The following is a 57,671-nucleotide window of genomic DNA, read 5'->3' as shown; positions in this document are numbered from 1 at the left end:
GGGCTGGTCGATGATGAGGACCGTCGCGTCGTCGGTGTCGGTGTACTGGTCGCCCTCGAAGGTGCCGGTCGCCCGCACGGTGTCGAGGACGATCCCGGGGTCCGTCGTGTTGTAGAGCGTGCCGTGGGTCGACCCCAGCACCGGGACCGTCGGGTCGGACCTCTTGACGTCTCGCACCTGGAACGTCAGGTCGAGGTGGCGACCGTCCGCGAGCGTCGAGCGCGCGACGCCGTCACCGGGCTGCGGAGCCGTCGGGTCCCCGGTCGTGGTGCGGTCGGGCGATTCCTGGTAGGTCAGGCGCACCGACGTCGCCGACGCCCGCTCGTCGGGGGTGAGCGTGTATCCCGGGAAGGACCCGACGCACGGGCACGGGTCGCTGCTCGCGGGGACCCACGCGCCGCCGACGAAGAGCTCGACCCCGGTCACCTGGTCGTAGGTGATCAGCGGGTCGGTCGCGGTGTCGATCGGCTCGACCCGCACGAGGTCGAACGCGTCGTAGAACGAGCTCGCGACGGGGGTGCTCTGCGGGTCGGCGACGTCCGAGATCACCATCGGGTCCACGCCCGAGAAGCCGTTGGTCGACCAGGTGATCTGGGCCGTGACCTGGTCGTCCGAACGCGCGAGCACGCTGGGCGGGCTGCCGCCGAGGAAGTCCTTGGCGACGAAGTCGAGCGCGCCGGGACCGTCCACGGGGAAGGGGTCGACCGAGGCGCAGCCCTGCGCAGGCGGGGTCGGGGCCACCGTGCCCGACGACGCGCTCGACGCGCCGCAGTTCTCGATCGGGGTGTCACGGTCGGCCGGGCCCGTGTACTCGGCCGTGAAGTTGGGCTGGAACTGCGTCCCGGGCGGGAAGCCGTCACCGGTCGAGTCGTAGACGAACTGGACGCCCCCGGCCCCTGGTGGGAGGTCGCAGCTCACGGTCGTCGGACCGGTGTAGGGGCCGCAGCCCGGTGCGGGCACCCAGGCGCTCCCGTCCCAGTAGTTGACCGTCAGGGTCGACCCCGCGGGCACGTCGGTCGTGCGCACCGAGGTCGCTGTGAAGTTCGACCAGAACTCGCCGGGGTTCGCGGGGTCGACCGGGTCCTGGACGACGACCTGGTCCGCGTTCGCGGTCGAGCCGTCCGGTCCGAACGGCAGGAGCTGGGTCGGGAGCTGCACGATCACGGACTGCCCGGGCACCGCGGGGATGGTCGAGGGCGACATGATCTTGTCGGTGCTGGTCGCCAACCGGTCGACCAGGGTCACGAGGTCCGCGGGGGCCGTGGCAGGGTCCGCGCTGGGCACGGTGGCCTCGATGGTGTTGGTGTGCGTGACGTCGTCGGTCGTCTGGTCGGGGTCGGTGTCCGCGGTGAACGGGACCGAGGCCGCGGCGCTGGTCGGCAGGTCTCCCGTGAAGACCACGGTGAAGCCGACCACGACGCACGTGTCCGGTGGGTTCGGGAGCGTGTTCGGGGCGGTCGCGTCGACCTCGGGGGTCGAGCCGTCGAGGCACGTGAAGGTCACGGTCGCGCCGTTCGCCCCGGAGGGCCACTGCACGCCTGTGCCGTCCCCGGTCGGCCCGAAGCCGGTGAACGTCAACGGGTCGTCCCCCTCGAACGGGTTGTCCGTCCCGGGGGCGGGCTCGGTGATCGTCAGGGAGCCGACGGCGGTCCCCGTGTTGGTGGCACCGATCGTGACGGTCGTGGGGTCGCCCGCGGCCACGGTGCTGGGCGAGAAGGTCTTGGACGCCGTCACGCTGTTGTCCGGCGGCGTGACGACGTACGTGTCCTCCGCGGTCGTCGGGGTGGACTGGCCCCCGGTGTGCGTGACGTACGACGACGCGTCGTTGGTGACGGTGGTCGCCTCGGTGAGGCCGTCGACCGCGTCGCTCTGCTGCACCTGCACGGGCACGCTCGCGGTCGCGCCCGGCTGGATGTCTCCGCTGAACGTGTAGCGCACCCCCTGCACGGTCGACGGGTCGACCGTGCCGTCGAGCGTCTCCCACGAGTCCCCGTCCCAGTACTGCGTGGTCACGGTGTCGGCGTTCGGGGGCATCGTGATCGTGCCCGTCGCCGAGTACTCCAGGTAGGTGAACGGGTTCGGGGTCGCCGTGGGGTCGACCGGGTCCTGGATCACCAGGGTGTCGACCGGGTCGTTCGAGGTGTTCGTCGCGCCGACCGTCATGGTCGCCGGCGTGCCGGGGGCCGCGAGCGCCCCCGGCGGGTCGATCGACTTCGTCGTCGTCGAGGCGAGGACGAGCGGGACCTCGGGGGTGATCGCGTCGGAGGCCTGCTGCTGGGTCGCGTTGTCGGCCACGACCGTCGCGGTGTTGGTGATCGGCACGCCGTTCGCGCTGTAGGGCAGGTCGGGGTCGACCCGTGCGGTGACGATGATCTGCGCCTGCGCCCCGTTCGACACCTCGGGGTTGGTGTACGTGACCAGCCCGGTCGCGGGGTCGGTCGTGAGGTCGCCGCCGGGAGGGCCGCTCTGGACCGACGCGGACACGAGCTCGAGGCCGTCCGGGAGCTGGTCGGTGAGCACGGCGTTGGTGCACGGGTCCGCGTTGGGGTCCGAGCAGGAGACGGTGATGATCCACTGGACGGTGTCCCCCGGGGCGTACGGGCCGGTGGAGGCCTCCTGCTTGCTGATGCCCCAGTCGGCGGCGGCCGCCGGGATCGCGGGGACGAGGGCCAGCGGCAGCGCCAGCAGGAGGGCTCCGGTGGCCGCCCAGGCCCGGCGGGCCCGCACGGACCACTGCTGCCGGGACCTACCGCTCCGGCGGTGCCTCGATCGCTCGTTCCCCATCCCTGTGCCTCCGTCCGTCCGTCAGGGCGACGGACCTCCTCGTCCGTCTCCCCCCGGGTCACCGTGCCCGGCAGGTCGCTCCGTCGCCCCGGCAGGTCGTGCTGCGGGCTCCGCGGACTCCGGTCTGCGGATCCCGTCGGGTCCGTGCCGGTCGGGGCGTCGACCGGCACGGACCCTGATCGTCAGGGGGTGACGATCGCGAAGTCCTTGTCGCCCGGGTCCAGGACAGCGGCGAGCCGGCCGAGCACGGAGGGGTCGCCGCTGAGCTCGATGCCGGCCTGGGCGAGCGTGTCCGGGGTGACGTCTCCGCTCGCCAGGACGGGTAGAGCGCGCTTGGTCCCGGTGAGCGTGACGTCGGCGGCGCCCTTCTGCGGAGCGGCGCTGTACGTGAGGACACCGTTGCGCAGCCACAGCCGGTAGTGCTCGTCGACGTCGGTCAGCACGACGTCGATCGTCGCCCTCTCGTCCCATGCGCGCGGCCCGTCGACCTGGATCGCGAGGGCGTCGAAGAGCATGGCCGGCGTGAGGTTGCCGACGATGTCGCGTGCCGCGGTGACCGTGGGCGTCCCGAAGCTGCCGTCGCGCAGCTCGGTCGCGCCCGAGAGGAAGAAGGTGCGCCACGTACCGTTCTCCGACCCGTACCCGAGCTGCTCGTAGGTGTCGGCGAGCAGGCCGCGCGCCGCGGCGTGGTCGGGCTCGGCGAAGACGACGTGGTTCAGGATCTCCGCGACCCAGCGGTAGTCCCCCTCGTCGAACGCGGCCTGCGCCTGGGCGACCACGGCGTCGGCACCACCACCGAGCGCGACGTAGCGCCTGCCCGCCTCGACCGGGGTGTGCCGCCACAGGTTCGAGGGGTTGCCGTCGAACCACCCCATGTAGCGCTGGTAGACGGCCTTGACGTTGTGGCTCACGGAGCCGTAGTACCCCCGTGCGTGCCAGGACCTCTCGAGCGCGGGCGGCAGGACGATCTGCTCGGCGATCTCGGTGCCCGTCAGCCCCTGGTTCAGCATGCGCAGCGTCTGGTCGTGCAGGTACGCGTAGAGGTCCCGCTGGAGCGAGAGGTACTCGACGATCCGTGCGTTGCCCCACGTCGGCCAGTGGTGCGACGCGAAGACGACCTCGGCCTCGCTGCCGAACAGGTCGATCACCTCGGTGAGGTAGCCCGCCCAGGCGTGCGGGTCGCGCACGACCGCGCCGCGCAGGGTCAGCAGGTTGTGCAGGGTGTGCGTCGCGTCCTCGGCCGCGCACAGCGCACGGTGGTCCGGGAACCAGACGAGCATCTCGGACGGAGCCTCGGTGTCGGGGGCCATCTGGAAGACCATCCGGACGCCGTCGACCGTCCTCTCCTCGCCCGTCGTCGTGATGTGCACGGTCGGGGGGATCAGGGTGATGGTGCCCGTCGACGTCGTCTGCCCGAGCCCGGCCCCGACCTGCCCCTGCGGGCCGCGGGCGAGGGCCGCCCCGTACATGTAGCCCGCGCGGCGCCCCATGGCGGTGCCCGCGTAGACGTTCTCGGCGACGGCGTGCTCGGTGAACCCCTCGGGAGCGAGGACCGGTACGCGACCGGCGTCGACGTCCTCCTGCGTCGTGACCCCCTTGACCCCGCCGAAGTGGTCGACGTGCGAGTGGGTGTAGATCACGCCCGTGACGGGACGGTCCCCGCGGTGCTCGCGGTACAGCGCGAGGGCCGCTGCGGCCGTCTCGGTCGAGATGAGGGGGTCCAGCACGATCACGCCCGTCTCGCCCTCGATGAAGGTGACGTTGGACAGGTCGAACCCGCGCACCTGGTAGATGCCCTGGACGACCTCGAACAGACCCTGCGTGGCGACGAGCCGGGACTGGCGCCACAGGCTCGGGTTGACCGTGTCCGGCGCCTCGCCCTGGAGGAAGTCGTACGTGTCGTTGTCCCAGACGACGCGGCCGTCCGCGGCGGTCACCGCGTTCGGTGTCCGCCGGGCGATCAGGCCACGCGCGACGTCGTCGAAGTCCTGGGTGTCATGGAAGGGCAGGCTGTCTCGCACGACCTGCTGCTGCCGGACGATGGCGGGGGAAGCTGGCTTGGCTGATGACATGCTGGCAGCATTACAGCCGCCCACGGAGTGCGCACCCGCAACGGGCGAGGCGGTCCTGGACGCTCCCGCCGGCCGGGTCGGCGCCCGTGCCGGCACCTCCCCGTCAGGGGGCGTCGACCACCCTCCGAGGCGCGCCGATCACCGCGCGCGCAGCCCCGGGACCTCGAGGCTCGCGTCGGCGTACGGTGCGAGCAGCAGCGTCACGGTCGCCCAGCCGCGCGTCAGGAGACCGGTGTCGGAGTCGGGCTCGGAGTGCCGCTCCGTCCCCGAGTACTGGAGCGTCAGGTTGCGGTCGTCGTTCTCGTGGATGCGCGCCTGGACCAGCCCGAAGCTCGCGAGCGGTGCCTGGCGCAGGCCTCGGAGGTCACCGGGGGCACGGTCGGGGACGTTGACGTTCACGACCTTGCGCCCGAGCGCGGTGCGGCCCACCCACTCCACGACGTGGTCCGTCACGAGGCGTGCGGTCTCCCAGTGGCGGGGCTCGGCGGCGTCCATCGAGACCGCGACGGACGCGATGCCGTGGGTCGTCGCGGACATTGCCGCTCCCACGGTCCCCGAGTGCAGGATCGCGTTGCCCGTGTTCGCTCCCTTGTTCACGCCCGACAGGACCAGGTCCGGCTTCGCGCCGAAGCCGCCGTACGCCGCGACAAAGGCGATGAGCGCGGGGGCCGCCCGGACGGCGAGGGACGTCACGCCGTCGGGCAGTCCGGGGGCCCTGCGCGGCTCGACCACCAGGCGCCCGTCCTCCTCGGCCCCCAGCAGGGACGCGCTCGCGCCCGAGGACTCACGCGCGGGGGCTGCGACCACGACCTCGTACCCCGCGTCGAGCGCCGCCCCGGCCAGCACGGCCAGGCCCGGGGAGTCGATCCCGTCGTCGTTGGTGATGAGGGCACGCATCATGGCCTCCTGTCGTCCGGGGTGGTCAGCGGGTCTCGCGCACGGTCACGCGGTGCGCGAAGCGTTCGATCTGGTCGCGGTGCCCCGTCCCCAGCCCGCGGCGGGTCACGTTGAGGGCTCCGGCGGCGGCGCCCAGGCGCACGGCGTCGGGCAGGTCCATGCCCCGGGCGAGCCCGACGGCGATCCCCGCCGTCATCGAGTCGCCCGCCCCGCGGTGGTCCACGGTCGTGACGGACGGGCTCTGCACGGTGTAGCTGCGCTCCCGCGTCACCAGGAGCGACGGCGCCTCGGCGCGCGAGACGATCACGGCACGCGGGCCTGCGGCGACCATCTCGTCCGCCGCCGTGCGCAGCGACCGCTCGCCGTCGTCGGGCGCGAAGCCGCCCTCGACCATCTCCTCGTGGCTGATCTTGAGGACCGCGCCCGGCTCCCGGGCGACGGCGTGGGCCTCGGCCCCCGACAGGTCCGCCACGACCTGACGCTCGGCCGCATGGAGGTCCTTGGTCAGCCGGCCGAAGAAGTCCGGCGGGACGCCCACGGGCGTGCTGGACCCGGTGAGGATCGTGACCGCGGCGTCGAGCGCCGCCACGAGCACCGTGCCGTACAGGTCGTCGACCTCGTGCCGGTTCAGGGGGAAGGGCTCCATGGCCACGACCTCGGCCCGCTCGCCGCTGCGCCGGTCGTGCACGAAGGCGCCGTTGGCGCCGGTCGAGGTCACCCGCAGGTCGAGGTTCTCGGCGCGGGCCAGGTGCGCGGCCACCGACCCGGTCTCGCCCCCGAACGGGCCGCACACGATCGCGTGCGCCCCGAGCGAGTACGCCAGCGCGCGAGCCACAACCCCTGGCCGCCGGGGTGCACGTGGATCTCGGGGGACGTCTCGTGCGGCCCGGCGGGCTCGATCTCGATCGCCAGGAGAGGCGTGAGCGCGAGCACGCACACGGTCGGTTCGCGGGGGTCGTCCGTCGTCATCGACCGAGCCTAGGTCGGGCGCTCCACGGTCACCCGGTGAGGGGCGCTGCCCACGTGTGCGGCTGGTCACACCCGACCCTGCTCAGGGCGCGGCTAGGCTCGGCGGCGTGAGCGCAGAGATCGAGGTACGCCCCGCGACGTCCGCCGACTGGTCCGGGATCTGGCGCGTGCTCGAGCCCGCCTTCCGGGCGGGCGAGACGTACACCTACCCCCGAGACATCGACGAGACGCAGGCCCGCACGGTCTGGACGGCCGCTCCGGGAGCCCGCGTGCTCGTCGCGGTGGACACGGACGGCGCGGTGGTCGGCACGGCGAAGTACCTGCCCAACCTTCCCGGTGCGGGCGCCCACGTCGCGAACGCGAGCTTCGTCGTCGGGCCGGGCCGTGGTGGGCGCGGCGTCGGGCGCACCCTCGCGGGCGCGGTGCTCGACGGCGCCCGCGCCGACGGCTACCTCGCGATGCAGTTCAACGCCGTCGTCGAGACCAACGAGCGAGCCGTGCGGCTCTGGGAGTCCTTCGGGTTCGAGATCCTGACGACCGTGCCCGAAGCCTTCGCACACCCCACGGCCGGTCTCGTCGGGCTCCACATCATGTACCGCGACCTGTAGGGCCAGGCCGTCAGGGCCGGCAAGGACGTCCGGGCGCGGAGGGCCCCCGGACGCAGCGGGCCCCCGGGCCGAGCCGTGACGGCTCGACCCGGAGGTCCTCGGGAACGCCCGGCGATGCGGTCGACGGCCGGTTCAGAGGCGACGCTCGCGGCGGAAGAGCGCGCGGGCCCACACGTAGCCCGCGACGCCGATCACGACGCACCAGGCCACGGCCTGCACGACGGTCGACCCCTCGAGCCCCGCTCCCCCGGCGAGCAGCCCGCGCACCGTGTCGATGATGGGCGTGAACGGCTGGTGCTCGGCGAACCAGCGCACGGCCGTGGGCATCGTCTCGACGGGCACGAACCCGCTGCCGAGGAACGGCAGGAGCAGCAGGATCATGGGCGTGTTGCTCGCGGTCTCGACGCTGCGGGCGTTGAGACCCATCGCGACGCACAGCCAGTTGAGGCAGATCCCGAGCAGGACGAACAGGCCCGCGAGCGCCAGCCAGTCGAGCGCGTCGGCCTCGGGGCGGTAGCCCATGGCGATCGCGGCACCCAGGACGAGCACGAGCGCGATCATGGCCTGCACGGCGAACCCGAGGACGTGCCCCGAGAGGATGGACCCCGGCGAGATCGCCATGGTCTTGAACCGGGCCATGATGCCGCTCGCGGCATCCATCGCGGCGGAGACCGCGACCGACGTCGCTCCGGCGACGACCGTGATGACCAGGAGCGTCGGCGTGATGTAGTCGAGGTAGGCCGCGCGGCCGTCGGCGCCGGGGGTGATCCCGGGGGCCACGCCCGCGCCGAAGGCTCCGCCGAAGACGTAGACGAACAGCAGGAGCATGACGAGCGGACCGGCGACGAGGAAGACCGTCAGGCCCGGGTAGCGCACGGCGCGCAGCAGGCTGCGACGCAGCATGGTCCCGACGTCGGCGACCGGTCGGGGACGGGCCGTGGTGGTGGGGGCGGTGGTGGCGATGGCAGTCATCGGACGTTCTCCTTGTCCTGTGTCGGACCGGCGGGGGTGACGGCGTCGGTGCCGGCCTCCTCCTCGGTGGGCGGCTCGGTCAGTGCGAGGAAGACCTCGTCGAGCGAGCCCGCGTCGTGCACCGACTTGAGCTCGGCCGGCGTGCCCTGGGCGACGATGCGTCCGTCGTGGAGGACCGCGACGGAGTCGGCGAGCCGGTCCGCCTCCTCGAGGTACTGCGTGGTGAGCAGGATCGTGGTGCCACCCTCGACGAGCGCGCGCACCTCGTCCCACAGGGTGCGACGGCTGCGGGGGTCGAGACCCGTCGTCGGCTCGTCGAGGAACACGACCGACGGCGCTCCGACGAGCGTCATCGCGAGGTCGAGCTTGCGCTTCATGCCGCCCGAGTAGGTGGCCACGGGCTTGCCCGCGGCCTCGGCGAGGCCGAACTGCTCGAGCAGCTCGGTCGCCCGACGGCGTCCGGCGGACTTCCCGAGGTGGTTCAGGTCGGCCATGAGCCGTAGGTTCTCCGTGCCGGTGAGCAGCTCGTCGACGGCCGTGATCTGGCCGGTCACGCCAATCGAGGCGCGGACGGCGTCCGGTTCACGGGCGATGTCGTGGCCTGCCACGCGCACCGTGCCTGCGTCGGCGGCCAGGAGGGTCGACAGGACCCCGACGGTCGTCGTCTTGCCCGAGCCGTTGGGGCCGAGCAGCGCGGTGATCGTCCCGGCCGGGACGACGAGGTCGACGCCGTCGAGCACGAGCTGGGTTCCGGACTTCGAGCGGTAGGACTTGCGCAGGCCGGCGACCTCGATCGCGGGTCCGCGGACTGTGGTGGTCATGAGCTTCTCCTTCGACGGTGGTGGACGAGCGGGTGGGACGGGACGAGCGGGTGGGACGGGGAAGAGCGGTCAGGGGTGCGGGCGGCGCACGATCACGTCGCCGTAGCCGGTGCCTGCACGGACCTCGACCGTCAGGTCGGACTCGCCGGGACCGGAGGCGTCCTGCAGGAGGTTGCGGACCTGGCCGTGCTGGGAGGTCGCGTCGAGCCAGGCGGCCGTGCCCTCGGGCACGCCGACCTCGATCGAGCCGTACGAGCTCTCGAGCTGGACACGGCCGTTGACGGCCTGCTCGACGCGGATCCCGCCGTGCGCGCACTTCACGACGGTGTCGCCGTGGGACCGGTCGATCGCGATGTCCCCGTGCGCGCCGTTGACGCGCAGGCTCCCGGTGGTCCGCCCGATCTCGGTCGTGCCGTTGGGCACCTTGACGACGGCGTCGCCGTCGAGCTCGCGGACCCGCAGGCCGCCCGCCGAGACCACGGCGTCAACGGTGCCGGAGACCCGGCCGACCGTGAGCGACCCGGCCGAGACCTTGATGTCCAGGCGGTCGACGTCGTCGAGGCGGGCGTTGCCGCCGTTGAGGTTGAGGTCGACCGACCCGAGCCTGCCCTCCGCGTAGAGGGAGCCGGCCTTGCCGCGCAGGTCCGACCCGGCGGGGAGCTCGATGGTGACCTTCGCACCACCGGAGGCGAACGGCAGGACGTACTGCTTCCACGCGTTGGGGTAGACGATCGAGATCGCGTCGCCGTCGCGCTCGACGCGGGTCTCCTCGGCGGCGCGGACCGAGCCGGACTTGCTCGGGTCGGCCGGCAGGACGGTCACGACGACGTCGTCCCGTTCGCCGGCGACGACGTACAGGTTGCCGAAGGGGACGTCGATGACGACCGGGACGGGGGTGGGGGCGGCGAAAGTGGGCATGGCGGATCCTCCAGAGGGGTGAGCGTGTCCGCCCCGGGGTGGTGGGGCGCAGGTGTGCGGTGGTGTCGGGTGGTGGGTCAGCGCACCCAGCCGGTCACGCGACCGGAGGTGCTCGTGGCCCGTGGCGCCGGGCGTGACGGGGCGGTGGGCGCGAGCGCCGCGGCGACCGCGCGCACGAGCCACGTGTTGACGGACATGCCCTCACGGGCTGCCGCCTCCTCGACCTGCGCCTTGAGCTGGTCGGGCAGGCGGAGCGTCGTGCGGGACGTGCTGACGTCGTCGGGGTCGAGGGCCGTCGGACGGGCGGGCTCGGCCGCGGGGGCGGCGTCCTCCTCGAAGGACGAGGCGGGTGCCGGGGTCACGATGAACTCGGGGTCGCGCCCCCGGAGCCGGACGTCGACCGCTCCCGGCGCGAGCTCGGCCGTGATCTCGGTGGCTGCGGTCGAGAGGGCCTCGAGGAGGACGAGCCGGACGGCGGCGTCGAGCGGGGCCGACAGGCGGCCGGCGAGCTCGCGTGCCTCGTCCCCGCCGGCGGCGGCTGCGGTGGCGAGCTGGTGCTGCAGCTCGTCGACGTATCTCGTGAGTTCCATGACGCCACTATGACACCACTCATGGTGTCACCGCAAGGGATGTGGCGTCATCAGTTTGCGAAAGTGGTGTCACCACGACGTCATCTGGGCAAAGGCGCAGGTCAGGGCAGTGAACGCCCGGTGACGACGCCAGGGACGACCACCGGCCGTCGACCCCACGACCCGGTCCGACCGCTCGGGCCCGTCAAGACCTCGTCAACACCCCTTGACACCTGTCACCACCCGCAGGGAGATGAAGGTATGAGGACAGGGACCGGCCGGACAGCGCTCGTGGTGCTCGCAGCCCTCGTAGCACCTCTCGTCGTGTGCGCCGCGCTGGCCCCCTTCCGCGCCGACGTCGCCAACACGAACGTCGCGCTCCTCCTGGTGCTGGTCGTCGTGGGCGCGGCGGCCACCGGGCGTCGGCTCGCGGGGATCGGGGCCGCGCTGTCCAGCGGGGTGTGGTTCGACTTCTTCCTCACCGAGCCGTACCAGCAGCTCACCATCACGGACCGCACGGACCTCGAGACCACGGTCCTGCTGCTGCTCGTCGGGGTCGCGGTGACCGAGATCGCCCTGTGGGGCCGCCGTGAGCAGGCGCGATCGAGCCGCCGCGTCGGCTACCTCGCCGGGATCGTCTCGTCGGCCCGCCTGGTCGCCGACGGCACCGCGTCGCCCGCGACCCTCGTCGCGCACGTGCAGCGGCAGATCGTCGACGTCCTGGACCTCGACGAGTGCCGCTTCGACACGAGCACGGGCGGCGCCCACCCGCGCCTGCACGAGGACGGCAGCGTGACCCGCGGGTCCCAGGTGCTCGACGTGGAGCGTGACGGCCTGCCCACCGACGACCGTGTCGAGCTCCTCGTCGAGCACGCGGGCGTCGTCCGTGGCAGGTTCCTCCTCGACGCGACGACCCGGGTCCGGCGCCCGGACCTCGACCAGAGAGTCATCGCCGTGACGCTCGCGCAGCAGGTCGGATCGGCGCTCGCCGCGACACGCGCCACCGATCGATAGGTCCGGCACGCCGCCTCCCGTCACCGCTCGACGTCCTCGGTCGCTGCTCGACCTCCTCGGTCACCGCTCGATGTCCTCGAGCGCCACGCACGACACGCACGGCACGGCGAGCAGGTCATGACGCCTCAGGTCGGCCGGCAGGCGGACGAGCAGGTCCAGGGCACCTGACCGGTCGGGACGCAGGTGGTACCGGCGGGTGCGTCCCGATCCAGAGCGCCCCAGCAGCCGCACCGCGGAGAGCACCGGCGAGCATCCTTCGAGCTCGGCGTCCACCCACACCTCGCGCGGGCAGTGCAGCGGCGGGACGACGGCGTCGACCCGGACCACGACGAACGTCACGGACCGCGCCGGCGCACCGGGGCCGGCACCGGTCTTGCCGGACCGGCGTGGACCGGCACCGGCCAGGCCGGTGCCGGCCCGGCCGGACATGCCCGGCCCGGACCTGCCCGGACCGTCGGCCGCAGCCCCCGAGAGGACCACCGGCGTGCCGACGGTGCGCGCGAGGTCCGTGAGCGACGTCCCCGAGACCAGGACGTCGCCCGGCACGACGAGCGTCCGGTCCGTCCACGGTGGTGTCCGCGACGCCCGCAGGGCGGCGGCCCGTGCGGAGATCATGGTGTGCAGGAGCGTCATGACGGGGTCACGTCCCCGCGCAGGACCGGCGCATCGGTCCGACCGGGTGCGCGCCGGACGTCCCGGAGAGCGACCTGCCCCCGGCACGGGACCGCGAGCAGGTCTCCGACGCGCAGGTCCAGGGGCACGGTGAGGGCGCCGGGGCCCCGACCACCCGTGACCACGGCACGCACGGGTCGGGCGCTCGACGCGCGCCCGACGAGGCGGGCCTGCGCCCAGCGCGCCGGCAGGGGGTCGATGTCGGCGTCGAGCCCCACCTCGAGGCCGGCGGCGCCGACGTCGCGCACGTCCGTCACGGCGGCGACGACGACGGTCCCCATGCGTCCGCCCGCGGACCGCGGGCCGCAGGCCTGCGCGACGTGGACGCACGGCGTGCCGCACAGCGCGGCCAGGTGCGCGAGGGACACGCCGGCGACCAGGACGTCCGTGACGGTCGCTCGGGTCGCGGCGGGCCAGGAGTCGGTCGCGAGCGGATCGGGGATGCTCGCACGGAGCGTGGGGAGGATCGTCGTCAGCGTCATGCTCCGGGTCTACGCGGCGAGCCCGCCCGTCGTCCCCCGTCTTGACGGGACCCTGACGGGAACCTCTGCGATCTTGACGGATCACGGACGGACACCGGCGCCCTCGGCGCCCTAGCGTTGCCGCATGCCTCCTCGACACAACCCGTTCGGTCAGCTCCTCGTCGCTCTCGTGACCCCGTTCACGCCCGACGGCGAGGTGGCCTGGGCGGATCTCGCCCGGCACGTCGACGCCGTGGTGGCCGGAGGGGCCGACGGCGTCGTGGTCGCGGGCACGACCGGGGAGTCCAGCACGCTCACCGACCACGAGAAGGTCCGAGTCGTCGAGGTCGCCCGGGAGGCGGTCGCGGGCCGCGCGACGGTCGTGGCCGGCGGCGGGGCCGGCGACACCGCCCACGCGATCATGCACTTCCGGGCGTGCGAGGCCGCGGGCGCCGACGGGATCATGGTCTCCGCACCCGAGTACGTCCGGCCCAGCCAGCTGGGCGTCCTCGCGCACGTGCGGGCGGTGGCCGACGCGACCGACCTTCCTGTCATGCTCTACGACGTCCCGGCGCGCACGGGTGTGGGTCTCGACCTCTCCACGCTGCTGCTGGCGTCGGCGCACCCGTCCGTCTGCGCGCTCAAGGACGCGGACGGCGACCTCGCGCGCGCGGCGCACCTGATCGAGGCGAGCGACCTGCTCTACTTCGCGGGTTCCGACGCCGCGACCCTGCCGACCCTCGCGATCGACGGTGCAGGAGTGGTGAGCGTCGCGGCCAACGTCTCCCCCGTCGGCTACCGGCAGCTGCTCGACGCCGTCGCCGCAGGCGACCTCCGCGCCGCGGCCTCGGCCCACCGGCGCCTCGAACCGCTCGCCCGCGCGCTCACCACGTACGCCCCGCCGGCCGTCGCGACCAAGCTCGTCCTGCACGCGCTGGGCCGGATCGGCAGCCCGCGCGTGCGCCTGCCCCTCGTGGGCCCCGAGCCCCTCGCGGTCGACGCGGTGCGTCGCGAGCTGGACCGCGTCCGCTCGCTCCCCGACGCCCGCACGACCGGGATCCGTCTCGACGTCGAGGCCGCGACGGGCGGTGCGCTCGCCGCACGGCACGTCGACGCCTGACCACCCGGCCCGACGGCGCCGCTCACCGCGAGGGTGAGCGGCGCCGTCGGGGTGGACGGCACGTCAGATCCCCTGCTCCTCGAGCCACGCGAGGGTCGTGTCGGCGACCTCGGCCCAGCCGTGGTCGATCGTGAGCGAGTGCCCGCGGTCGGGGAACTCGTGGAGGTCGGTCACGGCGTCGGAGTGACGCCGGTAGATCTTGGCCGAGGTCTTGGTGAGCGAGGCGGGCGCGGTGTGGTCCATGCCGCCCGCGACGAACAGCAGCGGGCCGCGGTCGGGGTTCTTCGAGTCGACCTTCGCGGCCGAGTGCGGGAACAGGTTCGCTGCGGCGTCCTCGAAGAGCGGCCGCCCCGGCGAGGGGATGGTCCAGCGCTCGTACAGCTCGGCCGCCTCCTCGTCGGACAGCTCGTTGGCGAACCCGTAGCGGAACTCCTCGGGCGTCAGCGAGACCGAGCCCTTGTAGTGCGCGGGGTTCTTGAGCGCGACGGCCGCGACCTTGAGCGAGCTGGGCGGCAGCAGGATGTTGCCGCGCATGGGTGCGGGGTCGATCGCGATCCCGGCACGCGCGTGCCCCGCGGTGAGGAGGCGCTGGATGATCAGCCCGCCGAACGAGTGCCCGACGACGACCGCCTGGGCCGGCAGCCCGTCGAGGATCTCGACGTAGTGCTCGACGACCTCGTCGATCCCGTACCCGCCGACCGCGTCGGGGTTCGCCCGGGTCTCCTCGACGGTCGCGCCGTCACCGGGCCAGCCCGGCGCGTGGGCGTCGTAGCCTGCGGCGGCGAAGCGCTCGACCCACGGGTTCCAGGAGTCGGCGTGCAGCCACAGCCCGTGGACGAACACCACGGGGGTGGGGGTGGTTCCTCCGGGGGTCCGTGCGGTTCCTTCTGCGGTCACGGTCCAGCTCCTTGCCCGACGGCGCCGCGCACCACCGAGCCTGGGCTCGCTTCGCGCACGGGTCCCGTCATGGTCGCGTCGGATGGTGATCCCAGGGTGCGCCCGGTCAGGGACACGCGCATCCCGTGTCTCGGAGGTGACGGTGCGCCGATCCTGGCGGGGTCGCGGTCAGTCCACCCGGTGGACGGCGGGCGGGGTCCACGTGCCGTCGAGGACGGGGGTCGCGGGCCAGTAGGCGCGGACGTAGAGCGAGAACGGGCCGCCCGGCGTGGGGAGCCAGTTCGCGCGGTGGACCGGGTCGGCGGGTTCGTCGGTCTGGACGTGGATCGTCAGGGAACCGTCCTGGTCGAGGTGGAGGTCCTTGTTCTTGGTGCCGACCGAGAACCGGTCGATGGGGTTGGCGACGAAGAAGTGGTGCTCGTTGTAGATCGAGAGCGACCAGAAGCCGTGCACGGGTGGCGTGCCGCCCGCCGCGAACGTCACGGTGTACCGGCGGTCGCTGCTCAGGCGCTGCCCGTCAACGTCGAGATCCTGGTAGAAGTACTTGGTCTCGGCCGGGGAGTTGACCAGGATGTTCGACTTCGAGACCGCGGTGCGCGTGTAGTAGTCGACGCCGAAGGCCGACTCGTTGGAGATCGTGGTCCAGTGGTCGGGCAGGGGCTGGCCGTAGCTGCGGAACTGGAAGAGCGGCTGGACCAGCTCCACGTCGGCCTCGTGGGCACCCGCGGTCATGGCGGCCCTGAGCTCGGGGTCCCGCGAGGCCGCGTCGAGGACCGCGAGCACCTGGGCGTAGCGGGCCTCCTCGCCGGGCAGCGGCGGGGCGTCGGCCAGGACCGCCGGGAGCTCGTCGACGAAGCGGTCGGGGAAGACCCACCGCGTCTCCTCGTCGCTCATGGGCGGGCCGGGGAGCTGCGGGATGCCGGCCCAGTCGATGTGCTTCACCACGCCGTCGTACTGGTCGAGCGGGTACATCATGACGCCCGGGAGCACCGCCTGGATCGCGGCCCGGTCCTCGGCGGTGTCGTCCTGGAAGATGCGTGGACCGACCAGCCCGGTGCTCGTCGTGGAGCGGAACACGCGGGTGATCCCGGGCGGGACGTCGCCGTCCCACGCGGGGCCCACGAGCAGGTAGAAGCCGGGCGTCGTGGCGTACATCGACCCGAGCTGGACGAAGCTGTCGGTGCGCAGGTCCACGACCTGGTAGACCCAGAACCGGTCGCCGAAGTCGGGCACCTGGAGCACGACCGGGGACACGTCGAGCCCGATCGCCCCGATCCCGTAGACGACGTCCTGGTTGGGGCAGGCCACGGCCCGCTCGCGCGGGTCGACGTAGTCGGTGAGCATCGCGAACTGGTTGAGCGGTGCCTCGATCAACGGGCCGACGTGCGCGAGGCCGGTGACCGAGGCGAAGTGCAGCCGGCGGTTGTAGACGTTGACCAGCGGCCATGCCCAGAAGTACGCGTCCCGCCCGACGTGGCGCGCGTAGGCGGGGGTGATGCGCACACGTGCGTCCGGCGCGGGCGGCATCGCGCGCCCCCATGACGGTGAGGGCGGCACCGGCACGGCGACACCCCCGGTCGCGGGGGGTGCGGTCCTCGGGGTCGTCTCGGCTGTGCTCACGATGCCTCCTGGGCTCGATGCGACTCGTCGTGCCCATGGTCGCCGCCCGGTCCGCGGACCGCACCCGCAACGGCCCGCAACGGCTCACCGAGGGGGCGGGAGCCCGCCGAGCCCCCGCCCTGACGATGCACACGAAGGTCGAGACGGACGGATGAGCGGTCCGGCGACGATCGGACGATGGGGAGCCCCCGGCCCGGGCGGGACCGTGGAGACGTCGAGAACGCCACCACCCGAGGAGCCAGACCATGAGGACCACCCGAGTCGTCACCAGCACCGTCGTCAGCGCAGCGCTCGTGCTCGGAGGTGGTGCGACCGCCTTCGCAGCCGACGACACGGCGCCGGACACGTCCGCGTCCGAGCAGACCGCACCGACACCTGCCCCCGCGGACGAGGCCCCGGCAGCGGACGCCCCCGAGGCTCCCGCCTCGGCGCCGGCAGCGGCTGCGGGCCCCGCCGCCACGGCCCCGGCGGGCCCCTCGACCGGGTCGACAGCCTCGGCCGCGACCGGTGCCCCCGCCGCGGTCGAACCTGCGCCGCCACCCGACCAGGCCCGCACCCTTGCGGCCGGGCCGGCGATCTCGCTGGGCACGCTGACCCTGACGAACCCCGCCAGGGCTGCGTCCTGGGACGCCGACGTCCAGGGCTGGGTCAGGTCGCAGGGCTACCCCACCGCGACGATCACGAGCACCTCCTTCGCCTGGGGGTACGACGGCGGATCGTTCATCGCGGTGTCGAACCTGGGCCCCACGCTGCGGTTCTCGCCCTACTTCCCCGACACCTACGTCGGCTACAAGTACATGACGGTCGTCGCCACGGCCTCGACGGGCCAGACCTACCGCTTCCAGATCGACATGATCACGTCGATGCACGACACGACGTCGGTCCAGGCGATCGGGTACGCCGACCAGCCCATGACGTGGAAGCTGTCCGACCACTACCCCGTCCCCCAGAGGCAGGACGGCTCGTCCACCCCGTCCTCGTCGTACGTCACGACCTACGCCAAGCCCCGCATCGGCACGGCGACGGTCGGGGCCGACGGCGACACCTGGACGTACGACTCGGCCGGGGTGGGCGGCGTCGAGTCGTTCGTCCTGCAGAGCGCGATCGACGGCTCGTCCTTCACGGTGCCGGTGTACCTCAGCCGACTCGGCCGCCCGGCCTTCGGGGACGACGCCGCGAGCACGGTGTCGAGCACGTCCGTCGAGATCCCGTACGCCGCGAACGACACGTCGGGCAAGGAGAACTGGAACACCTCGTTCACCTTCACCACACCGGGCCACGGTTCGGTGACCGTCGGCTACGTGGGTGGCCGCTCGGTCTTCACCTACGTCCCCGAGGACGGCTTCGCGGGCGTCGACACCTTCACGTACACGGGCGTCGACCGACTCGGGACCTCGACCACCGCGACCGTGTCGGTCACGGTCGGCGCAGCGGTCGACGACCACGCCACGACGCAGGCCTCCACCCCTGTCACGGTCGACGTGCTCGCGAACGACTCGTACGCGCCCGTCGACGGCACGATCACCACGACCGTGCCTGGTCACGGCACGGCGACGGTCGTCGACGGCAAGGTCGTCTACACCCCGGCGGACGGCTTCGTGGGCACCGACACCTTCACGTACACCATGACGGGGACCGACGGCCTGAGCACCACCGCGGTCGTGGTCGTGGACGTCACGGCGGCTCCTGCGGTCGACCCGAGGACCGGTGACGACCCCGTCGACCCCGTCACGCCGGTGGACCCGTCGACCCCCGTGCTGCCCTCGGCACCTGGGTTCCCGGCGGGCCCGACGTCAGCCCTCCCCACGGCACCCGCCGCGACCGGCGGACCGGCGGGGGCGTTCCCGGTGAGCCACGTGGTGCGCCGCGCCTCCTCCGCTGGTCGCCTTGCCCGCACGGGCGTCGACGCCGGCGCGCTCGTCGCGCTGGCCGGCCTGCTCACCGCGGCAGGAGCGGCGGCGGTCGCGCTGCGCCGGAGGTTCGCCACCGACGACGAGTGACCGCGAGCCGTCGGCGGCCCGCCCCCCCGGGGGGGGGCGCCCCCCTCTCCGGCGTGTCGTCCCTGCCTGCCGGCTCGACCGAGCCGGGCGGCCGGCGGGTCGGCCGGCCGGCGACGCCCGCGGCCCTGCCCGAGCGCTCGCGTGCCGACCCGTCAGACGTCGAGCAGGTCCGGGCTCAGGCCGGCCTCGGTGTCCGGGATGCCGAGGTCGGCCGCCCGCTTGTCGGCGGTCGACAGCAGCCTGCGGATGCGACCCGCCACGGCGTCCTTGGTCAGCGGCGGCTCGGCGAGCTGCCCCAGCTCCTCGAGCGAGGCCTGCTTGTGGGCGAGGCGCAGCTCCCCCGCCTCCCGGAGGTGGTCCGGCAGGTCCGGGCCCAGGATCTCGAACGCGCGCTCGACGCGGGCCCCGGCCGCCACCGCGGCCCGGGCCGACCGGCGCAGGTTGGCGTCGTCGAAGTTCGCGAGGCGGTTCGCCGTCCCGCGGACCTCGCGGCGCTGGCGCCGCTCCTCCCAGACGACCACGGTCTCGTGGGCCCCCAGGCGGGTCAGCATCGCGCTGATCGCCTCGCCGTCCCGGATCACGACCCGGTCGACACCACGGACCTCGCGTGCCTTCGCGGCGATCCCCAGCCGGCGGGCGGCACCGACGAGCGCGAGCGCGGCCTCGGGCCCGGGGCACGTCACCTCGAGGGCCGACGAGCGTCCGGGCTCGGTCAGCGAGCCGTGCGCGAGGAAGGCGCCGCGCCACGCCGCCTCCGCCTCCCCGACCCCGGCGGAGACGACCTGCGGGGGCAGCCCGCGCACCGGACGACCACGGTTGTCGAGCAGACCCGTCTGCCGGGCGAGCGACTCACCGTCCTTGACGACCCGCACGACGTACCGGCTGCTGCGGCGCAACCCCCCGGCCGAGACCACGATCAGCTCGCTCGTGTGGCCGTACACGTCGCTGATCGTCTGCCGGAGCCGACGTGCGGCGATCGCCGTGTCCAGCTCCGCCTCGATCACGATGCGCCCCGAGATGATGTGCAGCCCTCCCGAGAACCGCAGCGTGGCAGAGACCTCCGCCTTGCGGCAGGAGGTCTTGTCCACCTTGAGTCGCGCGAGCTCGTCCTTCACCTGTGCCGTCAACGCCATGGCGACATCCTCCCATCAACGAGCAACGATCGTGACCGCCTTCTGCCAGGAGACGCCCCTCGGCACGGCTCCGTGCCGACAGCACGGCCAATCCCTCGTCCGACCGCATAGGGCACGGGGGGCCGTGTCGCAGCCCCGGGACGAGCGGTCGTGACAGCGGCCCGCTCGCACTGGTTCGTCCTTGCTCGCGCTCCTCAGCCCGGTGCGGTCCCCACGTCCCCCAGGACCCCGTCGAAGACGTCGCGCAGCGCAGCCGCGAGCCGCAGCGCGTCGTGCCGCGGCGTGCCGTCCGAGCGGCCCACCTGACGCAGCAGCAGCCGGGCGCCCGTGCGGGCCGCCTCGTCCGCGAGCAGACCCACGTCGTCGACCGCGCTCGGGTCCGCGATCACCGCGTCGATGCGCAGGCTGGGTGCGTGCTTGTGCAGCGCCTCGAGGTGGTCGGTCGCGGTCATGCCGTAGGTCTCGCCCGAGGTGTTCGAGAGGTTGAGGACGACGCAGCGCCGGGCCGTCGTCTCGTGCAGCGCGTGCGCGAGCTCGGGGACGAGCAGGTGAGGCATGACCGAGGAGTACCAGGAGCCCGGTCCGAGGAGCACCCAGTCGGCCCCCTTGACGGCGTCCACGGCCTCGGGGCAGGCCGGCGGGTCAGGAGGTACGAGCCGCAGCTGCTCGATGCGGTCGTGCGTCACCGCGACCTGGCTCTGCCCGACGATCGTCGAGAGGCCCTCGTCCGTCCGCACGTCGACCTCGATGCCGAGGGGCACCGCGGCCATGGGCAGGACCCGCCCCCGGGCACCGAGGAGCTTGCCGACCCAGTCGAGGCCCGCGACCGGGTCGTCGAGAAGCTCCCACAGCGCGACGATCAGGAGATTGCCGACCGCGTGCTGGTCGAGGTCCCCGCTCGAGGAGAACCGGTGCTGCAGGACCGAGCTCCACGTCCGGCCCCACTCCGAGTCGTCGCACAGGGCCGCGAGCGCCATGCGCAGGTCGCCGGGCGGGAGCACACCGAGCTCGGTGCGCAGGCGCCCGGAGGACCCGCCGTCGTCGGCGACCGTCACGACGGCCGTGATGCGGTCGGACATGAGGCGCAGCGCCGAGAGCGTCGCGGACAGGCCGTGCCCGCCGCCGAGCGCGACGACTGCCGGGTTCACGAGGGTCACGACTACTCCTTGCCGAGATCGCGGGCCGTCACGGTGACGCGCTGCCCCTCGGCGCGCAGCCGCTGGGCGAGCACCTCGGAGATGGCGACCGAACGGTGCTTGCCGCCTGTGCAGCCCACGGCGATGGTCACGTACCGCTTCTCCTCGGCCAGGTAGCCGGCCAGGACGGGTTCGAGCGCGCTGACGTACCGGTCGACGAACTCGAGGGCCCCCGGGCGGGCCAGGACGTAGTCGCGCACGGGCTGGTCCCGTCCGGTGAGGTGCCTGAGCTCCGTGATCCAGTAGGGGTTCGCGAGGAACCGCATGTCGACGACGTGGTCCGCGTCGAGCGGGATCCCGTACTTGAACCCGAACGAGACCACGTTGATGCGCAGCGTGTCGGGCGTCCCCTGGGCGACGGCTGCGCGGACCTCCCGGGCGAGGTCGTGCACGTTGAGCTCCGAGGTGTCGATCACGACGTCGGCGCGCTCCTCGACGCTCGCGACCAGCCGCCTCTCCTCCGCGATCCCGTCCAGGATGCGTCCGTTGCCCTGCAGCGGGTGCGGTCGCCGGACCTGCTCGTAGCGGCGCACGAGGACCTCGTCGGACGCGTCGAGGAACAGGATCCGGTAGAAGACCCCGGCGTCCCGCAGGTGCTTGAGGACGTCGAGGAGGTCCGCGAAGAAGCCGCCCCCGCGCACGTCGACGACGGCCGCGATCCGCTGCACGCTCGAACCTGACCGGGTCATCATGTCGACGAGCGGCACGAGCATGCGCGGCGGCATGTTGTCGACGACGTACCAGTCCAGGTCCTCGAGCACCGCGGCCGCGCGCGAGCGCCCGGCGCCCGACATCCCGGTGATCACCAGGACCTCGGCGTCGGACCGCTCGGGGGCGTGCGTGGTCGCCTCGATCGCGGGGATGCCCTGAGGGACGGTCGTCGGGGAGGGTTCGGTGCTCATGTCACCAGCATGCCAGCCGGGGCGCGGCGCCCCGGGGCGGTCGGCCACGTCGCGTGTCCCGGGCGTGTCCGCCCTGCGGCCCACGAAGCCCGACGACGCCGCGCACCCCGCGCTGAGCGGTCCCTGCGGGCGAGGACCCACCCCGGGAGGTCATGCCGGCGCCGGCTCGTCGGACGTGCCGGTCGCGGGAGCGGCGGGCTCGGGGGTCCCGGTCGGGGCGCCGTCGGCCGTCGCCCCGGTGGCGGGTGGCGGGGTCGTGGGGCCGAGCGCCGAGACGACCGCCGCCGCGGTCGCGGCTCCCATGCCGGGGACCGTCGCGATCTCCTCGGCCGACGCGGCACGCAGGCGCTTGAGCGAGCCGAAGTGGGTGAGCAGCGCCTTCTTGCGCGCGGGCCCGAGGCCCGGGACGTCGTCCAGGACCGAGACAGTCATGGCCTTGCCGCGCTTCTTGCGGTGGTAGGAGATCGCGAACCGGTGGGCCTCGTCCCGGACCCGCTGGAGCAGGTACAGGCCCTCGGAGCTGCGCTGCAGGATCACGGGGTAGTCCTCCCCCGGCAGCCAGACCTCCTCGAGCCGCTTCGCGAGCCCGCAGAGCGCGACGTCGTCGATCCCGAGCTCCGCGAGGGCCCGGGCGGCCGCCGCGACCTGGGGCGGGCCGCCGTCGACCACGACGAGGTTGGGCGGGTAGGCGAAACGGGCGGCGCGACCCGCAGGGGCGTCCGCGCCCACCTCGCCCGATCGCGGGACGTAACCTGCGGCGACGGCGTCCGCGTCGCTCGCGGTGTCGTCGTCGGCCCCCAGGTCCATCTCGACGTCCGTGGCCTGGGAGCGGTCCGCGAGGTAGCGCTTGAAGCGGCGCGTGATGACCTCGTGCATGGCCGCGGTGTCGTCGCGGGCACCCAGCCCCTCCGGGCCGCGGATCGCGAAGTGACGGTACTCGCTCTTGCGCGCGAGCCCGTCCTCGAAGACGACCATGGAGGCGACCTGGTGCGTGCCCTGCGTGGTCGACACGTCGTAGCACTCGATGCGCAGCGGCGCGGTGTCGAGGCCCAACGCCTCCTGGATCTCGCGCAGGGCCTGGCTGCGCGTGGTCAGGTCGCCCGCGCGACGCGTGCGGTGCAGCGCGAGGGCGTGCTCGGCGTTCTTGTGCACCGTCGCCGCGAGCTCGCGCTTGTCGCCCCGCTGGGGCACCCGCACGTCGACCTTGGCGCCGCGCAGGCCCGTGAGCCACGCTACGACCTGCTCGGTGTCGGGCGGCGGGACCGGGACGAGGACCTCCCGGGGGACGACGCTCGACGACGGGGTCGAGGAGTCGCCGAGGGCTTCGTCGACCGAGCCGTAGACCTGCTGCAGGAGGTGCTCGACGAGCTCGGCGTCGGTCACGTCCTCGACCTTCTCGACGATCCAGCCGCGCTGGCCGCGGATACGGCCACCGCGCACGTGGAAGACCTGCACCGCGGCCTCGAGCTCGTCGCCCGCGAGCGCGAAGATGTCCGCGTCGGTGGCGTCGCCGAGCACGACCGCGTTCTTCTCCATGGCCCGCTCGAGAGCCAGGATGTCGTCGCGCAGGCGGGCGGCCTGCTCGTACTCCATGGCGGCTGCCGCTTCCTTCATCTTCGCCTCGACCCGGCGGATGAACTTCGCGGTGTCGCCCGCCATGAAGTCGCAGAAGTCCTCGGCGAGCGCGTGGTGGTCCTCGGGCGTGATGCGTCCCACGCAGGGCGCCGAGCACTTGTCGATGTAGCCGAGCAGGCAGGGGCGCCCCGTCTGCTGGGCCCGCTTGAACACGCCCGCCGAGCAGGTGCGGACCGGGAAGACCCGCAGCAGCAGGTCGAGCGTCTCGCGGATCGCCCACGCGTGCCCGTAGGGCCCGAAGTAGCGGGTCCCGGGACGCTTGGCGCCGCGCATGACCTGGGCGCGCGGGAACTGCTCCCCCAAGGTCACCGCGAGGTACGGGTAGGACTTGTCGTCGCGATACTTGACGTTGAACCGCGGGTCGAACTCCTTGATCCACGAGTACTCGAGCGCGAGGGCCTCGACCTCGGTGCCCACGACCGTCCACTCGACCGATGCGGCCGTCGTGACCATCGTCTGGGTGCGGTAGTGGAGGTTCGACAGGTCCTGGAAGTAGCTGCCGAGGCGCGCACGCAGGTTCTTCGCCTTGCCGACGTAGATGACGCGCCCGTGCTCGTCGCGGAAGCGGTACACGCCCGGCGACGTGGGGATCTCCCCCGGTGCGGGGCGGTACGAGGACGGATCAGCCATGTCCGCCAGCCTAGGACAGCGCACCCACAGTCAGGACCCCCGGCGACGCGCCTCACGTGACGCCCGTCACACACGAACGGTCGACCGCCGCTAGGGTGACCGCATGGGCGCCCTTCACTCCTACGCCGCGACCGTCCGCTGGACGGGCGCAGGCCAGACCGGAACCACCACCTACACCGCGTACAGCCGCGACCACGACGTCGACCTGGCCGGGCGTCCGACGCTGCCCGGTTCGGCCGATCCCGCCTTCCGCGGCGACCCGAGCCGGTACAGCCCCGAGGAGCTGTTCGTCGCGAGCCTGTCGCAGTGCCACATGCTGTGGTTCCTCCACCTCGCGTCGGCTGCGGGAGTCGTCGTGCGCGACTACACGGACGAGGTGACGGGCACCATGCGGGTCGAGTCCGCCGGGGCAGGTCAGTTCACGGACGTCACTCTGCATCCGCACGTCGTGGTCGACGACGGCCCCGAGGTCACCGAGGCAGCCGTCGCCGAGATCCACCGCCGCGCGCACGACCACTGCTTCCTGGCGCGCTCGGTGAACTTCCCCGTGCTCCTCGAACCCGCGCCGCTGCGCACGCACGCGGCCTGAGCACACGACGGGGCACGCGGCCTGGCTCGGCGACACCGGGCCGAAGGCAGCCCTCAGCCGTCCGCGGCCGGGGCCTTCTTCGGGGCGACCGCGGCAGTGACCGAGGCGGTGCTCTCCTTCGCCGCAGCCGTCGTGGACGACTTGCGGGCAGCGGTCTTGCGCGATGCCTTCGCCGCCGTCCCCTTGCCCGCCCCGGCCGTGGCGGCAGGTGACTTCTTGGGCAGAGGGGCGACCGGGATGGGGTCGCCCGTGAGGACCTCGGCGAGGAAGCGGCCCGTGTGGCTCGCGGGGACCGCGGCCACCTGCTCGGGCGTGCCCTCGGCGATGACACGGCCGCCGCCGGACCCGCCTTCGGGACCCATGTCGATGACCCAGTCGGCATTCTTGATGACGTCCAGGTTGTGCTCGATCACGAGTACCGAGTTGCCCTTGTCGACGAGCGACTGGAGGACAGCGAGGAGCTTGCGGATGTCCTCGAAGTGCAGGCCCGTCGTGGGCTCGTCGAGCACGTAGATCGTCCGCCCCGTCGAGCGCTTCTGCAGCTCGCTCGCGAGCTTGACGCGCTGCGCCTCGCCTCCCGAGAGCGTGGGCGCGGGCTGCCCCAGGCGCACGTAGCCGAGGCCGACCTCGGACAAGGTCTTCAGGTGCCGCGAGATCGTCGGGACCGCGGCGAAGAACTCCGACGCCTCCTCGATGGGCATGTCGAGGACGTCCGCGACGGTCTTGCCCTTGAAGTGCACCTCGAGCGTCTCGCGGTTGTACCGCGCGCCGTGGCAGACCTCGCACGGGACGTAGACGTCCGGCAGGAAGTTCATCTCGATCTTGATGGTGCCGTCGCCCGAGCACGCCTCGCAGCGGCCGCCCTTGACGTTGAACGAGAACCGGCCGGGCGTGTAACCCCGGACCTTGGCCTCGCTCGTCTCGGCGAAGAGCTTGCGCACGTGGTCCCAGACGCCGGTGTACGTCGCGGGGTTGGACCGCGGGGTGCGACCGATCGGTCCCTGGTCGACGTGGACCACCTTGTCGAGGTTCTCGAGCCCCGTGATGCGGCGGTGGCGACCCGCGACCTGGCGTGCGCCGTTGAGCTCGTTGGCCAGCACGGTGTAGAGGATCGAGTTGACCAGCGTGGACTTGCCGGAGCCCGAGACCCCGGTGACGGCGGTCAGCGTGCCGAGCGGGAAGCTCACGTCGATGCCCTCGAGGTTGTGCTCGCGAGCGCCGATGACCGTGACCCGACGGTCCTTGTCCACAGGGCGACGGGCGGCGGGCAGCGGGATGCTGCGGCGTCCGGCGAGGTACGCGCCCGTGACGGACTCGGGCGCCTCCAGGAGACCCGCGTAGTCGCCGGAGTGGATGACGCGCCCACCGTGCTCGCCCGCACCAGGACCGATGTCGACGATCCAGTCGGCGGCCCGGATGGTGTCCTCGTCGTGCTCGACGACGATGAGCGTGTTCCCGAGGTCCCGCAGCCGCGTGAGGGTGTCGATGAGCCGACGGTTGTCCCGCTGGTGCAGGCCGATGCTCGGCTCGTCGAGGACGTACAGGACGCCGACGAGCCCCGAGCCGATCTGGGTCGCGAGACGGATGCGCTGCGCCTCGCCGCCCGAGAGGGTCCCGGCCGGGCGCTCGAGCGAGAGGTAGTCGAGGCCGACGTCGAGCAGGAACCCGAGCCGGGCGTCGATCTCCTTGAGGACCTCGGTCGCGATGGCCTTCTGGCGCGTGCCGAGCTCGAGCGACCCGAGGAAGGCCGCGGCCTCGCGCAGCGGGAGCCGGCAGACCTCGGCGATCGACTTGTCGCCCACCTTGACTGCGAGGACCTCGGGCTTGAGACGCGTGCCCTGGCACACCGGGCACGGCGTCTCGCGCATGTACGCCTCGTACTTCTCCTTGGACCACTCGGACTCGGTCTCGCCGTGTCGGCGCTCCAGGAACGTCACCACGCCCTCGAAGCCGGTCGAGTACTGACGCTCGCGCCCCCAACGGTTCTTGTACCGGACGTGCACCTCGTGATTCTGCCCGTACAGCACGGCCTGCTGGGCGCGCTGGGGCAGCGCGCGCCACGGCACGTCCATGGAGAAGCCGAGGTCCGAGGCCAGGGCCGTCAGGACACGGGTGAAGTACTCCGACGAGATCTGCGCCCAGGGCGCGACGGCGCCCTCGGCGAGGGACTTCTCGTCGTCCGGGACGACGAGGTCCGGGTCCACCTCGAGGCGGAAGCCGATGCCCGTGCACTCGGGGCACGCACCGTAGGGGGCGTTGAACGAGAAGGTGCGGGGCTCGATCTCGTCGAGCGTGAGCTCGTGGTCGTTGGGGCACGCACGCTTCTCGGAGAAGCGTCGTTCGCGCTGCGGGTCGTCCGCGTCGGCGTCGACGAGCTCGACGACGACGAGCCCCCCGGCCAGCCCGAGAGCAGTCTCGACCGAGTCCGTGAGCCGGCGCTGGACGCCCTCTCGCGAGACGAGGCGGTCGATCACGACCTCGATGTCGTGCTTGAGCTTCTTCTCGAGCGCGGGAGGATCCGTGAGCTGGACGACCTCCCCGTCCACGCGGGCGCGTGCGAAGCCCTTGGACTGCAGCTCCTTGAAGAGCTCGCCGTACTCCCCCTTGCGCCCGCGCACCACGGGAGCGAGGACCTGGTAACGGGTCCCCTCGGGCAGCTCGAGGAGGCGGTCGACGATCTGCTGCGGCGTCTGCGCCTGGACCTTCTCCCCGCAGACCGGGCAGTGCTGGGTCCCGGCGCGCGCGAAGAGCAGGCGCAGGTAGTCGTAGACCTCGGTGATGGTGCCCACGGTCGACCGCGGGTTGCGGTTGGTCGACTTCTGGTCGATCGACACCGCGGGCGACAGCCCCTCGATGAAGTCGACGTCCGGCTTGTCCATCTGCCCGAGAAACTGGCGGGCGTACGCGGACAGCGACTCGACGTAGCGGCGCTGCCCCTCGGCGAAGATCGTGTCGAACGCGAGGGAGGACTTTCCGGACCCGGAGAGACCCGTGAAGACGATGAGCTGGTCCCTCGGCAGGTCGAGGTCGACGTTGCGGAGGTTGTGCTCACGGGCACCAGCGATGACAAGGCGGTTGCTCACCGAAGCATCGTATGCCTCGCCCCTGACATTCGCACACCTGTTCGACCACCGGTCGCCCGTCCGACGGCCCGAGCAGCCCGGCGACCGCCGTGGACGCCCGCACGTCGCCCCCGTGAGCAGCGGAGTCACGGCCGCGACCACCGTGCCAGACTCGGCACGAGAGGCTCGTCACACCGGCGGCCCGTCGTCCGCCAGGACGGCACCCAGCACAGCGAGGAGATCGGCGTGGGATACACCGGCGACGTCACGGTCGGAGGGCCGAGCGACCTGCGGCTCCTGGACGAGATCGCGATCCGCAAGCTCGCCGTCGGGCCGTCCGAGAACGACGCCTACCTCCTGACGTGCCGCAGGAGCGGCGCCCAGCTCCTCGTCGACGCGGCGGCCGAGCCCGACCGGCTCCTCGAGCTCGTCCGGGAGGGCTCGCCGACGGCCCGCCTCGACCTCGTCGTCACGACGCACCGGCACCTCGACCACATCGGGGCGCTCGCCTCGATCGGGGCCGCATCAGGCGCGCAGCTCGCGGCCGGGGCGCCGGACGCGGACGCCGTCGCCGAGGCGACCGGCACCACCGTCTCGCGCCCCCTGCACGACGGCGACACGATCGTCCTCGGCCACCTCACCCTCGAGGTGATCGCCCTGCGCGGCCACACGCCCGGGTCGGTCGCTCTCGCCTACCGCGAGCCCGAGCACGCGAGCGCCCCGGAGGCCGTGCCGGGCCGCGCCCACCTCTTCACCGGGGACTCGCTGTTCCCCGGCGGGGTGGGGAACACCTCGAACGACCCGGAGCGCTTCGCCCAGCTCTACGCGGACGTCACGACCAGGCTCTTCGACCGGTTCGACGACGCCACGTGGGTGTACCCGGGCCACGGCGCCGACACGACTCTCGGCGCGGAGCGACCCCACCTCGACGAGTGGCGCGAGCGCGGCTGGTAGCGGCAGTCGTCGGCGCGTCCCCAGCGACCGTTCCCGAGCCGCACCGCAGCCGAGCCGGAGCCGCGGGCGGACCTCCGGCAGCGCCCGCGCCGGATGATGCTTCAATGTCGCCATGCCGATCTTCGCCGTGACCTACACCTACGCCGACAAGCCCGCCGTCCTGGACGAGTTCCGCCCCGAGCACCGCGCCTTCCTGCGCGGCCTGCTCGACGAGGGCACGCTGCTCGCCTCCGGACCCCTCGCCCAGGACGCTGCGAACCCCGCCGGTGCCCTGCTCCTCGTCGACGCTCCCGACGAGGCGGCGGTCGCGCTGACGTTCGACGCCGACCCGTTCGCTCGTGAGAACGTCATCACGCGTCGCACGGTCCGCCCGTGGGCGCCCGTGATCGGGCCCTGGGCCGACCGCGTCTGACCGTTCGCGGCGTCCCGGACCACCCACCACGAACGCACGAACGGCCCGTCTCCCCGGAGGGAGACGGGCCGTTCGTGTCACGGGGCGAGCGGCACCCGCCGCAGCGGGCCTACGAGGCCGCGTCGACGTCGTCGGGCAGGGAGCGGTCCTTCTGCTGACCACGCGTGCGCAGCAGGCTGGCCACGGTCGTGACCCCGAGCGCACCCAGGATGACCACGAGCGAGAGCCAGATCGGCACCGTCGGGACCGCCTCGATGTGCTGGCCGCCGTTGATGAACGGCAGCGTGTTCTCGTGCAGGGCCTCGAGGATCAGCTTGACGCCGATGAAGCCCAGGATCACCGCCAGCCCGATCGGCAGGTAGACGAGCCGCTCGAGCAGGCCGCCCAGCAGGAAGTAGAGCTGACGCAGCCCCATGAGGGCGAACACGTTCGTCGTGAACACGATGAACGGGTCGTGCGTGAGCCCGAAGATCGCCGGGATCGAGTCGAACGCGAACAGCAGGTCCGTGCTGCCGATCGCGAGGAACACGATCAGCATGGGCGTGAAGAGCCGCTTGCCGTCGACCACGGTCCGCAGCCTGCCGCCGTCGTACGTCGGCGACAGCGGCAGCACCCGGCGCAGCGACCGGATGAGGCGGTTCTCCTGGTACTCCTCCGACTCGTCCCCACCCACGACCAGCTTGATCGCGGTGTAGATCAGGAACGCCCCGAAGAGGTAGAAGACCCAGACGAACTGGGCGATGATCGCGGCGCCCGCGAGGATGAACGCCCCGCGCAGGACGAGCGCCACGATGATCCCCACCATGAGCACCTTCTGCTGGTGCTCCCGCGGCACGGCGAACCTCGTCATGATGATGACGAACACGAAGAGGTTGTCGACCGACAGGCTGTACTCGGTGAGCCAGCCCGCGTAGAACTCGACCGCGGGAGCACTGCCGCCCACGAGGGCGACGAGGCCGCCGAACGCCAGTGCCAGAGCGACGTAGAAAGCCACCCACAGGCCGCTCTCCTTCATCGACGGCACGTGCGGGCGACGGCCCACGATCACCAGGTCGACGAGCAGGAGGACGACGAGGGTCGTCAGGGACGCCGCCTCGAACCAGAACGGCAGCTCGTGCTGCATCAGTAGGTTTCCTTCTCCAGTCGGCGACGGTCGCTCTTGTCCTTGGCGAGGCTCGCGATCGTCGTGATGGCGAGAGTGACGATGATGAAGCTGAGCGAGACGGCCGTCGAGATCTCAGGGATGGCCGTGATGTGCTCGCCGCCGTTGATGAACGGGATCTCGTTCTTGTGCAGCGCGTGGATGAGGAGCTTGATCCCGATGAAGCCGAGGATCGCGGCCAGGCCCCATGCGAGGTACACGAGCCGGTCGAGCAGGCCGTCGATCAGGAAGTAGAGCTGGCGCAAGCCGAGGAGCGAGAACGCGTTGGCCGCGAAGACGAGGAACGTCTCCTGCGTGAGCCCGAAGATCGCGGGGATCGAGTCGACCGCGAAGAGGAGGTCGGCGCTGCCGATCGCGATCATCACGATGAGCATCGGCGTGATGTAGCGCCGGCCGTCGATCTTCGTGAACATCTTGTCCTCGACGTACGCGTCCGTCGTCGGGAAGAGACGACGCGTGAGGCGCAGGACGCCGTTCTCCTTGTACTCCTCGTCGTCGTGCGACCTGGCGCTCTTGATCTGCGCGTACGCGGTGTAGATGAGGAAGGCGCCGAAGATGTAGAAGACCCAGCTGAAGTTCTCGATCAGCGCGGCACCCAGCAGGATGAAGATCGTGCGCAGGACCAGGGCGATCGTGATGCCGATCAGCAGGACCTTCTGCTGGTACAGCCTGGGCACCCGGAAGCTCGTCATGATGAGGACGAACACGAAGAGGTTGTCGACCGACAGGCTCTTCTCGGTGATGTACCCGGCGAAGTACTCGCCGCCGTAGACGGAGCCGAAGTAGGCCCAGATCCCGGCCCCGAAGAGGATCGCGATGCCGACGTAGCCCGCGGACCACCACGAGGCTTCCTTGAGGGTGGGAGCGTGCGGGGTGCGGACGTGGCCCACGAAGTCGAAGGCCAGCATCGCGACGATCATGCCGATCGTCGCGACCCACATCCAGACAGGAACATCCATCACACATACCTCCGGTACGTAGTGTCGAGTACCGAAGGTCTCTTCCGCCCTCACGGTCACCGATGCGCCCGGAGGCGATCGCGAGAGGTGACCGTGCAGGACCGGTGACACCGGGCCGACGACTGCGCCGGCCGTGATGACGACATCACCGTTTCTGGGAATACTCCCCTTCAACTGAGCAAGCATAGGGCATGGCCCGAGGCGAGCTCCCACGCCTTCCACAACGGCTCCGGGGGACGGATCCTTCCCGGGACCGGCGACCCCGTGGCCCGCTCCACCTCACTGCACGCAGAACTCGTTGCCCTCCGGGTCCTGCAGGACGATCCAGAACTCGCCGTTCTCGTCCATCTCCTGGAGCAGCGTCGCCCCCAGCGAGACGAGGCGCGCGGAGTGCGCCCGGACGTTGCGCACCCGCTCGGCCCCCTCTCCCTCGACGCCCACGTCGATGTGCATGCGGTTCTTGGCGGTCTTCGGCTCGGGGACCTGCTGGATGAAGATCCGTGGCCCCACGCCGTCCGGGTCCACGATCGCGGAGAACGCGTTGTACCTGTCCGGGCTCATGCCCCACGCGGCCATGGCGGACTCCCAGTCGGCGAACCCCTCCGGCGGAGACTGCTCGACGTACCCCAGCGCGGCGCACCAGAAGGCCCCGAGGCCTCGCGGGTCCGCCGCGTCGAACGTGATCTGGACCGTGCGTGCCATGGCATCCCTCGTTCCGTCGCCGTCACCGGACCGACGTCGTCGGACCGGGGGTGAAACGCTCAGGCAGTGGCCGACTGCATCTGCCGGAGCTCCTTCTTGAGCCCGGAGATCTCGTCGCGCAGCCGGGCTGCGAGCTCGAACTGGAGCTCGGCCGCCGCTGCGTGCATCTGGTCGCTGAGCTCCTGGATGAGGTCCGCGAGCTCGCCCGCGGCGACCCCGGCGAGCCTGTTGGCCGTCGTCGCGCCCTCCTTGGGGCCGCCCGGGACCGGAGCGCGTCCCTTGCCGGGCTGACGGTAGCCACCGGCCAGGAGCTCCTGGGTGTCGATGTCCTCCCGGGCGAGCATGTCCGTCACGTCGGCGATCTTCTTGCGCAGCGGGGTGGGGTCGACGCCGTGCTCCAGGTTGTACGCGACCTGCTTCTCGCGACGTCGCGTGGTCTCCTCGATCGCCTGCGCCATGGCCGGCGTGATCTTGTCGGCATACATGTGGACCTGGCCGGACACGTTGCGGGCTGCGCGCCCGATCGTCTGGATGAGGGACGTCCCGGACCGCAGGAAACCCTCCTTGTCGGCGTCGAGGATCGCGACGAGCGAGACCTCCGGCAGGTCGAGCCCCTCACGGAGCAGGTTGATGCCCACCAGGACGTCGTACTCGCCCATGCGCAGCTCTCGCAGCAGCTCGACGCGGCGCAGGGTGTCCACCTCGGAGTGCAGGTACCGGACGCGGACGTCGCGCTCCAGGAAGTAGTCCGTGAGGTCCTCGGACATCTTCTTGGTGAGGGTCGTGACCAGCACACGTTCGTTGCGCTCGACCCGCTCACGGATCTCGTGGAGCAGGTCGTCGATCTGCCCCGTGGTCGGCTTGACGACGATCTCCGGGTCGACCAGGCCGGTGGGCCGGATGATCTGCTCGACCACGCCGTCCGACATCGAGAGCTCGTACTTCCCCGGCGTCGCCGAGAGGTAGACCGTCTGCCCGATCCGCTCGACGAACTCCTCCCAGCGCAGGGGCCGGTTGTCCATGGCGCTCGGCAGGCGGAAGCCGTGGTCGACCAGGTTGCGCTTGCGCGACATGTCCCCCTCGAACATCGCCCCGATCTGCGGGACCGTGACGTGGGACTCGTCGATCACGAGGAGGAAGTCCTCGGGGAAGTAGTCCAGCAACGTGTGCGGGGCCGTGCCCGCCTCTCGGCCGTCGATGTGCCGCGAGTAGTTCTCGATGCCCGAGCACGAGCCGATCTGACGCATCATCTCGATGTCGTACGTGGTCCGCATGCGCAGCCGCTGCGCCTCGAGGAGCTTGTTCTGCCGCTCGAGCTCGGCGAGCCGCTGCTCCAGCTCGGACTCGATCGAGGTGATGGCACGTTCCATGCGCTCCGGGCCGGCGACGTAGTGGGTCGCCGGGAACAGGTTGACGCTCGTCTGCGAACGGACCACGTCACCCGTGAGCGGGTGGAGCAGGTGGATCGCCTCGATCTCGTCGCCGAAGAACTCGATCCGGATCGCGAGCTCCTCGTAGACGGGGATGATCTCGACGGTGTCGCCTCGCACCCGGAAGGTTCCCCGCGTGAAGGCCAGGTCGTTGCGCGTGTACTGCATGGTGACGAACTGGCGCAGCATCGCGTCACGCTCGACCTGGTCGCCGACGTCGAGGCGCACCATGCGGTCCACGTACTCCTGCGGTGTGCCCAGGCCGTAGATGCACGACACCGAGGCCACGACCACGACGTCGCGTCGCGTCAGGAGCGAGGACGTCGCGGAGTGCCGCAGGCGCTCCACCTCGTCGTTGATCGAGGAGTCCTTCTCGATGTAGGTGTCGGTCTGGGCGATGTACGCCTCGGGCTGGTAGTAGTCGTAGTAGGAGACGAAGTACTCGACCGCGTTGTTGGGGAGCAGCTCCCGGAACTCGGTGGCCAGCTGGGCCGCGAGGGTCTTGTTGGGGGCCATGACCAGGGTGGGACGCTGCAGCTCCTCGATGAGCCAGGCCGTCGTCGCCGACTTCCCGGTACCCGTCGCACCGAGCAGCACCACGTCCTTCTCGCCCGCACGCAGCCTCTGCGAGAGATCGGCGATGGCGGTGGGCTGGTCACCGGACGGCGTGTAGTCGGAGATGACCTCGAACGGGGCGACGGTGCGCTGAAGATCGGTGACGGGACGCATGGTTCCACGGTACGGCGAACCACCGACAAGCGGACTATCGACCGCCGCTAGCCCACGGTCGATGAAAGTGCGACCTGAACGCGGACTTTCACCCGGCAAGAGATTTGGCGTGTCGCGACGGGACCCAATAGCGTGCCGGTGATCCTCGCGCATCTCCTGATATCCCCTGACAAACCAGACGTCGGGCCATCCTGCGGCGTGGATTAGTACGTAGACCTTACTTTCGGCCTCGACCCCGGAGACATCGATGTTCCTCAGCCCGACGCGCAGGACACCCCAGCGCACCCTCCTCGGCACGCTCGCCGCCGGCGCCCTGACCGCCGGCATGCTCGGCCTCGGCGCGACCCCCGCCCTCGCCGCGACCCCGCTGCCCGCGACCGCGCTCGGGAACGAGTGCCCAGACTTCACCGGCGGCCTCACGAACACCCCGCTGTTCACCGACACTGGCGTGGCCGTCTTCGTCGGCGGCGACTACACCGCGCTGGGCGGGGCCAAGGAGTCCGAGGGCGTCCTCGTCTCCCAGGGGTCGGTGACCATCGACACGGGCGACCTGATGAACCTCGGTGTCGTCGGGGCCGGTTCCCAGTTCACTCCGCCGAGCGGCAGCGACATGGTCCTTGCCGCAGGTGCCGTGACCGTCAAGTCCGGACGGGTCGAGGTCGCCCACAAGCTCGAGAAGGGCGGCAACGTCGTCGCCGGAGGCGCCATCGAGGGGACCTTCGAGCTCAACGGCGGCAAGAAGACCCCGCACTCGTCCGTGCCCGCACCGCAGGCCAAGGCGCTCCAGACCGAGCTCGGCAAGGTCTCGGCCGACCTCGCGAGCAAGCCCGCGACGGGAAGGCTCGCCGACAAGGTGCTGACGGGCGACGGTTCGTCCCCGGTCCAGGTCTTCGACGTCTCCGCGGAGCAGGTGGCTGCCCTCGGCGGCGCGGTGACCTTCGAGAACGTCGGGGCGTCGGCACCGATCGTCGTGAACGTCTCGGGCGCGACGCCGGACCTCTCGCTGAGCTACATCGCTGCGGGCAGCGACCGGATCGACGCGGGGACGGCCCTCGGCAAGTGGGCCCCCCGCATCCTGTGGAACTTCCCCGACGCCACGAAGCTCACGATGACGAGCAGCAGCCAGACGGTCGGCTCGATCCTCGCGCCGCAGGCCGACGTCGCCCAGAAGACCCACACCAACGGCCGCCTGTACATCGGCGGGGACCTGACGTTCGGCGGCCAGGGGGCCTCCGGCGGCCTCGAGCACCACAACTTCCCGTGGATCGGTTCGGTGACGCTCGGGTGCGAGGCGCCTCCGGCGACGGTGACCCCGCCGGTCACCGAGACCCCCAAGCCCCTCACGCCCGGTGAGAAGAACCCCGGCACCGAGGTCCCCGTCACCCCGGTCGTGCCCCCGACCACCACGACACCCACGGTGCCGGTGGACAAGGCCACCCCGGTCGCCGACCCCAAGCCGTCCCCGAGCGCCACCGCTCCCGCGAAGGCCGTCCCGTCGGCCCGCGGCCAGGAGGAAGGCGGCCTCGCGGCCACCGGCGCACAGACGGCGCTCATCGTCGTGGTCGCCGCGGCTCTCCTCGCGGGCGGCACCTGGCTCGTCCTGCTGGCACGCCGCAAGCGCGCCACGAGCTGACACCCCGCTGACGAACGGCCGAGGCCCCCAGGGATTCTCCCTGGGGGCCTCGGCCGTCTCCTCTCCGGCATGGTCCGTTGCCGCGCGGCCCGGCGCGCGACCGGCGCCCCGTCCGCGCCCGGCCGGGGCCAGGCACGCCCTCCCGTCAGTGCTCGGCGCCCGCCGAGACCCTCCGGGCCGCGTCGAGGGCGAGCCGACCGTCGAGGTCGGCCAGCGCCGTCTCCACGACGACCCGCAGCGCCCGGACGACGGCCGCGAGCGGCAGGGACCCGCCGTCGGGCCGTGGAGACCCCGGCTCGTCCACCGCCGGCACGTGCACGAACCCCGCGCGCACGTCGTCCTGGCCGTCGGCCCAGCGCGCGAGGTCGTAGAACGTCGCGTTGCACACGTACGTCCCCGCGGTGCTCGAGACCGCGACGGGCACCCCGGCCTCGCGCACCGCGACGAGCGACGGCTTGAGCGGCAGGGTCGTGAAGTAGGCGGCCGGACCGCCCTCGACGACGGGGACGTCCACGGGTGCCGATCCCGCGTTGTCGGGGATGCGCGCGTCGACCACGTTGATCGCGACCCGTTCGAGACGGACCGCGCTCGTCCCGCCCGCGAGGCCCACGGCCACGACGACCCGGGGCCGGTGCTCCTCGATCGCGGCGTGCAGGGCGGGCCACGCCCCGGCGAACGTGCACGGCAGCTCGACCGCGACGAGCGGCTCGGCCCCGTCCCATGCGTCGCGCAACGCGCTCACGGCCTGCCAGGACGCGTTGGTCGCGGCGCCGTCGAAGGGCTCGAAGCCCGAGAGCAGGACGGTCATGCGAGCTCCTCCGCGGTCTCGCGCACGACGCGTTCCCACAGGGCGTCGACCTCGGCACGCAGGGCCTCGGGCGTGCCGCTGCCGTCGAGCGTGACGTCGGCGACCGCGAGCCGCTCGGTGTCGGTGGCCTGCGCGGCGATCCGGGCCCTGGCCTCGTCCTCGCTCATGCCACGCGAGGCCACCAGGCGCTCGAGGCGCACGTCCTCGGGGGCGACGACCACGGCGACGAGGTGGAAGGACTCGGCCTGCCCGGTCTCGACGAGCAACGGGATGTCGTGCACGACGACGGCGCGCGGGTCGCGCGCGGCGACGAGGGCCTCGCGCTCTGCCGACAGGCGACGGACCTCCGGGTGGACGATCCCGTTGAGCCGGCGCCGCGCCTCGTCGTCGCCGAACACGATGGTCCCGAGCCGCGCGCGGTCGAGCGACCCGTCAGGCGCGAGGACCCCGTCGCCGAAGGCGTCGACGACCTCCTCGAGCCCCACGGTGCCGGGCGCAACGGCCTCGCGGGCGAGCACGTCGGCGTCGATGACGCAGGCCCCGAGCTCGGCGAACCGATCGAGGGCCACGGACTTTCCTGCTGCGATCCCGCCGGTCAGGCCTACGCGAAACATGGGTCCATCCTGCCAGTCATGCACCGTGCGCACGCCTCGAGGAGGCACCTGCCTCCCCGGCCACGACCCGCAGCAGGCGCAGGAGCTCGTGCCGGTCGTCGGCGTCGAGGCGCGAGAGCAGTGTGCCCGCGCTCGTCTCGCGCTCTGCGGCGACCGCTGCGAGGGTCTCGCGCCCCTGGTCGGTCAGCTCGACGAGGGTCGCACGCCGGTCGGTCGGGTCCGGCAGCCTGCGCACGAGCCCGGCGGACTCGGCGTCGTCGACCTTGGACGTCACGGACCGGGGGGCGACGTCGAGGATGCCCGCCAGTGCGCCGGGCCGCTGCGGGCCGTCGCAGCGGTCGAGCACCCGCAGCATGCGGTACTGCCCGGGCGTGGTCCGGGCGCGCTCGAGCCGCTCCCCCGCCTCCCTCCGGACGGCGCGCATCGCAGCGTGCAGCAGGGTGAGGAACTCGGCGTTCTCGGCGTCGAAGTCTGTCGTCACAGGCACGAGACTAGCCGCCCGACAGCCTCTTGTGAACCAACTCATGGTGAGGTAGGCTCACTAACGGCGTCGAGGCCCCTCCTCCGCCGATCTCCCCCTCCGACCCCAGGAGGCTCCATGTCCTTCCCCTCGTCCTTCGGTGGCGGCTCCGGCATGCGCACCTTCCGCCAGGACTCGTCCGTGGCCAAGCAGCGGCTCCACCGCGGCACGGTCCGGCGCATCCTTGCCTTCGCGCGCCCCTACAAGGCGCAGCTCGCGGTGTTCCTCGTGCTCATCGCCCTCAACGCCGCAGCCGGCGCCGTCACCCCGCTCCTGTTCAAGTCGCTCATCGACAACGGCATCACGGCCGGCCGCGTCGACGTCGTCGTCGAGATCTCGCTCGTGGTCGCCGGCATCGCGCTCGTGTCCGGACTGCTCAGCATCGGCGAGCGCTGGTTCTCCGCCCGTGTGGGCGAGGGACTCATCTTCGACCTGCGCACCGCGGTCTTCGACCACGTCCAGCGCATGCCGCTCGCCTTCTTCAGCCGCACGCGCACGGGAGCTCTCGTCCAGCGCCTCAACGGCGACGTCCTGGGCGCCCAGCAGGCGTTCACCTCGACGCTGTCCAACGTCTTCTCGAACCTGCTCACGGTCGTGTTCGTGCTCGCCGCGATGCTCTCGATGTCGTGGGAGCTGACCCTCATCGCGCTCGCGCTGCTCCCCGTGTTCGTGCTGCCCGCACGCTGGGTCGGCCGCAGGCTCGCCGGGATCACGCGCGAGAGCTACGCCCTCAACGCCGACGCCGCGCAGATGATGAACGAGCGCTTCAACGTCGCGGGCGCGCACCTGGTCAAGATCTTCGGCCGGCCCGAGCAGGAGTCGGCGACGTACGCCGAGCAGGCAGGCCGCGTGCGCGACATCGGCGTGACCTCGGCCATGTACGCGACCGTGTTCCGCGTCGCCCTCACGACGGTCGCCTCGGTCGCCGTCGCGATCGTCTACGGGCTGGGTGGCGTCATGGCCATCCGCGGCACGCTCACGGTCGGCGTCGTCGTCGCCCTCACGGCCTACCTGGCTCGCCTGTACGGGCCCCTCACCGCGCTGTCCAACGTCCAGGTGGACGTCATGACCGCGCTCGTGAGCTTCGAGCGCGTCCTCGAGGTCCTCGACCTCGAGCCGTCGGTCACCGACGCGCCGGACGCACGCGACCTGTCCGACGACGTCGCTCGCCACGGCGCGACCCTCGCCCTCCAGGACGTCACCTTCCGCTATCCCGGCGCGGCCGACGTCTCGCTCGCCTCGCTCGAGGCCGTCGCGACCGTGAGCTCGGACCCGACGAGCGACACCCTCACGGAGGTCTCGTTCGAGGTCCCCGCGGGTGCGATGGTCGCGGTCGTCGGCCCCTCCGGTGCCGGCAAGACCACGATCTCCCAGCTCGTCACGCGGATGTACGACCCCACGGGTGGTGCCGTGCGCATCGCCGGGCGCGACCTGCGCGAGGTCACCCAGCGCTCCCTGCAGGACACCGTGGGCGTCGTCTCGCAGGAGGCTCACCTCTTTCACGACACGATCGCCGGCAACCTGCGCTACGCGAAGCCGGAGGCCACGGACGCCGAGCTGTGGACCGCGCTGCGCCAGGCGCACGTCGCCGACCTCGTCGAGTCCCTGCCCGCCGGGCTCGAGACCGTGGTCGGCGACCGGGGCTACCGGCTCTCGGGGGGCGAGCGCCAGCGGCTCGCGATCGCGCGCCTGTTCCTCAAGGCACCGGCCCTCGTCGTCCTCGACGAGGCCACCGCCCACCTCGACTCCGAGTCGGAGGCCGCCGTCCAGCTCGCGCTCGACGCCGCCCTCGACGGCCGGACGTCCCTCGTCATCGCGCACCGACTGTCCACGATCCGCCAGGCCGACACGATCGTCGTGCTCGACCAGGGGCGGGTCGTGGCGACCGGCACCCACGCAGACCTCCTGCTGCGCGGAGGGCTCTACGCGGAGCTCTACCGGACACAGTTCGCGACGGGCGACGCGAACGGCCCGTCGACGGAGCCGCTCGGACCTCAGGACGACGAGGAGAGCGTCGCGGTCTGACGCGAGGCCGAGTTCAGGCGAACCGGCCGAGCCACAACCCCGCGAGAGCGAGGGCCGCGATCGTCTCCCCGTCGCGGATGGTGCCGGCCGAGATCATCGCCAGCACCTCGGTGAACGGCACGGCCTCGACGCGAGAGATCCCCTCCTCGGCCTGGCTGGACGACGGTCCCGGCACCAAGCCCGCGGTGCGCTGGGCGTCGCCGCCACCGGTCCCGCGCCTCGTCAGCTCGCCCGTCAGCCCTCGAGCCACGAACACGTGCTCGGGGGCCTTCGCGACCCCGATGAGGGCGTCCATGCCACCGACCCGCACCCACTCACGGGCGCGGAGCCCCGTCTCCTCGAGAAGCTCCCGCTGGGCCGCGACGACCGGCTCCTCGCCGTCGCTCGCCCCGGCCGGGACCTCGATCGAGAGCGCGTCGGTGGTGTATCGGTGCTGCGTCACGAGCACGACCTCGTCGGCGTCCGTGAGCGCCACGACGAAGACCGCAGGCCATCGCAGCTCGACGACCCCGTAGATGCCCGGCGCGCCGTCGGGCCGGATCACGCGGTCCTCCCGGACCTTGATCCAGGGGTTGTCGTAGGCGGTGCGGGTGCTCTCGGTGGTCCACGGCATCGTCACAGCCTAGGCGCAGCCCCGCAGCTCCTCGACGTCCCGCGACGGCAGGAGCCTGTCCCGGGTACGACGAAGGCCCGCCACCCGAAGGTGGCGGGCCTCGTCATGACATCACCCTGGCCGTGCGGCCAGGAGGAGATCAGTTACCGGTGAGCTTCTCGCGCAGAGCGGCGAGCGCCTCGTCGGAAGCCAGCGTGCCGGCAGCCTCCTCCTGGACCGGGGTCGAGGAGTAGGTGGCAGCGGAGCTGGCGGACTCGCCCGAGGTCGCAGCCTCGTCGTCGGCCTTGAGAGCCTCGGCGACCTGCTTGCGGTGAGCCTCCCAGCGCTCGTGAGCCTTCGCGTACTGCGACTCCCACGTCTCGCGCTGCGACTCGAAGCCCTCGAGCCACTCGTTGGTCTCGGGGTCGAAGCCCTCGGGGTACTTGTAGTTCCCCTGCTCGTCGTACTCGGCAGCCATGCCGTACAGCGCGGGGTCGAAGTCGTCCGACTCCGGGTCCACGCCCTCGTTGGCCTGCTTGAGCGACAGCGAGATGCGGCGACGCTCGAGGTCGATGTCGATGACCTTGACGAAGACCTCGTCACCGACGTTGACGACCTGCTCGGGCAGCTCGACGTGGCGGACAGCCAGCTCGGAGATGTGCACGAGGCCCTCGATGCCGTCCTCGACGCGCACGAACGCACCGAACGGGACGAGCTTCGTGACCTTGCCGGGCACGACCTGACCGATGGCGTGCGTACGGGCGAAGGTCTGCCACGGGTCCTCCTGCGTCGCCTTCAGCGACAGGGAGACGCGCTCGCGGTCGAAGTCGACGTCCAGGACCTCGACCGTGACCTCCTGGCCCACCTCGACGACCTCGGAGGGGTGGTCGATGTGCTTCCAGGAGAGCTCGGAGACGTGCACCAGACCGTCGACGCCGCCGAGGTCCACGAACGCACCGAAGTTGACGATCGAGGAGACGACACCGGGGCGCACCTGGCCCTTCTGCAGGGTCTGCAGGAAGGTCGAGCGAACCTCGGACTGCGTCTGCTCGAGCCACGCACGACGCGACAGGACGACGTTGTTGCGGTTCTTGTCGAGCTCGATGATCTTCGCCTCGATCTCCTTGCCGACGTACGGCTGGAGGTCGCGGACGCGGCGCATCTCCACCAGCGACGCGGGCAGGAAGCCGCGCAGGCCGATGTCGAGGATGAGGCCGCCCTTGACGACCTCGATGACGGTGCCGGTGACGACGCCGTCCTCTTCCTTGATCTTCTCGATCGTGCCCCAGGCACGCTCGTACTGAGCGCGCTTCTTGGAGAGGATCAGGCGACCTTCCTTGTCCTCCTTCTGGAGGACGAGGGCCTCGACTGCGTCACCGACCTTGACGACGTCCCCGGGGTCCACGTCGTGCTTGATGGACAGCTCGCGGGAGGGGATGACGCCCTCGGTCTTGTAGCCGATGTCGAGGAGAACCTCGTCACGGTCGACCTTGACGATCGTGCCTTCGACGATGTCACCGTCATTGAAGTACTTGATGGTGGCGTCGATGGCGGCAAGGAAGTCCTCTTCGGTGCCGATGTCGTTGATGGCAACCTGAGGTGCGGACTTCGCGGGGGTGGAGATGGTCATTGAGTTCGATGCTCCGATGCGGACAGGAAGTAGTTCGGATAGGGATGCTGCTGTGGTGGTCACCACCGGTGACCTCCGCTCCGAGCACGGAACGGCCCCGCCACGACGAACACGACGGACGCGTCACGTCTCAGGCAGGAGGTAGGGCGGTAGGCGCACTGCACCGTCAGACATCCTATCGATGGAAAGGCGACGCGGTCAAAGGGAGCCGGACCGGTGCACGCGCTCTCACCCGCCCGCCGTCCCGATGCTCCGATCCGGGACGCACGACGGCCGCCCGCGGGGTCCACGGGCGGCCGTCTCGCGTGCACCGCCGAGGCGGGAGCGCAGGTCAGGACAGGGCGTGCGCGACCCGCAGCAGCTCGGCGGGGACGTGCTTGACCTTGCCGGCGATCTCGTCGAGCGGGACGAGCACGACGCTCTCCCCTCGCAGCGCGGTCATGACCTTCGACTCGCCCCGCGAGATCGCGTCGACCGCGGCCACGCCGAACCGGCTGCCGAGGATACGGTCCGTCGGGGTCGGCTCCCCGCCGCGCTGGACGTGGCCGAGCACGGTCAGCCGCGTGTCGAACCCGGTGCGGCGGGCGATCTCGGCCGAGACGCGCTCGCCGATCGAGCCGGCGATGATCTCGCCGTACTTGCCGAGCTCCTGCGTGAAGTTCATGCTGCTGCCCTCGCGCGGCACGGCCCCCTCCGCGACGACCACGATCGAGAAGTTGGCGTGCGCCCGGTGACGGTGGCGCAGGAACTTCTCGATGGCGTCCATGTCGAACGGGTCCTCGGGGGCGAGCACGACCTCGGCACCACCGGCGATGCCGGCGTTCACGGCGATCCAGCCCGCATGACGCCCCATGACCTCGACGACCATGACGCGGTTGTGGCTCTCCGCGGTCGTGTGGACGCGGTCGATCGCCTCGGTCGCGATGTTGACCGCCGTGTGGAAGCCGATCGACAGGTCGGTGCCCTCCACGTCGTTGTCGATCGTCTTGGGGATCGCGACGATGTTGACGCCCGCGTCCGCGACCTTGCTCGCGGCGTGCAGCGTGCCGTCACCGCCGATGCAGATCATCGCGTCGAGACGCTCGGCCTCGACCGTCGCGAGCACGGCGTCGATCCCGCCGTCGGAAGAGTGCGGGTGGAAGCGCGCGGTCCCCAGGAGCGTCCCTCCCACGGGCAGCACGTTGCGGATGTCCTGGCGCCCGAGCGGGATGATGTCGCCGTCGACGACACCCTTCCAGCCGTTGCGGAACCCGATGATGGTGTGTCCGTACTCGCCCATCCCCTGCTTGACGACGGCCCTGATGGCCGCGTTCAAACCGGGGCAGTCCCCGCCACCTGTGAGCAGACCGATGCGCAACTCGAACCTCGTCTCGTGATGAGTGATCGTCGGAAGGCGGACCAGCGCCATCGCTCGACCGACCAGCCCCCACCCTATCGATCACCTGGGGCGATGCCGCGGAACGACCCTCCTCGCGAGACGATGGATGCATGACGGATGAGACGATCGGGTCGGTCGGATACCGCGACGTGCCTGCCGAGCAGGGCGGAGCCGCAGGCCGCACATGGTGGGACGCCAACGCCGAGGAGTACCTCGACGAGCACGGCGACTTCCTCGGGGCGGTCGACTTCTGCTGGTGCCCCGAGGGGCTGCGCGAGTCCGAGGCGCACCTCCTCGGCGACCTGGACGGCCGCCGCGTGCTCGAGATCGGGGCAGGCGCGGCACAGTGCTCGCGCTGGCTGGCGTCACGAGGCGTCGAGGTGGTCGCGACCGACGTGTCGGGCGGCATGCTCGCCACAGGGGCGCGGCTCGACGCCGCGACGGGAGTCGCCGTGCCGCTCGTCCAGGCGGACGCACGCAGACTCCCGTTCGCGGACGCGAGCTTCGACGTCGTGTTCACGTCGTTCGGCGCGATCCCCTTCGTGCCCGACGCCGCCGCGATCCACCGGGAGGCCGCTCGCGTCCTGCGCCCCGGCGGCGCGTGGGTGTTCTCCGTGACCCACCCCTCACGCTGGGCCTTTCCCGACGACCCGAGCGAGCACGGGCTGACGGCGAACCGCTCGTACTTCGACCGACGCCCCTACGTGGAGACCGACACGGCCGGACGCGTGACCTACGCCGAGTACCACCGGACGTTCGGTGACCACGTGCGCGAGGTCGTGGCCGCCGGGCTCGTGGTCGAGGACGTGGTCGAGCCCGAGTGGCCCGCCGACAACCAGGAGGTCTGGGGAGGCTGGGGGCCGGTCCGCGGGGCGTACCTGCCGGGCACGGCGATCTTCCGGACGCGCCGGGCGACATGAGGCCGTCGGCGCCGACTCGGCGCCGACGGTGCAGGCGGCAGGCGGCAAGCGGCGCGGGGCGCCGCGCCGCCTGGCGTCGGGGCGTCAACATGGGTTGACTAGGCTGACGCGTCAACCTATGTTGACAGAGTGGCTTGTGCCACCCGACCGGAGGACATCCGATGAAGGAGCCCGACATGACGACGCTCGTCCGCGCGGCCGACGACGACGACCCGCTGCGCGCCCTCGCGGCGCTGCGCGACCTGCGGCACGAGGCCGACCGGCGCGAGGCGCTGGTGGTCCGGCGTGCACGGTCGCGGGGCATCTCCTGGGCCGCCATCGCGACGATCCTCGGGGTCAGCCGCCAAGCCGTCCACAAGAAGTACGGCGGTTCGCGCTTCGCTCGGTCGTGAGCGACGGCCGGGTGCCGGTGCGTCCTGCCCTCCCAGCGTCCGGCAGGGGCTCAGTGGCCCGCGTCGTGCCAGGTGCGCCCTGCCCCCACCGAGACGTCCAGCGGCACCGAGAGGTCGGCCGCGGCGCCCATCTCGCGGCGCAGGAGCTCCTCGACGGCGTCACGCTCCCCCGCCGCGACCTCGACCACGAGCTCGTCGTGGACCTGCAGGAGCAGGCGCGAGCGCAGGTCCTGCGCGTCGAGCGCGCGCTGGACGCCCAGCATCGCGACCTTGATGATGTCGGCCGCGCTGCCCTGGATGGGGGCGTTGAGCGCCATGCGCTCGGCCATGTCGCGGCGCTGGCGGTTGTCGCTCGTGAGGTCGGGCAGGTAGCGGCGACGCCCCAGGATGGTCGCGGTGTAGCCCGTGACCCGGGCCTCGTCGACGACACCCGTGAGGTAGTCGCGCACGCCGCCGAAGCGCTCGAAGTAGTCCTCCATGAGGCCTGCGGCCTCCCCGACGGAGATGTTCAGCTGCTGCGAGAGGCCGAACGACGACAGCCCGTAGGCCAGGCCGTAGGACATGGCCTTGATCTTGGAGCGCATGGCCGGGGTGACCTGGTCGGTCGGGACGTCGAACACGCGCGAGCCCACGTAGCTGTGCAGGTCCTCGCCCGAGCGGAACGCCTCGATGAGGCCCTCGTCTCCCGACAGGTGCGCCATGATGCGCATCTCGATCTGGCTGTAGTCCGCGGTCAGCAGCGTCTCGTAGCCCTCCCCGACGACGAACGCGCGACGGATCCGGCGGCCCGCCTCGGTGCGGATGGGGATGTTCTGCAGGTTCGGGTCGGTCGAGCTCAGCCGCCCCGTCGCCGCGATGGTCTGCTGGAACGTCGTGTGGATGCGCCCGTCGGAGGCGACGGACTTGAGCAGGCCCTCGACCGTCTGGCGCAGGCGCGTGGCGTCGCGGTGCGCGAGCAGGTGCTCGAGGAACGGGTGTCCCGTCTTGGCGAACAGGTCCGCGAGGGCCGAGGCGTCCGTCGTGTAGCCGGTCTTGATCTTCTTGGTCTTGGGCATGCCCAGCTGGTCGAACAGGACCTCCTGGAGCTGCTTGGGCGAGCCCAGGTTCACCTCGCGACCGATCACGTCGTAGGCCTCGGAGGCGGCGGTGGCCACGAGCTCGCCGAAGTGCTTCTCGAGCTCGGTGAGGTACTCGACGTCCGCGGCGATGCCGCGCGACTCCATGCGGGCGAGCACGTCGACGAGCGGCAGCTCGAGGTCCTTGAGCAGGTGGTCCGCGCCGCGGTCGCGCAGCTCGCCCACGAGGACCTCCGAGAGGTCGAGGACGCCGGTGGCCCGCACGGCGTCCCGCTTGTCCTCGCCCGAGCCGTCGAGCGACAGGTCGAGCGCACCCTGGGGCTCGTCGACCTCCTCGACGCGCAGCTCGCGCTTGAGGTGCCGGATCGCGAGGTCACCCAGGTCGTAGCCGCGCTGGTCGGGGTGGCACAGGTAGGCCGCGAGCTCGGTGTCGAACACGACGCCCCGTAGGTCGAACCCTCGCGACGCGAGCTCGTGCCACGTGGCCTTCGCCCCGTGCACCACCTTGGGTGCGTCGGCGTCCGCGAGCCACGCCGACAGAGCCTGCTCGTCGACGACCGCGACGTCGGCGAGGTCCACCGCCACCGCTGCGGCGCCGTCGTCCGCCACCGCGAGCGACCACGCGTCGCCGCCCACCGGGGCGGCCTTGCCCGCGACCACGAGGCCGACCGGGCGCTCCTTGCGGGCCGTGAGCCACGCGCCGAGCTCGCCCTGCCCGAGCGTGGCGAGCGACACGTCGAAACCCTCCTCGACGTCCTCCTCGCCCTCGGGGGCGAGCGCGAAGAGACGCTCGCGCAGGGCCGTGAACTCCAGCGCGTCGAACACGCGGTGCATGGCCTCGCGGTCCCAGGGCTGGGCCAGCAGGTCGTCGGGGCCGAGCGGGAGCTCCATGTCCGTCAGCAGGGCGTTGAGCCGGCGGTTGAGGCGCACCTGGTCGAGGTTCGCCCGCAGGTTCTCCCCCGCCTTGCCCGTGATCTTGTCGGCCGAGGCGAGCACGCCGTCCAGGCCGTCGTACGCGTTGATCCACTTGGCGGCCGTCTTGGGGCCCACGCCCGGGATCCCGGGGAGGTTGTCGCTCGTCTCCCCCACCAGGGCCGCGAGGTCCGGGTAGCGCTCGGGCGGGACGCCGTACTTCTCCAGGACCGCGTCCGGGGTCATGCGAGCGAGCGTCGAGACACCGACCTTGGGGTAGAGCACCGTCACGTCCTCGCTGACGAGCTGGAACGAGTCCCGGTCCCCCGAGCAGACCAGGACCTCCATGCCCACGGCCGCGGCCTGCGTCGCGAGCGTCGCGAAGATGTCGTCCGCCTCGAAGTTCTCCTTCTGCAGCACCGGGATGTTGAGCGTCGCGAGGATGTCCTTGATGAGCGGGACCTGGCCCTTGAAGGGCTCGGGGCTCGCGTCGCGCGTGCCCTTGTACGTCGGCAGGACCTCGGTGCGGAACGACGCGCGGCCCGCGTCGAACGCGACCGCGACGTGCGTCGGCTTCTCGTCGCGCAGCAGGTTCGTCAGCATCGACGTGAACCCGTAGACGGCGTTCGTCGACTGCCCGGTCGTCGTCGAGAACTTCTCGACCGGCAGGGCGAAATAGGCCCGGTAGGCCATCGAGTGTCCGTCGATCAGCAGGAGGCGAGGTCGCGCAGTGGTGGTCACGAGTGCAAACCTATCCGCTATGACTGACACGTACGGAGCCGAGAGCCCGACCACCTCCCCCGACGACGCGGCGCTCGACGCGCTGCGCGCGAGCACCGTGGGCACCCTCATCGAGCGCATGGGCATCACGCTCGACGACGTCGCCCCGGACCGCGTGGCCGGCTCCATGCCGGTCGCCGGGAACACCCAGCCCGCAGGTCTGCTGCACGGCGGCGCATCGGTCGTCCTCGCCGAGACCTTGGGCTCGATCGCGGCCCAGGTCCACGCGGGCGCGGGTCGTGCGGCGGTAGGTATCGAGATCAACGCCACACACCACCGCGGGGTGCGTTCTGGCTCGGTGCACGGCGTCGCGACCGCGCTCCATCTCGGCCGCACCACCGCGAGCTACGAGATCGTCGTCGTCGACGACGAGGCCCGCCGCGTGTGCACCGCACGCCTGACGTGCATGGTCCTCGACGCACGCTGACGCGCGCCAGGGTCGCGCGCGGGCACCCGGGAGGGCTGCCCTGCCACGACGCCCCGACGACGAAGGGCCCGGCTCGAGAGATCGAGCCGGGCCCTTCGCGTGAGGCGGGGTCAGCGGACCGCGGGCTCGCTCACGAGCGGCGCGTCGAGACCTGCGGCGGCCTCGCGACGGTAGTCGTCCTGGAAGGCCCGGAGGTCGACGGGACCTGTCTGACCGTCGGTCCGCGCCTTGCGGCGACGCGCGATGAGGTCCTCGAGGCTGCGGGCGCCCCGGCGCAGGGTGCCCGAGTCGGCGGCGAGCCGGCGCTGGAGCACCGACGTCGAGACGACGCGGTGCCCGGCGGCCGGCGCGAACCCGAGCCGCGCGAGGAAGCGCTGCACGCCCCGTGAGCCCGGGATCGGCACCGAGAAGACGTCGATCGCGCCGTGCTCGGCCGCGAGGTCGGCGGTCGCGGTGAGCAGCGCGTGCCCCACCCCGCGGCGCCGCGCGTCCTGCGACACGTAGAGCGCCTCGATGTACAGGCTCGGCTCGTCGTTGAAGAGGTGCGGGTCGAGCACACGGGCGAGGAGGAAGCCGACCGGGACGTCGTCGTGGAAGGCCACGAGAGCCGTGCCGCCGGGGACCGACAGCAGGACACGGAGCTGGCGGACCAGCTTGGACTCGTCGGAGAGGCAGACCTGAGGGCCGGCCGCGGACTCGCGGCGCGCCTCGGCACAGAGTGCAGCGACACCAGGGAGGTCGTCGCCGACCGCAGGCCTGACCACTACTGCTGCACGCACGTGGAACCTCCTCGTAGGATCCTCCGACCTCGGAGCACCCCGGCGGCAGCAGGGCTGTCTGCCGCCGACGAGCGCCCCCGGTCATCGATCGACTGATGCTTCGTGGGTGTCCGAATCATCGAACCCGTCGTCCTGGACACCTGTCCATGACGATAGCCTTCTTGAGCGTCCCGAACAAAGAGGCTGTTCACGACCCGGTTCACGCCACGTCCTGCCGGGTCAGGCGCCGCCGACCTGCTCGATGACGGCGTCCGCGACCTCTCGCATGGTCAGTCGACGGTCCATGGACGTCTTCTGGATCCAGCGGAACGACTCGGGCTCCGAGAGCCCCATCTTGGTCATGAGGAGACCCTTGGCGCGGTCGACGCGCTTGCGGGTCTCGAAGCGCTCGGCCAGGTCCGCGACCTCGGCCTCGAGCGCGCTGATCTGCGAGTAGCGGGAGATCGCGATCTCCACGGCGGGCAGCAGGTCCGCGGGGCTGAACGGCTTGACGACGTATGCCATGGCGCCGGCGTCGCGGGCACGCTCGACCAGCTCGGTCTGCGAGAACGCCGTCAGGAGCACCACGGGGGCGACGTGCGCCTTGCCGATGCGCTCGGCCGCCGAGATGCCGTCGAGCTCGGGCATCTTGACGTCCATCACGACGACGTCGGGCTTGAGCTCGAGCGCCAGCTTGACCGCGGTCTCACCGTCACCCGCCTCGCCGACGACGTCGAAGCCCGCCTCGCGGAGCGTCTCGACGACGTCCATGCGGATCAGGGCCTCGTCCTCCGCGACGACGGCACGGCGGGCAGGGCGACCGCCCGACGGCGCAGCGGGGGCCTCGGGCTCGGCGCTCGGTTCGGGCTGGATCAGGGGGGGCAGGTCGAGCGGTGCCGTGGCATCGGGCTGCGCGTTGTCGTCACTCACGTCCCTCATCGTAGTGGGAGAACACCTCGATCGCCCTGCACCCGGGGTGTGATTCTCGTTTCGTCCTGGTTCTGTGGTTCGATGGTCCACGCACCGCAGCGGACTCCTCGTGATCCCCTGACGGCCCGTGCCCCGGTAGCCCAACCGGCAGAGGCGTTCGGCTCAAACCCGATCCAGTGTGGGTTCGAATCCCACCCGGGGCACCCCCAGATGCAGGTCAGCGCGCTGGCGCCTGACCTGCATCGTCGTTCCTGGGCGACGACGGGCGCCGCCGACGGCTGCTCGAGGCCCCCACCGCGCGAGCAGACGCCTCGCGTCCGTCGAGGACGCCCGGAGGGGCACCGCCCGATCGACGCACGCAGCCGTCCCGCGACACCACGACCTCCGGTGGATCGAGATACCGACTTTCGGTCGAGGCGCGCACGCACGCGGTGCGAGAACGTGGAGGGTGCCGACACGAAGGGGTGCCGACGCCGACACGAGCACGCACCCCGAGGAGTCGTCGCACCATGACCGTCACCCCTACCCGCCCGGAACGCGCCGACTCCTCGATGCGCCAGGGTGGCCGCGCGCCGGCACGTCCGGTCGGCCGGTTCCGGCACGACCTGGCCACCGGACGCTGGTGGTGGTCGTCCGAGACCTTTGCCCTGCACGGCTACGACCCGGACGAGATCACACCGACGACGGACACCTTCCTGGCGCTCCGCCACCCCGACGACCGCGCCGACGTCGAGGAGGTGCTCCTCCGCGCGGGCGAGGACGCGCAGCCCTTCTCGAGCGTCCACCGCATCGAGACGGCCAAGGGCCGCGAACGGACCCTGTGCCTCGTGGGGCAGGGGCGGCGCGACCGCGCCACGCACGAGGTCGTCGAGGTCATGGGGTACCTCACCGACCTCACGAGCACCGTCGCCCAGCGGGCCGAGGTCCTCGCGGGCGAGCAGATCCGCGCTGCCGCCGAGCATCGCGCCACGATCGAGCAGGCGAAGGGCATCCTGGCCCTCACGTGCGACGTGAGCGCCGCCCGCGCCTTCAGCGTGCTGCGCGCCGCGTCGAACGACCACAACGTGCCGTTGCGCAGACTGTCGGGATGGGTCGTCGAGCTGGCCGAGCAGCTCCCTGCCCCCGAGGACCACCGGCGGTCGGTGCACGAGCTCCTGGACCGGCCCCACGAGCCGCAGCCCGCGACCCACACCCTCGACCGGACGGCCTGACCGGCGCCTTGCCGCACCTCGCTGCCGACCGAGCACGCACCGCCGTCGTCGGGACACGACGATGCCCTCGAGAGGGCCTCCCCCACCCTGACAGGGGGGGGAAGGCGCTCACGAGGGCATCCGTGCCCCGGGACGGGGCGAAGAAGACCGGGCAGCCGACGGGACGCGCTGGAACACGCCCCGCCGGCCACCCGGCCGCAGGAACCTCGGTCCGTCGCGCACGTGACGGGGGTCCACCCGCACGACGGACCGAGGCGGTCTCAGGAGTCGGCGCCGACGGCCACCCGCTCCGGGGTGGCGGTGGGAGCCTCGGCCTTGCGGTGACGCAGCACGCGACGCGTCACCATGAACCCGCCGGCCAGCACCAGGAGACCGATCAGCACCGTCGCACCGATCTGGATGTAGACCCAGGTCGGCGGCGTGTAGGTGACCGTGGCCCCGGGCGCGAGCCCGTTCATCGCGTTGGAGTTGGTGACCGTGAACAGGATGTTGTGGGTCGCCTCACGGATGTCGCTGACCGCCTTGGCCGACGTGGTGTCCCCGAGGGACTTCGACGGCTGGAAGGTCAGGGTGAGGTCCGTGCCTGCGCTGATGCTCTGGTTCGGGTTCATGTACGGGTACAGGTTGAAGTCCGAGATCGCGAAGCCCTCGAAGCCCCACTCGGTGCGCAGGACGTTCGTCATGAGCGCCTCGGAGCCGCCGGCCCACGTGGAGCCGATGCGGTTGAACGAGCTCATGATGCTGCCCGCGCCGATCGTCGTCTCCGAGATCGTGCCCTCGTCGTCGGACACGTACTGCACGTCCATGGTGATGCCCTTGACGGCCATCTCGAACGGCTTGAGGTAGATCTCGCGGATCGTCTGCTCGGTCGCCCATGTGGCGATGCCGTTGTTGACGCGGTTCGTCTCCTGCTCGTTGAGCGCGAAGTGCTTGAGCGCGGTGTAGACGCCCTTCGTCGCGGCACCGTTGGCCACCGAGGTCGCCATCGCACCCGAGAGGAACGGGTCCTCCGAGTAGTACTCGAAGTTGCGCCCACCGAACGGCGAACGGTGCAGGTTCATCGCCGGCGCGTACCAGCCGTTGATGCCCTTGAACATCGCCTCGTTGCCGAGCATCTCGCCCATGGCCGCACCGAGCTCGACGTCCCACGTCTGCGCGATGAGGAACTCGGACGGGTAGGCCACCCCGTTGATCGAGGAGTTGATGAACGAGGAGAACCCGGCGGGGCCGTCGGGCTCGACGGTCTGCGGCTTGGCGATCGAGCCGATCGCAGCCGTCTGGTAGGCACCGTTGAGCAGCATCGACGTCATGTCACCGACGGAGACCGCGTCGAGCAGCTCGTCCCACTTCGGGTCGTCCTTGGGCAGGCCGCGCATGTCGACCAGGGTCAGGTCGGTCTGCGCACCGGTCGTGGGCTTCTCGCCCTCGAACGCCGCAGCGGCCGCCTCGAGGTCCCAGGGCTCGAAGCCCTTCTGGACGGCCTCGTCGGCGACGAGCATGTCGGCGGTCGGCGCCGTCGGGAACGTCCCGGCGAAGTCCGCGCGGGACATCGACAGGATCTTGCCGTCGGTCGGCTCGGCGCTGAACTGCGCCGAGACGTCGTCGAACTGGTTGGTGACCTCGGCGAGGTCCGTCACCCGGTGGTTGTCACCCGAGAAGACGACGTCGGAGTCGACCGTGTAGACGATGGGCTCGGTGCCCGGCGCGACGGTGTGGGAGTCGGTCCGCAGCGAGACGCTGTAGTCGCCCGCCTCGAGGACGTACGCCTTGTTGCCCAGGTGGTCGTAGGAGGCCATGTCCTCGACGGCGAGGTCGATCGTGACCGTCTCGCTCGCCCCGGGCTCCAGGAGCCCCGTCTTGGTGAAGCCACCGAGCACGACCTCGGACTTCTCGATGCCGCCCTGGGTGTAGGGAGCGGTGTAGTAGAGCTCGACGACGTCCTTGCCCGCCGTGGTGCCCGTGTTCGTGACCTCGACCGTCACGGAGATCTTCCCGTCGACCTCGCCGGCCTCGGTGCTGACGACCTTCCAGGCGAAGTCGGAGTAGCTCAGGCCGTAGCCGAACGGGTAGACGACGGCCTCGTCGTAGTCGATGAAGCCCTCGGCCGCCGCGGTCTCGTAGTAGCGGTAGCCGAAGTAGATGCCCTCGGCGTAGTTCACGAACGGGGCGTCCGACGTGAGCGTGGCGTTGGAGGTGGCCTTCTCGATCGCGGGGACCGGGAAGGAGGCCTCGATGTTGTCGTAGACGAACCCGCCGAAGTTGGCGAAGGTCGGGTCCGCGGTGAAGTCGGCCGCCCAGAGGTCCGAGGTACGGCCGGACGGGTTCACGTCGCCCGCCAGGATGCGACCCAGGGCGCTGAGGCCCGTGGCGCCCGGCGAACCGGCCAGCAGGATCGAGTCGATCTCAGGGTCGTCCTGCAGGGCGCCCATCTCGATCGTGGTCGAGGAGTTGACGACGACGACCACGTTCTCGAAGCTCGACTTCGCGAGCTCGATCATGTCCTTCTCGTCCTGGTTCAGCTCAAGCTGGTGCTGACCGGGTGCCGCGTTCTCGTCCCAGCCGGTCATGTCCTGCGTGAGGTCACCACCCTCACCACCGGGGCGACCGACGAAGACGACGGCGGCGTCGGAGTAGTCGGCGAACGACGCGGACTGCGCCTCGTACTCGCCCACCGGCAGCTCGCCGATGTAGTAGGTGGAGATGTCGGGGCGGTCCATCTCGATGTAGCCCCGGGGGTTCTCCGCAGCGAACGCCTCGATCGTGGTGAAGACCTGGTCGTTCACCTCGAAGCCGGCGTTCTCCAGCCCGGCACGGGCGGTGACGGCCGAGTTCGTGTCGACCGAGCCGGAGCCCGAGCCACCGAACACCGGGTCCGCGGCAGCGCGACCCAGCATCGTCACGCGCGAGCTCGACGCCAGGGGAAGCGTGCCCGCCTCGTTCTTGGCCAGGACGATGCCGCCTGCCGCGATCTCCTCGACGAGGGACTTGGCCGCCTCGTCGACCTCCTCGATGCTGCCGAAGTCGGACGTGTAGTACTCGGTGTCCCACCCGGCGGACTCGGCCGCGTTCGTGAACTCGTACGTACCCGAACCGAACTGGGACGCGACCCAGCCGCCGGCGACGTTGAGCGCCACGTTCGCGACGACCGTCACCACCGTCACCGTGGCGAGCGCGGGGGCCCAGATCCACAGGTACTTCTTGTTCGACATCGGCTTCTTCTGCCGGTCGGCGTTGTTCGCCTTGGCGTTCACTGCATTCCTCCTCGAGTGCGGGCAGCGATCAGGTCATGGGGTGACCGACGGCTTGCGCCGCAGACGTGACGCACTGCCAGCGTCTCGTCGTGATGGGTCGACGGCCCGGTCCCGCGGACGTCGTCTGGCCAGGGACCGGGCGGTGCTCCGTAGAGCTACTCCGAGACCTCGGAGATCTTTCCGTCCTGGTCGATCTGCCACGTCTGGCCGGTGGCGGCCGAGTCGCCCTCGATCGTGAACTTGCCGTCCTTGATGTCGACCGTGCCCTGCACGCGCGACGCGGCGTCCGAGGCCGTGTAGGGCACCACGAGGAGGCCGTACTTGACGGTCGGGGCCTTGACGTCGCTCGCAAGCATAATCTGGGCCCAGGAGTCGTCCTCGGCCAGGGCGTCTGCCACGGCCGTCTTGGCGTTCTCGAGGTCTTCCTTGATGTCGACGTCGGCTGCCTGCTCCGCGGAGGTGTTCGCGCCCGAGTCGCTGTCGCCGCTGCCGCAGGCGGTGAGCCCGAAGAGCCCCGTCAGACCCAGGACGACGCCGAGGCCGGTGGTCAGCACCTTGTTCTGCTTCACTTCTGCTCCTTGGTGAGTTCTGGCTGCGAGAACGTCCCGCAGCCTTACGGGTGTACCGGGGCGTCCACGTGGACGCCCCGGTACCGGGTGGCCGCCGGCTCAGGCCGCCGGCCACCCGTGCGTCGCCGTCAGTCCGTGATCGGCCCCGCGTAGTTCAGGCCGAAGCCGTAGTCGTACGAGCTGCCCGCGGCGTCCGTGTAGGGCGTCATGTCCTTCGAGACGTCCTCGAGCTGAGCCTCGACCGTGTCCATGTCCTTGGGGAACTGGATCGGCAAGCGGCCCTGCGGCTCGTAGAGGCCGAGCGCGACCTCGATGAGCGCCTGGTCGCTGGTGCCGAAGCCCACGACGATGGCGTCGGACTTGCCCTCGAACTCGGTCGGGACGACCGGGTTGATCGCCTTGAGGACCGTGATCACGGGGATGTCCTTGCCGGTGGCCTCGACAGCGGCCGTGGCACGCTCGAACGCGTCGAGGTCGGACTCGTTCGCGATCTTCGAGGTGTTGCCGAAGTACGAGCGGTTCTGCTTGGTGCCGTCGGCCAGGATGTCGCCCGAGAGCGAGACCTTGCGGACGTTCTCGCCGTCGGCCGTGTACGGGCGGTACTGCAGCGACAGCGGGTACCAGGTGTCGTTCTCCAGGTCGTGACCGATGTTGGAGAAGTTGCCGCCGTTGTCCGGGGAGTCCATGCCCACCAGGACGACGTCGACGTCGGAGAGGTCGGGAGCGGTGTAGCTCGTCACGACGCCCTCGGCGTCGGTCACGGCCTCGTCGGTGACGACCTTGCCGAAGTACTTCTCGGCGGTCTCGATGTCGATGCTCGGCGCCTCGGTGTACTCACCGGGACCGAACGCGCTCGGGAAACCGGTGTTGAAGTTGCGCGGGATGTAGACCGTCTTGTCCTTCCAGTCCGCGGCGTCCGCGGCCGAGATGGTCTCACCGTCGTTCTTGAGCATGACCACCGAGTCGAGCTGGGCCGCGTAGCCCGCCTCGACCTTGTCGTCGCTCGCGAGGACTGCCTTCGACTGCTCGAGGTCGAGGAACGGGTTCTCGTACAGGCCCGGGTTGAAGAACATCGTCAGGATGCGTGCGCCGGACTCCTGGAAGCGGGTCTGCGCGTCCTCCTCGAGCTCACCAGCCTCGAACTTCTGCTGCCACAGGTCTGCGGCCTCGAGGATGTGGGTCGCGTCGTTGACGCCACCGAACATGTCGTGGCCGGTGCCCAGCACCTTGAGGTAGCGCTCGGCCGGGGTGAGGCTCTCGGCGCCCCAGGCCATGCCGAACATCTCGCCCTCGTCGTTGGCGCCGCTCATGACGCCCCAGTCGGTGACCACGACGCCCTCGTAGCCGGCGTCCTTGCGGAGCTGGTCCATGCGGTCCTGGTCGTACGCCGTCCCCATGCGGTCGGTGAACTTCGGGTTGCCGTTCGCGTCGAGGGCGATCGAGTAGGCGGTCATGACCGCCGCGGAGTCGAGCGACCCGAGGAACGCCTGCTGCTGTGCCGCGATGTTGTCACCGGGGTACACGCCGTACTTACCCGCGTCCGTGTGACCCTCGCGGCCACCCTCGCCCGGCCCATCGCCGGACCAGTGCTTGATCATGGCGTTGACGGACTCCGGACCCCACTGGTCCTTGCCCTCGCTGCCCTGGTAGCCGTCGACGTAGGCTGCGGCCAGCTCGGTGTTCTGGTCCGCGTCCTCGCCGAACGTGCCACCGACGCGCAGCCAGCGCGGCTCGGTCGCGAGGTCGATCTGCGGCGACAGGGCCGTCGTCAGGCCGAGCGCCCGGTACTCCGCCGAGGACATCTCGCCGAAGTTCTTGGTGTGCTCCGGGTTGAACGTCGCGGCGAGGCCGAGGTTGGACGGCCAGCGCGAGATGTCCGCGCCCTCGGCGTTGTAACCGCCGGAGCCCGCGGTCGAGCGCGGGTCGGAGGCGAAGTTCACCGGGACGTACGGGGTGCCCTCGGCCGCGAGGGTCTCCGTGTAGGCCTGCATCGCGTTGGCCCACTTGACCGTCGCCTCGGCGTCGCTCGCGCCGGCGTGCAGGACGTTGCGCAGGTTGGAGTCCTTCAGGTACTCCTTCTGCGCGTCGGTGAGCCCGTCCACCTGGGAACGCTCGTGCGAGCTGAACAGCATCAGGCCGGCGATCTGCTCGACGGACATCTCCTGGGCGAGGTCTGCTGCGCGGTCCTTGGCCGGGACGCGCCAGTCCTCCCACGTGTCCAGCGTGCCGTTGCCGTTCATGTCCTTGAAGGCGGACTTCTTGCCGTCGACGTCCTCCGTCAGGAGCTCGATCCCGCTGTCGGCACCGTACGAGAGGACCGGGCCGTCGCCAGGGTTCGTGACGACGACGAAGTCGGTCTTGCCGTCGGTGACCTCACGGGTGGTGAAGGCGTTCCCACCCTTGGACTCGTTCTCGTCGGAGGTGCCGCTGGTGCATCCCGCAACCGCGATCAGGGCGATCGCCGAGAGCGCAGCCGCTCCCTTGGCCCCTCTGGTCATCCTCTGGCCTCGTCGTGCCGTAGCCGTAGTCTTCATCGACATCCCATTTCGTCGCGCTTGCCGGTGTACACGTGTGTGTCTCCTTCGACTCTTCAAGTGCTGCCGCGCCCTAGATGCCCCCTCGTGGCAACATCGGTCGTGCGGACCTGGTCGACATCGGAGTCGTTCCCTGTCCTGACGACGCTGCGCTGCGCATGGCACACGCGGTGTCCCATCAGCGGAGCCCAGCGGACTCATCACATCGCGCTTCACGACGGCCGCCAGGCCGTTCTGCACAACCTGTCGATTTGAGTGCACAAACTGTCGCCCGGGTCGGGTCGGGGGGCTGGCGAGGAGCTCCGGACCCCGTGACGTGGGCATGTCGGCGTCACGCACCGAGCCACAGGTCCGTGCCTCTTCGGGCCGGGCAGGACCGGCAGGGTGGCGGGGCGGATCCCGGTACGAGACGGTCGTCAGCCGCCCACGAGAGCGACGTACGGGGGCGCCGCACGACGTCACCCCGCGCGGCGTCGACCCTCCCTACGCCGCCCCTCGCGACGTCGAGCCCCTGCGAACGGGCAACCACGCCGCCGCTCGCCGGTCGACAGGCGGCCACGGTCGTCAGGGGCCGGCCGCCGTCTCCACCCTGCTGTGCGTGTCGGTGCGTATCCGTGCGCGTCGGTGCGTATCCGTGCGCATCCGTACGTGTCGGTGCGTGTCGGGTACGCGCTGGGGCATGACGAAGGACCCGGCACCGTGGTGGTGCCGGGCCCTTCGAGGGGTACTAGTTGAAGCCGATGACGCGTTGGGCGGCTTTGTAGGCCAGGACGGAGAGGTGGCGTCCGGGTCTGCCGGGCAGGTTGGAGATCTGGTGCAGGG

General features: G+C 71.4%; 47 protein-coding genes and 1 tRNA gene (1 of these 48 running past the window's edge). 15 read left to right on the top strand and 33 right to left on the bottom strand.

Going from position 1 to position 57,671, the window contains the following annotated elements:
- The 4 genes from ACFVQ3_RS10430 to ACFVQ3_RS10415 form a co-directional block, all read right to left on the bottom strand.
- On the bottom strand, positions 1–2,727 hold the 5' end (the start) of the coding sequence (locus tag ACFVQ3_RS10430) for a DUF5979 domain-containing protein (protein WP_387638379.1). Its footprint begins 4,725 nt before the window's first position; 2,727 of the gene's 7,452 nt are visible here — the first part of the coding sequence; its start codon is at positions 2,725–2,727; its stop codon lies off the left edge, out of view.
- Positions 2,728–2,966: 239 nt separating this feature from the next.
- Entirely contained in the window at positions 2,967–4,856 is a 1,890-nt protein-coding gene (locus tag ACFVQ3_RS10425; protein ID WP_387638376.1) for an alkyl/aryl-sulfatase, read from the bottom strand.
- A gap of 138 nt (positions 4,857–4,994) precedes the next feature.
- Positions 4,995–5,753 (bottom strand): 5'/3'-nucleotidase SurE, encoded by a 759-nt coding sequence (gene surE, locus ACFVQ3_RS10420; RefSeq protein ID WP_387638374.1) that lies wholly within the window; start codon positions 5,751–5,753, stop codon positions 4,995–4,997.
- 25 nt (positions 5,754–5,778) lie between these two features.
- Positions 5,779–6,588 carry a 1-phosphofructokinase family hexose kinase gene (locus tag ACFVQ3_RS10415; RefSeq protein ID WP_387638372.1) on the bottom strand — a complete coding sequence of 270 codons (810 nt, stop codon included), beginning with the start codon at positions 6,586–6,588 and terminating at the stop codon, positions 5,779–5,781.
- A 241-nt stretch (positions 6,589–6,829) separates the two neighbouring features.
- On the opposite strand from ACFVQ3_RS10415, the gene ACFVQ3_RS10410 reads away from it, so the two are divergent.
- On the top strand, positions 6,830–7,330 hold the full coding sequence (locus ACFVQ3_RS10410) for a GNAT family N-acetyltransferase (RefSeq protein WP_387638369.1): 501 nt from the start codon (positions 6,830–6,832) through the stop codon (positions 7,328–7,330).
- A 132-nt stretch (positions 7,331–7,462) separates the two neighbouring features.
- Here the strand turns inward: ACFVQ3_RS10410 and ACFVQ3_RS10405 are convergent, their stop codons facing one another.
- The 4 genes from ACFVQ3_RS10405 to ACFVQ3_RS10390 form a co-directional block, all read right to left on the bottom strand.
- A complete protein-coding gene (locus ACFVQ3_RS10405) occupies positions 7,463–8,302 on the bottom strand; it encodes an ABC transporter permease (protein ID WP_387638367.1) in 840 nt (279 codons plus the stop codon).
- Positions 8,299–9,123: an ABC transporter ATP-binding protein gene (locus ACFVQ3_RS10400; protein WP_387638364.1), complete on the bottom strand. Its 825-nt coding sequence runs from the start codon at positions 9,121–9,123 to the stop codon at positions 8,299–8,301. The genes ACFVQ3_RS10405 and ACFVQ3_RS10400 overlap by 4 nt, the downstream gene beginning before the upstream one ends.
- 69 nt (positions 9,124–9,192) lie before the next feature.
- Positions 9,193–10,041, bottom strand: coding sequence for a DUF4097 domain-containing protein (locus ACFVQ3_RS10395; protein WP_387638362.1), 849 nt, complete (start codon positions 10,039–10,041; stop codon positions 9,193–9,195).
- Between the two features lie 77 nt (positions 10,042–10,118).
- Complete coding sequence (locus tag ACFVQ3_RS10390) at positions 10,119–10,631, bottom strand: ribbon-helix-helix protein, CopG family (protein ID WP_387638360.1); 513 nt, start codon at positions 10,629–10,631, stop codon at positions 10,119–10,121.
- A 240-nt stretch (positions 10,632–10,871) separates the two neighbouring features.
- Here ACFVQ3_RS10390 and ACFVQ3_RS10385 point away from each other — a divergent pair, with 240 nt between their 5' ends.
- Positions 10,872–11,624 (top strand): DUF4118 domain-containing protein, encoded by a 753-nt coding sequence (locus ACFVQ3_RS10385; protein WP_387638357.1) that lies wholly within the window; start codon positions 10,872–10,874, stop codon positions 11,622–11,624.
- Positions 11,625–11,684: 60 nt separating this feature from the next.
- Here the strand turns inward: ACFVQ3_RS10385 and ACFVQ3_RS10380 are convergent, their stop codons facing one another.
- Entirely contained in the window at positions 11,685–12,257 is a 573-nt protein-coding gene (locus ACFVQ3_RS10380) for a hypothetical protein (protein WP_387638355.1), read from the bottom strand.
- Positions 12,254–12,778 carry a hypothetical protein gene (locus ACFVQ3_RS10375; RefSeq protein ID WP_387638353.1) on the bottom strand — a complete coding sequence of 175 codons (525 nt, stop codon included), beginning with the start codon at positions 12,776–12,778 and terminating at the stop codon, positions 12,254–12,256. The genes ACFVQ3_RS10380 and ACFVQ3_RS10375 overlap by 4 nt, the downstream gene beginning before the upstream one ends.
- 124 nt (positions 12,779–12,902) lie before the next feature.
- On the opposite strand from ACFVQ3_RS10375, the gene dapA reads away from it, so the two are divergent.
- On the top strand, positions 12,903–13,877 hold the full coding sequence (gene dapA / locus ACFVQ3_RS10370; protein ID WP_387638350.1) for a 4-hydroxy-tetrahydrodipicolinate synthase: 975 nt from the start codon (positions 12,903–12,905) through the stop codon (positions 13,875–13,877).
- 63 nt (positions 13,878–13,940) lie between these two features.
- Here dapA and ACFVQ3_RS10365 read toward each other — a convergent pair whose 3' ends face one another.
- Positions 13,941–14,774 carry an alpha/beta hydrolase gene (locus ACFVQ3_RS10365; protein ID WP_387638348.1) on the bottom strand — a complete coding sequence of 278 codons (834 nt, stop codon included), beginning with the start codon at positions 14,772–14,774 and terminating at the stop codon, positions 13,941–13,943.
- 168 nt (positions 14,775–14,942) lie between these two features.
- Entirely contained in the window at positions 14,943–16,394 is a 1,452-nt protein-coding gene (locus ACFVQ3_RS10360) for a DUF1254 domain-containing protein (RefSeq protein ID WP_387638346.1), read from the bottom strand.
- Positions 16,395–16,411: 17 nt separating this feature from the next.
- Between ACFVQ3_RS10360 and ACFVQ3_RS10355 the strand changes: the two genes are divergently transcribed.
- Together ACFVQ3_RS10355 and ACFVQ3_RS10350 are read left to right on the top strand one after the other, a co-directional pair.
- Positions 16,412–16,549, top strand: a complete 138-nt coding sequence (locus tag ACFVQ3_RS10355) for a hypothetical protein (protein ID WP_387638343.1) — start codon at positions 16,412–16,414, stop codon at positions 16,547–16,549.
- Between the two features lie 90 nt (positions 16,550–16,639).
- Entirely contained in the window at positions 16,640–18,394 is a 1,755-nt protein-coding gene (locus tag ACFVQ3_RS10350; RefSeq protein WP_387638340.1) for an Ig-like domain-containing protein, read from the top strand.
- A 152-nt stretch (positions 18,395–18,546) separates the two neighbouring features.
- Here ACFVQ3_RS10350 and whiA read toward each other — a convergent pair whose 3' ends face one another.
- The 4 genes from whiA to uvrC all read right to left on the bottom strand — a co-directional run bounded on the left by whiA (position 18,547) and on the right by uvrC (position 23,890).
- Positions 18,547–19,527, bottom strand: coding sequence for a DNA-binding protein WhiA (whiA, locus tag ACFVQ3_RS10345; RefSeq protein WP_387638338.1), 981 nt, complete (start codon positions 19,525–19,527; stop codon positions 18,547–18,549).
- A 194-nt stretch (positions 19,528–19,721) separates the two neighbouring features.
- Positions 19,722–20,675 (bottom strand): uridine diphosphate-N-acetylglucosamine-binding protein YvcK, encoded by a 954-nt coding sequence (yvcK, locus tag ACFVQ3_RS10340; RefSeq protein ID WP_387638555.1) that lies wholly within the window; start codon positions 20,673–20,675, stop codon positions 19,722–19,724.
- Positions 20,676–20,686: 11 nt separating this feature from the next.
- On the bottom strand, positions 20,687–21,625 hold the full coding sequence (gene rapZ / locus ACFVQ3_RS10335; protein ID WP_387638335.1) for an RNase adapter RapZ: 939 nt from the start codon (positions 21,623–21,625) through the stop codon (positions 20,687–20,689).
- A 150-nt stretch (positions 21,626–21,775) separates the two neighbouring features.
- Entirely contained in the window at positions 21,776–23,890 is a 2,115-nt protein-coding gene (gene uvrC, locus ACFVQ3_RS10330) for an excinuclease ABC subunit UvrC (RefSeq protein ID WP_387638332.1), read from the bottom strand.
- Positions 23,891–23,993: 103 nt separating this feature from the next.
- Here uvrC and ACFVQ3_RS10325 point away from each other — a divergent pair, with 103 nt between their 5' ends.
- Complete coding sequence (locus tag ACFVQ3_RS10325) at positions 23,994–24,479, top strand: OsmC family protein (protein ID WP_387638329.1); 486 nt, start codon at positions 23,994–23,996, stop codon at positions 24,477–24,479.
- Positions 24,480–24,532: 53 nt separating this feature from the next.
- On the opposite strand, the gene uvrA is transcribed toward ACFVQ3_RS10325, so the two are convergent.
- Positions 24,533–27,562, bottom strand: a complete 3,030-nt coding sequence (uvrA, locus tag ACFVQ3_RS10320) for an excinuclease ABC subunit UvrA (protein WP_387638327.1) — start codon at positions 27,560–27,562, stop codon at positions 24,533–24,535.
- A gap of 225 nt (positions 27,563–27,787) precedes the next feature.
- Between uvrA and ACFVQ3_RS10315 the strand changes: the two genes are divergently transcribed.
- Positions 27,788–28,495, top strand: a complete 708-nt coding sequence (locus ACFVQ3_RS10315; protein WP_387638324.1) for an MBL fold metallo-hydrolase — start codon at positions 27,788–27,790, stop codon at positions 28,493–28,495.
- 112 nt (positions 28,496–28,607) lie between these two features.
- Entirely contained in the window at positions 28,608–28,907 is a 300-nt protein-coding gene (locus ACFVQ3_RS10310; RefSeq protein ID WP_387638322.1) for a YciI family protein, read from the top strand.
- A 109-nt stretch (positions 28,908–29,016) separates the two neighbouring features.
- Here ACFVQ3_RS10310 and ACFVQ3_RS10305 read toward each other — a convergent pair whose 3' ends face one another.
- From ACFVQ3_RS10305 to uvrB, 4 genes are all read right to left on the bottom strand, one after another.
- A complete protein-coding gene (locus ACFVQ3_RS10305; RefSeq protein WP_387638320.1) occupies positions 29,017–30,030 on the bottom strand; it encodes a TerC family protein in 1,014 nt (337 codons plus the stop codon).
- Positions 30,030–31,028, bottom strand: coding sequence for a TerC family protein (locus ACFVQ3_RS10300; protein ID WP_387638318.1), 999 nt, complete (start codon positions 31,026–31,028; stop codon positions 30,030–30,032). The genes ACFVQ3_RS10305 and ACFVQ3_RS10300 overlap by 1 nt, the downstream gene beginning before the upstream one ends.
- A gap of 279 nt (positions 31,029–31,307) precedes the next feature.
- Positions 31,308–31,730 carry a VOC family protein gene (locus ACFVQ3_RS10295; RefSeq protein WP_387638314.1) on the bottom strand — a complete coding sequence of 141 codons (423 nt, stop codon included), beginning with the start codon at positions 31,728–31,730 and terminating at the stop codon, positions 31,308–31,310.
- A gap of 59 nt (positions 31,731–31,789) precedes the next feature.
- Entirely contained in the window at positions 31,790–33,889 is a 2,100-nt protein-coding gene (uvrB, locus tag ACFVQ3_RS10290; protein ID WP_387638312.1) for an excinuclease ABC subunit UvrB, read from the bottom strand.
- 247 nt (positions 33,890–34,136) lie between these two features.
- Between uvrB and ACFVQ3_RS10285 the strand changes: the two genes are divergently transcribed.
- Positions 34,137–35,522, top strand: a complete 1,386-nt coding sequence (locus ACFVQ3_RS10285; RefSeq protein ID WP_387638309.1) for a choice-of-anchor A family protein — start codon at positions 34,137–34,139, stop codon at positions 35,520–35,522.
- A 145-nt stretch (positions 35,523–35,667) separates the two neighbouring features.
- On the opposite strand, the gene ACFVQ3_RS10280 is transcribed toward ACFVQ3_RS10285, so the two are convergent.
- Genes ACFVQ3_RS10280 through ACFVQ3_RS10270 form a run of 3 tightly spaced genes read right to left on the bottom strand, consistent with a single transcriptional unit; the run spans position 35,668 to position 37,425 of the window.
- Complete coding sequence (locus tag ACFVQ3_RS10280; protein ID WP_387638307.1) at positions 35,668–36,330, bottom strand: pyroglutamyl-peptidase I; 663 nt, start codon at positions 36,328–36,330, stop codon at positions 35,668–35,670.
- Entirely contained in the window at positions 36,327–36,944 is a 618-nt protein-coding gene (gene coaE, locus ACFVQ3_RS10275) for a dephospho-CoA kinase (protein WP_387638304.1), read from the bottom strand. The genes ACFVQ3_RS10280 and coaE overlap by 4 nt, the downstream gene beginning before the upstream one ends.
- A gap of 16 nt (positions 36,945–36,960) precedes the next feature.
- Positions 36,961–37,425: a MarR family winged helix-turn-helix transcriptional regulator gene (locus tag ACFVQ3_RS10270; protein ID WP_387638302.1), complete on the bottom strand. Its 465-nt coding sequence runs from the start codon at positions 37,423–37,425 to the stop codon at positions 36,961–36,963.
- 117 nt (positions 37,426–37,542) lie between these two features.
- Between ACFVQ3_RS10270 and ACFVQ3_RS10265 the strand changes: the two genes are divergently transcribed.
- Positions 37,543–39,489 carry an ABC transporter ATP-binding protein gene (locus tag ACFVQ3_RS10265; protein WP_387638300.1) on the top strand — a complete coding sequence of 649 codons (1,947 nt, stop codon included), beginning with the start codon at positions 37,543–37,545 and terminating at the stop codon, positions 39,487–39,489.
- Between the two features lie 13 nt (positions 39,490–39,502).
- On the opposite strand, the gene ACFVQ3_RS10260 is transcribed toward ACFVQ3_RS10265, so the two are convergent.
- From ACFVQ3_RS10260 to ACFVQ3_RS10250, 3 genes are all read right to left on the bottom strand, one after another.
- Positions 39,503–40,102, bottom strand: coding sequence for an NUDIX domain-containing protein (locus ACFVQ3_RS10260; RefSeq protein ID WP_387638297.1), 600 nt, complete (start codon positions 40,100–40,102; stop codon positions 39,503–39,505).
- Positions 40,103–40,241: 139 nt separating this feature from the next.
- Positions 40,242–41,711, bottom strand: a complete 1,470-nt coding sequence (gene rpsA / locus ACFVQ3_RS10255) for a 30S ribosomal protein S1 (protein ID WP_138824533.1) — start codon at positions 41,709–41,711, stop codon at positions 40,242–40,244.
- Between the two features lie 331 nt (positions 41,712–42,042).
- Positions 42,043–43,068: a 6-phosphofructokinase gene (locus ACFVQ3_RS10250; RefSeq protein WP_387638294.1), complete on the bottom strand. Its 1,026-nt coding sequence runs from the start codon at positions 43,066–43,068 to the stop codon at positions 42,043–42,045.
- A 131-nt stretch (positions 43,069–43,199) separates the two neighbouring features.
- Here ACFVQ3_RS10250 and ACFVQ3_RS10245 point away from each other — a divergent pair, with 131 nt between their 5' ends.
- Positions 43,200–44,009 (top strand): class I SAM-dependent methyltransferase, encoded by an 810-nt coding sequence (locus ACFVQ3_RS10245; RefSeq protein ID WP_387638292.1) that lies wholly within the window; start codon positions 43,200–43,202, stop codon positions 44,007–44,009.
- A gap of 176 nt (positions 44,010–44,185) precedes the next feature.
- Positions 44,186–44,401, top strand: a complete 216-nt coding sequence (locus ACFVQ3_RS10240) for a helix-turn-helix domain-containing protein (protein ID WP_387638289.1) — start codon at positions 44,186–44,188, stop codon at positions 44,399–44,401.
- Positions 44,402–44,451: 50 nt separating this feature from the next.
- Here the strand turns inward: ACFVQ3_RS10240 and polA are convergent, their stop codons facing one another.
- The gene (gene polA / locus ACFVQ3_RS10235) at positions 44,452–47,256 is read right to left on the bottom strand and encodes a DNA polymerase I (RefSeq protein ID WP_387638287.1); all 2,805 of its coding nucleotides are present in this window, start codon (positions 47,254–47,256) and stop codon (positions 44,452–44,454) included.
- Here polA and ACFVQ3_RS10230 point away from each other — a divergent pair.
- The gene (locus ACFVQ3_RS10230; RefSeq protein ID WP_387638285.1) at positions 47,150–47,596 is read left to right on the top strand and encodes a hotdog fold thioesterase; all 447 of its coding nucleotides are present in this window, start codon (positions 47,150–47,152) and stop codon (positions 47,594–47,596) included. The genes polA and ACFVQ3_RS10230 overlap by 107 nt on opposite strands.
- Before the next feature lie 110 nt (positions 47,597–47,706).
- Here the strand turns inward: ACFVQ3_RS10230 and ACFVQ3_RS10225 are convergent, their stop codons facing one another.
- Entirely contained in the window at positions 47,707–48,375 is a 669-nt protein-coding gene (locus tag ACFVQ3_RS10225) for a GNAT family N-acetyltransferase (protein WP_138824537.1), read from the bottom strand.
- Between the two features lie 219 nt (positions 48,376–48,594).
- A complete protein-coding gene (locus ACFVQ3_RS10220) occupies positions 48,595–49,293 on the bottom strand; it encodes an ANTAR domain-containing response regulator (protein ID WP_205305749.1) in 699 nt (232 codons plus the stop codon).
- 120 nt (positions 49,294–49,413) lie between these two features.
- Here ACFVQ3_RS10220 and ACFVQ3_RS10215 point away from each other — a divergent pair.
- Positions 49,414–49,487 (top strand) — tRNA-Leu (locus ACFVQ3_RS10215).
- A gap of 306 nt (positions 49,488–49,793) precedes the next feature.
- A complete protein-coding gene (locus ACFVQ3_RS10210) occupies positions 49,794–50,495 on the top strand; it encodes a PAS and ANTAR domain-containing protein (RefSeq protein ID WP_387638283.1) in 702 nt (233 codons plus the stop codon).
- 260 nt (positions 50,496–50,755) lie between these two features.
- Here ACFVQ3_RS10210 and ACFVQ3_RS10205 read toward each other — a convergent pair whose 3' ends face one another.
- The 3 genes from ACFVQ3_RS10205 to ACFVQ3_RS10195 all read right to left on the bottom strand — a co-directional run bounded on the left by ACFVQ3_RS10205 (position 50,756) and on the right by ACFVQ3_RS10195 (position 56,813).
- The gene (locus ACFVQ3_RS10205) at positions 50,756–53,746 is read right to left on the bottom strand and encodes a glycoside hydrolase family 3 C-terminal domain-containing protein (RefSeq protein WP_387638280.1); all 2,991 of its coding nucleotides are present in this window, start codon (positions 53,744–53,746) and stop codon (positions 50,756–50,758) included.
- Between the two features lie 155 nt (positions 53,747–53,901).
- Positions 53,902–54,315 (bottom strand): hypothetical protein, encoded by a 414-nt coding sequence (locus ACFVQ3_RS10200; protein WP_387482149.1) that lies wholly within the window; start codon positions 54,313–54,315, stop codon positions 53,902–53,904.
- A 128-nt stretch (positions 54,316–54,443) separates the two neighbouring features.
- The gene (locus ACFVQ3_RS10195) at positions 54,444–56,813 is read right to left on the bottom strand and encodes a glycoside hydrolase family 3 N-terminal domain-containing protein (RefSeq protein WP_387638278.1); all 2,370 of its coding nucleotides are present in this window, start codon (positions 56,811–56,813) and stop codon (positions 54,444–54,446) included.
- Positions 56,814–57,671: the final 858 nt, after the last annotated feature.

This window comes from Oerskovia sp. NPDC057915, assembly GCF_042887685.1.
In the GTDB taxonomy this organism is placed as follows: domain Bacteria; phylum Actinomycetota; class Actinomycetes; order Actinomycetales; family Cellulomonadaceae; genus Oerskovia.
This window is presented reverse-complemented; position numbering and strand designations above follow the sequence as displayed.

Coding starts and splice junctions, on each gene's coding strand:
- ACFVQ3_RS10240 (WP_387638289.1), top strand. CDS start 44,186: ATGACGACGCTCGTCCGCGCGGCCGACGACGACGACCCGCTGCGCGCC.
- ACFVQ3_RS10380 (WP_387638355.1), bottom strand. CDS start 12,257: ATGACGCTCCTGCACACCATGATCTCCGCACGGGCCGCCGCCCTGCGG.
- ACFVQ3_RS10400 (WP_387638364.1), bottom strand. CDS start 9,123: ATGACCACCACAGTCCGCGGACCCGCGATCGAGGTCGCCGGCCTGCGC.
- ACFVQ3_RS10405 (WP_387638367.1), bottom strand. CDS start 8,302: ATGACTGCCATCGCCACCACCGCCCCCACCACCACGGCCCGTCCCCGA.
- whiA (WP_387638338.1), bottom strand. CDS start 19,527: ATGGCGTTGACGGCACAGGTGAAGGACGAGCTCGCGCGACTCAAGGTG.
- coaE (WP_387638304.1), bottom strand. CDS start 36,944: ATGTTTCGCGTAGGCCTGACCGGCGGGATCGCAGCAGGAAAGTCCGTG.
- ACFVQ3_RS10280 (WP_387638307.1), bottom strand. CDS start 36,330: ATGACCGTCCTGCTCTCGGGCTTCGAGCCCTTCGACGGCGCCGCGACC.
- ACFVQ3_RS10230 (WP_387638285.1), top strand. CDS start 47,150: ATGACTGACACGTACGGAGCCGAGAGCCCGACCACCTCCCCCGACGAC.
- polA (WP_387638287.1), bottom strand. CDS start 47,256: ATGCCCATGCGCTCGATGAGGGTGCCCACGGTGCTCGCGCGCAGCGCG.
- ACFVQ3_RS10220 (WP_205305749.1), bottom strand. CDS start 49,293: ATGAGGGACGTGAGTGACGACAACGCGCAGCCCGATGCCACGGCACCG.
- ACFVQ3_RS10310 (WP_387638322.1), top strand. CDS start 28,608: ATGCCGATCTTCGCCGTGACCTACACCTACGCCGACAAGCCCGCCGTC.
- ACFVQ3_RS10245 (WP_387638292.1), top strand. CDS start 43,200: ATGACGGATGAGACGATCGGGTCGGTCGGATACCGCGACGTGCCTGCC.
- surE (WP_387638374.1), bottom strand. CDS start 5,753: ATGCGTGCCCTCATCACCAACGACGACGGGATCGACTCCCCGGGCCTG.
- ACFVQ3_RS10305 (WP_387638320.1), bottom strand. CDS start 30,030: ATGCAGCACGAGCTGCCGTTCTGGTTCGAGGCGGCGTCCCTGACGACC.
- rapZ (WP_387638335.1), bottom strand. CDS start 21,625: ATGAGCACCGAACCCTCCCCGACGACCGTCCCTCAGGGCATCCCCGCG.
- ACFVQ3_RS10375 (WP_387638353.1), bottom strand. CDS start 12,778: ATGACGCTGACGACGATCCTCCCCACGCTCCGTGCGAGCATCCCCGAT.
- ACFVQ3_RS10325 (WP_387638329.1), top strand. CDS start 23,994: ATGGGCGCCCTTCACTCCTACGCCGCGACCGTCCGCTGGACGGGCGCA.
- ACFVQ3_RS10395 (WP_387638362.1), bottom strand. CDS start 10,041: ATGCCCACTTTCGCCGCCCCCACCCCCGTCCCGGTCGTCATCGACGTC.
- ACFVQ3_RS10385 (WP_387638357.1), top strand. CDS start 10,872: ATGAGGACAGGGACCGGCCGGACAGCGCTCGTGGTGCTCGCAGCCCTC.
- ACFVQ3_RS10195 (WP_387638278.1), bottom strand. CDS start 56,813: ATGACCAGAGGGGCCAAGGGAGCGGCTGCGCTCTCGGCGATCGCCCTG.
- dapA (WP_387638350.1), top strand. CDS start 12,903: ATGCCTCCTCGACACAACCCGTTCGGTCAGCTCCTCGTCGCTCTCGTG.
- ACFVQ3_RS10265 (WP_387638300.1), top strand. CDS start 37,543: ATGTCCTTCCCCTCGTCCTTCGGTGGCGGCTCCGGCATGCGCACCTTC.
- ACFVQ3_RS10210 (WP_387638283.1), top strand. CDS start 49,794: ATGACCGTCACCCCTACCCGCCCGGAACGCGCCGACTCCTCGATGCGC.
- ACFVQ3_RS10260 (WP_387638297.1), bottom strand. CDS start 40,102: ATGCCGTGGACCACCGAGAGCACCCGCACCGCCTACGACAACCCCTGG.
- ACFVQ3_RS10425 (WP_387638376.1), bottom strand. CDS start 4,856: ATGTCATCAGCCAAGCCAGCTTCCCCCGCCATCGTCCGGCAGCAGCAG.
- ACFVQ3_RS10350 (WP_387638340.1), top strand. CDS start 16,640: ATGAGGACCACCCGAGTCGTCACCAGCACCGTCGTCAGCGCAGCGCTC.
- ACFVQ3_RS10355 (WP_387638343.1), top strand. CDS start 16,412: ATGCGACTCGTCGTGCCCATGGTCGCCGCCCGGTCCGCGGACCGCACC.
- ACFVQ3_RS10285 (WP_387638309.1), top strand. CDS start 34,137: ATGTTCCTCAGCCCGACGCGCAGGACACCCCAGCGCACCCTCCTCGGC.
- ACFVQ3_RS10390 (WP_387638360.1), bottom strand. CDS start 10,631: ATGGAACTCACGAGATACGTCGACGAGCTGCAGCACCAGCTCGCCACC.
- ACFVQ3_RS10295 (WP_387638314.1), bottom strand. CDS start 31,730: ATGGCACGCACGGTCCAGATCACGTTCGACGCGGCGGACCCGCGAGGC.
- uvrB (WP_387638312.1), bottom strand. CDS start 33,889: ATGCGTCCCGTCACCGATCTTCAGCGCACCGTCGCCCCGTTCGAGGTC.
- ACFVQ3_RS10300 (WP_387638318.1), bottom strand. CDS start 31,028: ATGGATGTTCCTGTCTGGATGTGGGTCGCGACGATCGGCATGATCGTC.
- rpsA (WP_138824533.1), bottom strand. CDS start 41,711: ATGACCATCTCCACCCCCGCGAAGTCCGCACCTCAGGTTGCCATCAAC.
- uvrC (WP_387638332.1), bottom strand. CDS start 23,890: ATGGCTGATCCGTCCTCGTACCGCCCCGCACCGGGGGAGATCCCCACG.